The organism is Brasilonema angustatum (genome assembly GCF_059505445.1).
On record NZ_JCACKO010000159.1, the window covers coordinates 1 to 57,671 of the forward strand.

Consider the following 57,671-nt stretch of genomic DNA (forward strand, 5'->3'; position numbering starts at 1 on the left):
GCCTTTTACAAGTCCCCATTTTACTCTAACAAGGACTTTTGCAAGAGGTCTATTGAACAAGAAGATGCCAAACTCGGTAAAATCAGAATTCGGCTCTGGAGAAAAGCGCCCCCTCAGGGGCTAGCGGAACCGGAGGTTCTCCCTGAAGGGTATAGGGGTATAGAAGCATAGGGGTGTAGGGGAAATGTATTTACGCTTGGAATAGAGAAAATGTATTTCTTCTCTTCTCTCTTTTCTTGGCGTTCTTGGCGACGCCAGTCGCCTCTGTCGGGAAACCCTCTCCGAAGTTGCCACAACGCGGGGAACCCGCGCAAGGCACTTCTCTGTGCAGCGCTGGCTCGTCTTGACGGTTCGATATTTTTACAACTCAAATAGGATTGCTATATTCCCTTACACCCAGCCTACGGCGACCTACGGTCCACTCCGTTAACGCTGCGCTAACACACCCTTACACCTTTGATTGGCACTGCAAGATCACAATCAGTGTATACCTAAAATAAATAAAGTTAAATTAATATCATTAAATTTTATCCGGAAGAGTATTGAGTGTATAAGAATAATATACTTAAGTGCATTGCTGCGGTGTTATTAGTATTTTTTCGGGACTTCAGACAGGGTTAAAGTATCTATCACTTGGTTTAGGGTAAAACTTAAATTGCCTTAAGAGTATCAAAACTGTGCCATTAACTAATGGGTTCACCAACGTTGATGTTAATATCAAACAATTTGGTACTTGAGCACATTAGATAAATGTATACCAAGGTTTAGCTCGAAAGCGTGCAACTACGGAAAACCACAACTTAGAGAAGTTACTAAGGCTATGCTGAAGTCAGACAAATATCCTCACCCGTTGTCACAAGCCTACACAGCCCAGTTAAATGAAGAAGGTGGATTGAATCTTGGTCAAGTTGGAGCTACTCTGCGCCGCCGTGCATTATTAATTGCTGGTGTAACAGGCGTAGTAGCGACAGCAGCGGTTTTGAAGGCGGAAACAGATCCTCCAGTGTATCAAGGTCGATTTGAGATTTTAACAAAACCTGTGACTGGTGAGGGTCGGGCAGTAGCCAATATCCCTCAAAGCCTGAGTTCTCAACAAGGAATAGCATCTCCTGAGTCAGTAGAAGCAGTTACGACGACGATGCAAGTTTTAGAAAGTCGTAAAATGTTAGACAAAGTTGTCGAAGAGCTTCAGGATAAGTATAAAACTAAATATCCAAATCTGGATTACGACTCAATAGTTGGCGGCTTACAAATAGCATCCGGAAAACCAAACATCTTAGAAGTCACATACACATCTCCAGACAAAGAGCTAGTTCGCGATGTCTTAACTAAACTTCAAAAAACTTATGTGGAGTATAGTGTTAACGAGCGTCTAGACGATGTTAATCAGGCAATTAGCTTTGTTAGACAGCAAGAACAGCCTTTAGAGAATCGGGTTAGAGCCTGGCAAGAAAGACAGCGAATCATTCGACAAAGGCATGACTTGGTTGAACCAGCACAGAAAGCTCAAGAAATTTCTCAACAAATTGCTACTTTAACGCAACAGCAAGCAGAAAATCGCGTACAGCTAGAACAAATGCTAGCTACCTATGAAGATTTGAAACGGGAGTTAGCCCAACAGCCAGGTGAAAGGGCTGGAAATTCGGTGCTGAGCGAAAACGCTCGCTACCAAAAAATATTGGATCAAATCCAAACAGTAGACATTGAGATAAAAAAAACAGGAGCAAAATTCACAAATGAAAACCCCAGTTTGCAATATTTACAGGGGCAGAAAGCAAATCTGCTGCCAATGCTAGCTGGCGAAGAAAACCGGGTGAAAAGAGATTATGAAAGTCGTATCCGAGCCTTGCAAGCACGTGATAAATCTTTGGGAGACAAAATTGCTTATTTCAATAATTACCTCAGAAATTTAGCAGTTGTGATCCGTGAATACGATGATATTCAGCGGAACTTAAAGATTGCCACTGAAGGTCTGACTCAATTTTCAGCTAAAAAACAAGCATTGCAGATTGAGCAAGCTTTGAGGTCGCCCTCCTGGAAGTTACTCGATCCCAAACTAGAGGAAGTCAATGAACCAAAAACTGGCCCAGGCAGTGCCAAACGAAACTTAGCTTTGGGGACACTGTTAGGTTTGCTGTTGGGTACAGGTGCAGCTTTAGTTGCAGATAAGCTTAGTAACGTTCTATACTCTTCCAAAGACCTCAAGGAATCGACTGGATTACCGCTATTAGGAGTCGTTCCTTTAAGGAAAGAAATAGGAGCACTAGCTTGGCAAGAAACATCTGGTGGAATGCAACAAGCAGCCAAAGCATCCTTTTTTGAAGTTTTTCGCTCTCTTTACACCAACATTCTTCTTCTAAGCTCAGATACACCGATTCGTTCACTCGTCATCAGTTCGGCGGCAAAGGAAGATGGTAAGACGACTGTAGCAATACACCTAGCGCTCGCAGCCGCAGCAATGGGGCAGCGAGTACTACTGGTAGATGCAAATCTACGCTCTCCCACAATCCATAATCGTGTCGGTCTGATGAATATTCAGGGATTAACCGATGTCATTGCACAAGATCTAGACTGGAACAATGTGATTGAGCGATCGCCCTTAGAAGACAACCTGTTTGTTCTCAGTGCTGGTCCAATTCCGCCTGACTCAATTAGATTGCTCGCATCTCAGAAAATGCAGGATTTAATGAGTGAGTTACAAGCCTCTTTTGATTTGGTAATTTACGACACGCCACCTTTAGTGGGTTTTGCAGATGCTAACCTACTGGCTGCTAATACCAATGGACTGATACTAGTCGCAGGATTAGGAAAGCTAAAACGTACCATATTCCAGCAAGCTTTAGACGATCTGCAAATGTCTGGCACACCAATTTTAGGAGTGATAGCTAATAAGTCCAAAGATACCATGCCTGCCTCATACAGCTATTACCAACAGTATTACAAGCAAAGCATGAGTAGTGAAAGAATTGGAGATGATGATAGTATTGACTTCACTCATTCCAGGTCTAGTTCATCTTCTTTTAGAAACGGTAGAAGAAACTCATAAAGCCTCGTGGGATGTGTGAAAACTCAGGATGTTGTGTCTGACTCGGTCAAACACAACGGTTTTTTGCCGATGAGAAAAAACAAGGCGCGGCGGACGGAATTTGACTCGCAAACAGAGTACCGGATTTATGCCTGTAGCGCCTCCGCGCTTTAGGTACGCCAGTTCTCAAAGCGCGGGAAATTTTTCTGTTCCGACTGGCTTAACTTTGTTCAAAATTCTTTGTTTGCCGTTACATAACACCTGCCCAAAGCTACCCATTGCTGGAAATTTTTAGCTTGGGCTTGGTTTATTTCCTGCTTCATTCTGATAGTGTCGGCACTATCCAGTCCACAGGCTAACCTCGCCTAACTGGCGATTTTGGACACGCCACATGCTTCAAGCCGGGAGACCGGGACGCCAGGTACTTAGGTCGGGAGACCCTCATCAAGTACTGCCTCTCCAACGCAGTGGCTCAAATTGATTGCTGCGTTCAGATCACGGTCAATGACAAAACCGCAGTGATCCTGCGGGTTCGCAGTCGCCACAACGGGACGCCACATGCTACAAGTCGGCACAGCCGCCCAACGCAGTGGCTCGGGAACCCCAACGCTCTTATCCTGCGACGGGAAACCCGTCTATGTCCTGCGGACACGCTTTGCTATCAGCACTGGCTCCACAAGGCGCTGCGAACCACACTTCAAACACTCGCTCTTTTAGGTGAAGTGTTTCTTTGTTGGTTCCACAGTTTGAACAAGTCTTGGAACTAGGAAACCAACGCTCAACCACGACAAGTTTAGAACCGTGCAACTCGCACTTGTAGGTTAACTGGCGACGAAATTCATAAAATCCCATCTCAGCAATCGCTTTAGCTAGTTTGTGGTTAGCCAACATACCGGTTCAGAAAAACCATAAGCTTGGTGCTTTACCGTATGGTAGTGAACCTCTGGATACTAAACCAATAAGCTTTAAAGGTCGAAGAGGACAGCTAGAAAAACTTAAAGCTGTCCCCAATTGGCAAGAACAGCTTAGAGATTTTGTTGATCAACAAAATCTGTGATCTACCCAAAAATGAGTAGTAATGGGTAGCAATGTCGCAGAAAATAAGTTACAGTATCTAACCCCACCCTCTGGCAGATACTATAAAGCAGCGGTTGAACTGAAGCCTCCTGGTGCGACAATATAATCATGCCGATAGAATCCAACTCCAACTCATCCGAGTCTGGTAAACCAGAACCTGTTCTTGAAGACAACTCACAACCAGATGATTTCGAGGACGTAGGTGAAAATGGCTTTGTACCAGATGAACTCGCTACTCAACAAGCCCTTTCCGCAGTTTCTGCTCTCCAATCTCCGCGCAATACAGCAGTTTTTCAACAAGCACGTTCCATCTTGCAAGGGCGCACTCAACCTCTAACAGTGAAACCTAGGGCTTTGTTGTTTATCTTTGTGGCGATCGCCATCACCTTTCTCGGAATTGCCATTAATAACTGGTTGATTGGTATGTTGGGAACACTTCTAGCTTTGCTGATCTCATTAGCTGTGCTGTTACCAGCAGTCATAAATGGAATACGAAATTGGTTCTCGGCTGAAGAACGGGCCCTGTTTATTGCTTTTTTAGGACTTGTAGCAAGTCTGATTGGCTTCGTGAAGTTCAGCGGGTTGGGCGATCGCATCTTAGCTGTTGGACGCCGAATCAACTGGGAAGCCTCTGGAACACTGGCGGAATGGTTTGGCGCTTTAGGACAAATTCTCATCGCCATTATTGCTGTCTATGTTGCTTGGCGACAGTACGTTATTTCCAAAGACTTGACGATTCAGCAAAACCTGCTGACTGTTCAACAAAATATTATTACTCAGCAACAGACAATTGATTCTTATTTCCAAGGTGTTTCTGATTTAGTATTGGATGAAGAAGGATTGTTAGAAGATTGGCCCCAAGAGAGGATGATTGCTGAAGGACGCACAGCAGCAATTTTGAGTAGTGTGGATGGTAGTGGTAAAGCGAAAATTCTCCGTTTTCTCTCGCGTTCCAAATTGCTGACACCTCTAAAGCGCGATCGCCACCTTGGTCGAGCTATTCTTGATGGTAATGGTGGTTATGCAGAAGATCGAAAGGCGGGTTTGCGTGTCATCGATTTAGGGGTGATGCTTGCTGGGGCTGATCTTGGTGGTACTGATTTGCGTTGGACTGATCTTTCGGAAGCAAATCTTGTCCGCGCTGATCTCACTGGCTGTGACTTAGTAAAAGCCAACCTCTCGCGGACTATATTATATGAAGCAAAACTTGATGGTGCAGATTTGAACGGAATTCGCTTATTTTATGGTGTTGCTGAAACCGCCTCACCCCGCAGCCGCACTGAACCGCCCGATTATCAAACTGGCGAACACACAGGGGCTGTTGTAGAAAATGTTAATTTCACTGATGTCCAGCGAATGTCTGAGGCTGCGCGTTACTATTGCTGCGCTTGGGGAGGCGAAAAAACCAGAGGTACTATCCCCGGTGGTTGCGAAGAAATTCCTAATAAGTTGGGTAGATAATTACAAGTAACAAGCAAAACCTTTGGATAGAGACATCAAAAATTTCGATCAAGTTTCCTGTAAGAAATGTCAATACTTTAAAAATAATCCTTATCTCAAATGTGCGATACATCCTACGACTGCTTTAACTGAAGAAGCTATCAATTGCTCTGATTACTCTCCTAACACCATGTCCGCCTAATTAGTTATAATTTGGTGCATCTGTGCCTAAACCTGAAAACTCTTTCTCCGGTGCTCTCTACCCCCTGCTCCCCAAGAGCCTTAATGATAAGTCTTTAACCGGACACGATATAACAAGGGACATCATTGAAAACCCCAGCAATCTCACTCAAAACGAGTGGTGCTGCAGGCATACCCTATTGCCTGCAAGCAACAATCTCAACCTTCAATAAACTTCATTCCCACACCATTCATACAGTAGCGATTTCCTGTCGGGGCAGAACCGTCATCAAACACATGACCCAGATGTCCACCACAGCGACGACAATGTACTTCAACGCGAGTCATAGAAAATGACTCGTCTACGGTTGTGGCGATCGCCCCTTCAATGGGTGCGTAAAAACTGGGCCAGCCTGTGCCGCTGTTGAATTTGGTTTTAGATGAAAAAAGTGGTAAGTTGCAGGCAGCACACACATAAGTTCCCTTTGCATATTGCTTATCGAGAGGGCTGGTGTGAGCCATTTCAGTCCCATGTTCCCGCAGGACAGAAAACTGTTCCGGCGTTAAAATTTTGCGCCACTCTTGTTCGGTTTTGGTGATTTCAAACCCATTCTTTACAATTGCTATAAATTGTGACCTTCCTGAGAAATAATGTGATAACCATCCTGTGCCCAGCATTGCTGCGCCAGCTTGTAAAAAATACCGTTTTTTCATAATTTCAGTTGCTGCTAACCACTCGCTGAATAACTAGCATGAGCGATGTCTGACGACAAGCCGCTCCGCGTCTACGTTCTGAATTAGTCCTGATAGAATCATTAAAATTCGCTAAGAAGCATTGACATAAATACATCAACTTCTGTCATTGTCTACTTTCTCTCAATAGACTTCGTGGCAGTTGTAGGGAATAGGGAACGCTTAACAGAACCTCGTAAAATCTCACTTTTGCAAGAGATCAAACATTTCATTCGCTCAAGCAATAAGTGTCATTCAACTTTTTTTTGCATCCAAAATCACCTTATACCAATTCTATGTGAGGCTGCACATTATTTCGACCCCTGCAAACCTCCCCAAACCTGCGGGGAGGGCAGTTAACGGCGATGCGGTTATTTCTATGCATCTTCATATGAAAATGGTATTAATTGTTTCTATTCGAGAGCGTTCTAGGACTACGCTTGTCATACCAAAAGTCGTCTTGGCGGTATGCGCCAAGAGCGTTAGTTTTCAACCTGATTATTCTCTTAACTTCTGTGCGATAGCTAGCCCCTAAGGGGGCGCTGCGCAAACGCTGCTGCCTTCGGCAGATCGCTTTATGCTTGTGTAGTAGAGTCAGATTGATTCAAGACAGAACGAGCATTCAATGACAGCATCACCCGTGAAATACCAGTGGAGAGAACACTGATACCGACCAATGTCCCAATCACCCAGGCAGCATTGAAAGGCCATTGGAACCAAATCATTGCACCCAAGACTAAGGTAACGATACCATTACCTAGTGCCCAAGTCCAGTTTTGTTGTGGACGCAGTTGGAATGCCAAAATAAGCTCAAATACACCTTCTGTCAGCAAAAAGCTAGCCAACAATAAAGTCAGTGTGAGAACTCCTGTCAAAGGATAAACAAATAGCATCACGCCTGTTGCGACGTAGAGAATACTAAGTAAGATTTTCCAAACAAAGCCTCCCTGATTGCGGGTTTGAAATGCATAACCTAGCTTTGCTGCGCCCGAAGAAATGAGAATTAAAGCAATCCAAGTTTCAGCGAAGATTGTAGAGACAGAAGGTAAAGCGACTGCAACAATTCCTAAAACAGTCACAAGAATGCCAATTAAGAGCGACTTATTAATCTCTTTTTTGATATCACCCGAAATGTTAGTTGTCATAAAAATTTTTTCCTTATAGTTAATAGAACTATACAGTTTAGGCTATAAAATTTCTCAAGGATTTTGTAGACCCCTAAGATATATGCCCAACGAGGTTCTACCACGCAGCCTCACCCCGGCGCTGACTCCTTTTGACGTCGAGCACAGCCAAGACGTCAAAGCTGAGCGAAGTCGTTCGCGTAGTGTGTCCGGAGGACATAGCTTTGACTTTTGACTTACATTGAAGCGGCACTAGCCATATTTCTAGGATAATATCTCCCCATTCTTCTGATGTCATCTATATGGAAAAAACGGCACGATCGCAACATAAGGAAAAGTTACTCCTGTTTTATCCATCAAGAAGTAGAGGAAAAAAATGTCTTCACCTAATGCCTTACTGGCTTTGTCCAACAATATAGCTGACATTGTAGAGCAAGTTGGTGGTGCTGTTGTTGCCGTGAACGCTGGTAGGCGTATTTCTCCTAGTGCTATTCACTGGCGCAAAGGAATTATCGTCACTTCTGATGAGTCACTCCGCCGCTATGACGAAATCACAGTTACTCTATCAAATGGTAGTACTCTACCCATCACACTCATAGGACGTGACTCTACCACTGATATCGCTGTTTTCAAGGTAGAAAACGCAGAAATCCCGGTGGCGAACATAGGCGACGCCAAAACACTAAAAGTTGGTCATCTGGTACTGGGGCTAGGAAGAAGTAGCGAAGGTGACATTCGAGCAGCTATAGGTGCAGTGAGTGTTGTCAGTGGTGCTTGGCGGAGTATGAACGGCGGTAATATAGACCAGTTCATCCGTCCAGACATCACACTTTATCCTGGTTTTGCTGGTGGACCACTTGTAGATGCTGCAGCTTCAGTGGTAGGAATGAACACATCGGGACGACGCGGTACTGCTCTGACTATCCCAGCTTCTACAGTTAATCGGGTGATTGACCAACTTTTGGCAAAAGGACATATTGCACGCGGTTACCTGGGTTTAGGAATGCAACCCGTACGTTTACCAAACAACCTGAGAACAGCACTCAATTTAACTTCTGTTGGTGGAGTGATTGTTGTTAATGTAGAGCCAAATGCACCTGCTGACAAGGCTGGTGTGTTGATTGGGGATGTGTTGGTCAGTTTTGATGGTACTCCAGTAGATGATACAGGTGATGTGTTGGCATTTTTGAATAGTGGCGATCGCGTTGGCAAAACTGTCAAAGTGCAAGTCATCCGAGGTGGCGCGTTAGTTGAGTTAGCAATAGCAATTGGCGAAAGATCCGCAAGCGAAGAGTGATACCAATTCAAAATTCACCCATTCAAAATTGAAAAGTAAAACATGAATCTCACAACAATCACACGCTTGACTGATGAATTCGCATCGGTGGCTGACAATCTACGCAAAGTGACTGTGAAAGTGCGTAGTAGTTCTTTTGGAAGTGGTTCTGGTGTTATCTGGCAAACCACAGAGGGAAGTAGTTTAATTATTACAAATGCCCATGTCGCTACCAACAACAGAGCAACTGTGGAACTCTGGGATGGACGAGTTTTTGAGGCTGTACGTACTAATATAGACCCAACAAAGGATTTAGCTGCTCTCAAAATTGACGCGACTGATTTACCCACTGCAACTATCGGTCATTCTGATGCTTTACGAGTAGGTGAATTGGTCTTAGCAGTTGGTAATCCTTTTGGTGATAGCGGTGCTGTCACAACCGGGATTATTCACGCCAATCATCAGCGTGTAGTTATGGCTGATATTGTGCTGTTTCCTGGTAATTCTGGTGGTCCACTTGCTGACAGTCTTGGGCGAGTCATCGGAATTAACACCATGATTGTCAACAATTTGGCTGTAGCAATACCAAGCCTTACTGTAGAACATTTTTTGCATGGAAATCGTCAAAAGCTTGGTGTGACGCTGCAACCTGTGCTGGTGAATCCAACCAACAAACGCAATTTGGGTTTATTGGTGTTGTCGGTGAATTCTGGAAGTGCTGCTGAAGCTGCTGGTGTGCTTGTTGGTGATGTCCTTATTGGAGTTTCCGGAAAATTGTTTACCAGTCCTCATGATTTAAGCAACTATCTTGAAAACACTAACAACAGCGAACCACTACCGTTACAAATTCTGCGCGGCGGACGGCAATTAGTTTGTCAGGTGGCGGAGGTGGTATGATTCGTGTGTTTGTAGTTGCTGCTTCCCCTGTGGTGCGAGCTGGGTTATCAGCTGTCGTGGCGACGAGTTCTAAACTCACAGTCGTAGGTACTGCATCAGATTTGGATGCATTGACAAGGGAATTTGAGCAACTACAACCCGATGTGCTGCTGTTGGATGTGAGTGGTCAGTTTCAAGAATTAGTCTGGGAAAAATTGCTCTCTTCACAACAGCAGCAATACTCTGCAATTGTTGTTCTAACTGATGAACTCGATAGTCTAGACTTGGAAGCAGCGCTACGTGCTGGTGTACGCAGCATATTGCCAAGTAGCAGTACAGAGTCGGAAATTGTCGCGGCTGTTGAGGCGATCGCCCTCGGACTTGTTGTGCTGCACTCTGATACTATCGAGTTTCTGCTTCCTTTAAAAGAGTCGAGTGTGCGGGACAAACAGACGACAAATCCTGTGCAAGCACTGACACCACGAGAAATAGAAGTTTTGCAGATGCTTGGTTCTGGATTGAGTAATAAGGCGATCGCCAAACGTCTCAATATCTCTGAGCATACTGTTAAGTTTCATGTCTCATCTATTTTTCAAAAGCTGAGTGTCTCTACACGTACAGAGGCAGTGACTGTTGGTGTGAGGCTGGGTTTAATCATGTTGTGACAAGTCCTCACTCATTTTCGCTTAGTTTCTTCGGCTTTTTGGCTGTTAATCCCCAATTATGTCTGTCTAATGGGGGATTTTCATATATATATGGTTAACATAAGGTTATACATACACCAAAAATTGGTTAACGCAAGGTTATAAATACATCGGTTTTCACTTGTTTAGAGTTCATTTTTGAAAGTTGTAGTTGAGGAGTGCCATAGCCCCCAAAATCGGAGATAAAGTGTTGATTTTACGTCCAGCATATGTGGCTGGACGAGTTGGAAAAGTCTGTGCCAAAGAAATATTATCAGGCGATTATCCTACTGAACGCTGGCTGATTCGGGTGGATTCAGAAGACATTGTTGTATCTTTGAATTCAAAAGAATTTGAGGTCGTCAACGATGATTTTGAAATATCTTAGGTGATGTCTGATCAACCGTTGCCAATTCCTAATTCTTTTTTGCTGCGTTTAAGCTGTTTCCAAAGTTCATCAATCTTTTGATAAGCTTCTTGTGGTGCTAGTTTCCCTGATGTTTCTAAACTACTGATGTAGCCAACCTTCTGGGAAAATTCTTGGAGATTGGCGTTAAACACGAGATTTTCTGGCTTGATTTGACCGTAGTAGCGAGCGCGAGGGTAGAGAAGTTTTTCTTTGTCTGTTCGATCAGAATGTTCCATGAGTCTACCTCCTATTCATAATTTACTTTAATAGTATTTAATTTAAATTTAACCACTGTAATTTTTATTACAATTGAGTCAGTTTTATTGACATATTCTCTTCCGAATTTTATATTATACCAACAAAGTTAGTTAAACAGAGCGAAATTAGAGCTGGTTGCCTTGATTAATCTATGCGCTAGATTGATTTTTGCTTCACAAGTTTTTTCAACAATTCCATCAAATATGTGTTTTTTACAGCGGTTTTCATATGAATAGACCACAAATCGTAGGGTGGGCATTGCTCACAAAAGCCTACGTGATAGACATTTGAGATATTGGTGAGCAATGCCCACCTTACAGAAAACCGCTGTAACGTGAACTTCATCCTTAAGTACGATAAATCGAGCTAAAAACCGTATTTAATGAAGGTTCTTAAAACTATAACATGACAGTGTCAAACACAATCCAGCTATCTTTAGCTTGTTCTCACTTAAGACGGTGGAGGGTAAGTAGATGCTTGGGTATTGGATTTTGGTGCTTGAAAACCTTACTAGGTCTACGTTTTAGAAAATACCTAAATTTCTGAATTAACCTGCGGAATATAAGTAAAGTTCTGGGCAAAAAATTTGCTCACACTGAATTATTTATTGTTATTTTTAATATTATTTTAACCTAAACTTAATTTACAGCAAATCTTTCAAATTGCCGTAGGTTACAGCACTATGGTCAAAACCAACGATCCCACCATTGTTTTGCTGCTGCTTTTCGGTGGTGTGATGTTACTTTTATATGGAGTGCGGCTAGTCACAGATGCTATGGAACGGGCTTTGGGGGCACGTTTGCGCCTTGCGATGATGACGCTTGCTGAGCGCCCCTTTGCAGCTTTTGTGACGGGTGTTATAACAACTGTGCTTACTCAAAGTTCTTCAGCAACTGCCTCTGTGCTCGTTGGATTGGTGAGTACTCAGTTAGTGCCGTTAGCAGCGGCAGCAATCATGCTACAGGGAGCTGCGGTTGGTTCTACATTGGTTGTGCAACTGCTGGCGTTTCATATCACTGACTACGCCTTAGAACTCTTAGGACTGGGTGCGGCAGTAGCCATATTCACTGACCGCAGCACAGCCTTACGTCCAATAGGTAGGGGGATTTTCAGCTTTGGACTCGTGTTGGTAGGGTTGGCGATGATTGATGCAAGTAGTGCTCCCATCACCGCTAGTCCTATTACCAAAGCAGTTCTTGAGACGCTTTCTAGTTCACCTGTGATATTGACATTGACAGGCACAATTCTTGCGATCGTTTTTGTCTCAAGCACAGCCACTATTGGTCTAGTGTTGGTGCTAGCAGCAGGTGGGGCACTACCACTGTCTGCTGCACTGGCGATGACACTAGGTGCCAATGTAGGGACGACAATTGCACCATTGTTAACAGCCTTGAATCGAGGCAGTATCACTGGGCGTAGACTGGCGTTCATATATGTAGGTACTAGACTACTAGGGGCTACCCTAGCGCTGTTTGCGCTCAATCCGTTGACAGCACTACTGCATAGCCTGCCACTTTCAATTGCCGCTGTCATTTCGCTTTTCCACCTGGGATTTAACCTCCTGCTGGCACTTCTGTTCGCTCCACTGGTCAATCAGATAGCACAGCTAGCGACTACGCTATTACCTGAACCAACTAGTACCCAGAAGTCAGGGGCACGTTACCTTGACTCCGCTGCTTTGTCTGTTCCTGCTGTGGCACTCGGGCAAGCAATGCGTGAAATCCTCAGGATGGCTGATTTGGCAGCACAGATGTTGCAGTTGAGCATCCACGCTTTTGAAGATGCGGGCAAAGACATACCCAAACGCATTGCCCAGTTAGATGATCATCTCGACGAGATAGAAATAGCAATTAAGCGCTACTTAACACAGCTTGATACAAATTTAATGACTCAGGAACAGGCACGTCGGGAGATTGTATTACTTTATATTTGCACTGACTTAGAAGCTATTGGCGATATCATTGACAAGCAACTCATGCGACTCGTTAAGCGACAGCGTCGCAAACAAATTGCTTTTTCCAACGAAGAGTGGAATGACCTAGCAACTTATCATGGTGAAACAATGTCGCTCCTGCAACAAGCACTAGCAGGGCTGGCGTCCTTCGACTCAATGGTTGCTAATGATGTTTTATCCCGTAGAACATCACTGACTCAAACTAAGCGTGAACTTCATCTACAACATCTCTACCGCTTGCGTTCTGGGGCTGCATCTAGTTTAGATGCGTCCGCCATCCATCTCGAAGTCGTCAACGCTATCAGTAGTGTCATCTCACACACTTGCAGTATCGCCCGTGCTGTCATCGGAGAGTTCTAGATTTTGACCAAAAGTAGGGGTGTAGGGGTGTAGGGGTGTAGGGGTCAGGCTCCCACAAATCATAGATGTTGATGGTTCTAACTGCTAGTGGTCTCAAGCCCCTACTAACTCATTAATTCCCCCTACACACGCCAGATACCTACGGAGGGAAACCCTCCTTCAGTACTGGCTCCCCTATTCCCTTACCCCCTTACACCCCTTTTTCTGCCTCTGGGCAGCAGGATTCTTAACGGTGTTATTTTGTACTAGTAACGCTACACTAGAACAACTAAAGTGTTCAAAAAATTTACAACAAATAAAAGAAAAATAAGAACCCTTAGTTTTTAGGTTATTGGGTAGTAAAGGTGAGTAATTAAGTGGAAATATTAAGAAGATACGAAGTGATTAGTCCTCAATCTAATAACTAACGACTAATGACTGATAATTAATGACTAATGACTGATAACAAATATGCGTAATTTTCTCAAACAAACTTTTGCCAGCCTAGTCGGAAGCCTATTGGGACTGTTCATTTTCTGCGGTGTGGGAACGACTGGACTGTTGTTTCTACTGTTTGCAGCAGCCTCATCCAAAGATGTCGGTCCTGTTGTGAAAGATAAATCAGTGCTGGTTTTTGACTTGTCTACAAACATAACTGATGGCAAGCCAAGTTCTAGTGAATTGCTTCAACAAGTATTATCCACTGAGGATAATAAAAGGATGTCACTGCGCACAGTTCTAGAGGCTTTGGACAAAGCACAGCGTGACAAACGAATTGTTGGTATATATTTAGATGGAACTGACGCCACACAAGCTAAAGTTACAGGCTTTGCCAGCCTCAAAGAAATTCGTCAGGCGTTGGAGAAGTGTCGCGCTGCTGGCAAGAAGATCATAGCATATGGCATGGATTGGGGGGAAAAAGAATATTACTTAAGTTCTGTGGCTGATAGCATTGTGGTTAACCCCTTAGGAGGAATGGAAATCAATGGTTTGAGCACTCAGCCAATGTTCTATGCTGGGGCTTTGGAGAAATACGGCGTTGGTGTTCAAATTGTACGGGTAGGGAAGTTCAAAGGAGCAGTTGAACCATTCATACTCAAAAAGCTGAGTCCAGAAAACCGCGCACAAACTCAGGAATTGTTGGATGATGTTTGGGGAGAGTGGCGTGCTACGGTAGGAGCAAGTCGCAAAATAAATCCGCAACAGTTGCAGGCGATCGCAGATAATCAAGCTTTGTTGTTGGCAGATCAAGCCAAAGCTAATCGCTTGGTGGATAAAGTAGGATATTTCGATCAGGTGGTTGCTGACCTTAAGCAGTTGACCAACAGCGATAAAGAAGATAAGACATTCCGTCAAATCAGCCTGAAAGAGTATGCGGAAGTTTCCGGAAAGTCCTTGGGTGTCGAACGCGACTCGCAAAATAAAATTGCGGTGGTTTATGCTGAAGGTGAGATTGTCGATGGACAAGGAGATGATGGAGATGTGGGGGGCGATCGCTTTGCCAAAATTTTCCGCCGGCTGCGCCAAGATAAAAATGTCAAAGCTGTTGTCCTGCGGATAAACAGTCCAGGTGGGAGCGTTTCAGGTTCTGACGTGATACAAAGGGAAGTGCGGCTGACTGGTCAAGACAAACCTGTTATCGTATCGATGGGTAATGTCGCCGCCTCTGGTGGCTACTGGATTGCTACAGACTCTAAACGCATTTTTGCTGAACCTAACACAGTTACAGGTTCGATAGGTGTGTTTGCACAGATTTTTAATTTCCAAAAACTGGCAAATGACAATGGTGTGACCTGGGATTCAGTGAAAACTGCCCGCTATGCTGATACTCAAAGTGTTGGTCGCCCTAAATCTCCCGGGGAATTGGCAATATACCAGCGTAGTGTTAACCGAATTTACGATACGTTTCTTGATAAAGTCGCACAAGGTCGCAAACTTCCTAAGCAAAAAGTCGCTGAAATTGCTCAAGGACGAGTTTGGTCCGGTGCTGCAGCGAAAAAAATAGGTTTAGTGGATGACATTGGCGGTTTGGATGCTGCTGTTAAATACGCAGCGACTGCCGCAAATCTGGGAGATAACTGGCAATTACAAGAATATCCCAAAGGAGGCAATCTTAGAGAACGCTTCTTTGGACAGGTGAGTGAACAAGCACGAACTGTTTTAGGCGTGGATAAAGTGCAACTCAAAGCACCAGATCCGTTGATGAGTGAATTCCAAAAACTGCAACAGGAATTAGCAATTTTGCGGAAAATGAACGATCCACAGGGTATTTATGCTCGCTTACCCTTTAACTTGAAGATTGAGTGATACAGCAGGGAACGCTTAACAGGCTTGATGCTCTACATGAACTAATGAGAAAATGTGGTATCTGTATTTTCTCATTAGTTCATGTCCTAATCTACCTGGCAACAGCTATATCAGGAGAGTGGAGAGCGACGAGGGGACAAATCAATTCAAAATCACCCAAGATTGGAGCGGAGGAAACTTCCGCTCCAACTTCTCTCAAAATTAGAAGTCTCTCCCTCCTCTCCCTCACTCCCTCACTCCCTCACTCCCTCACTCCCAGCCTACGGCTCGCTTCGCTAACACTCCCTCCTCTACCAACCTCCTCATTTGTGCAAAAAGAGTTAACATCTGAGCTGGTGACAAGAGCAGTATGGATGTGTAAAGTAGTTATGGACTACTTACCATTCATGAGATTTTATGCAACTGCCTAAGGACATAAAAACCAAACGTCTTTTGCTTCTTGTCTTTTCCTGTAGTTTGGCTGGTGTAATTGTCGGAGGTACCGCAAATTGGGCAGAGAGCAATTCCTGTTTGCAAGCCAGCACAGTTACGAATGAATGTCTAACCCAGGATCAAACTACTAAAACTATTGAGGGAATGAGCACTGGTTTGATAGTTGGGGCTGGGGCGGCTTTTGGTGCAGCATGGCAACATCGGCATGAAGATTGAAATTTGCTGACATAATTATCCCATAGCTGCCTTTAAGCGCAGCTGCAAACCCATTACTTATACTTAATTGAATCAAGAAACAGATTTCAACTTAAAATAATAGCGATGAATAAACCCGGTTTTTTGGAGAAGCCGGGTTTTTGAGTGTTGAACATATTTACATTGATAGGACTTACGCATGGAAACGAGAAATCAAGGGTTTGGGCAAGGGGTATAGGGGTATAGGGGTGTAGGGGCAAAACAAGTAAAAACCATAAGGTAAGAACAAATAAATTTTTCTTTTGCCTTTTAGCTTTTAACTTTTAACTTCTATACACCCACGCGTTTTCCCCTTACACCCAGCCTACGGCTCGCTGCGCTAACACACCCTTACACCCTTGGTTGTTGACATACTTATTCACTTCACAAAATTTTATGGAAAAGGCTTCTAATTTATTACTTAAACTTTCACGCCGTTTATTTAACAACTTAGATGAACAAGAGGTATTTGTTGAAACTTTAATTCATCCTAAACCTTTTCATCCCTGTATTCTTTGGTGTCAAGAAAAGCCTAAAGATTATCCCTTTTCTGTAGAAATACCAACAGTTTGGCAACCACAATTCATAGACCGTTTATCACTTGGAGAAAAACCAGGTCAACATCCCCTGCATGAACAAGGATATTTTTATTGTCTAGATTTTTCTTCTGTGTTCGCCGCTTCTACTTTGTTAACAATTCCTAGCCCGGTTAAGTCAGTTTTTGATATGTGTGCTGCGCCAGGAGGTAAGAGTATCTTTGCTTGGAAAAGTTTACAACCGGAATTGTTAATCAGTAACGAAGTCATTGGCAAACGCTTGGGAATGTTAATTTCTAACTTAAAGCGTTGTCAGATTAACTCTTCTGTCGTCGTTAGTAAAGACTCTACTTTTTTTGCTGAAAGAATACCTTTATCTAGTCATTTAGTTATAGTGGATGCCCCTTGTACTGGACAATCTTTACTTGCTAAAGGGGGTAAAGCACCTGGATGTTTTCATCCCACTGCTATTAATAAAAGTGCTAATAGACAAAAGAGAATTATAGCAAACTCTGCTAAAATAGTAGCACCACAAGGATATCTTAGTTATATGACTTGCACTTACTCTCCAGAGGAGAATGAGGAAGTTTGTGAATGGTTTTTGGAAAGATTTCCTCAATTTAAGGCAGTTGAAATTAGTCATTTACAAAGCTATCAGTCGCATTTTACTTCTGTGCCTTGTTATCGGATGTTTCCTCAAGATAGATTGGGTGCAGGTGCATTTACAGTTTTGTTTAAAAATACTGACGAGGGTGAGACAAACAAGGTAGATATGGAGGCTTTATCTGCAGTTTGGATGAATATAGCAATAACATCCCCGACTTCTCAATAAGATCCCCGACTTGGTAAAAGTTGTCGGGGATCTGTGGCTTTCAATTCTCACAAATAAAATAGGATAGTTTTAGCATATTTATGCTAGCCTGTCTAGGCTCGTCAGTTGTACTGTTGATACGCGCGTTGCATTCTGTTGTAGTAGCTTGAAGTTGGGTGAGATTGCTTCCTTCCGCTTTGCTACAGTCGCAATGACAGAATACTATCTTTGACAGCAACTTGGTATGATTAGCCTCCTCATTAGTGTATACCGAATCTTTTTTCGTGGTATCTGCAATAACTTTTATTTTGGTTTTGTGTAAAACTAAATATTGTGAGAACTTTACCAGGTAGATAAGTTGTTTACCAATCAAGCTGGTGAGAGTTAAGTGAAGTCCTAAATCAGGCACTTACGACATGGCTCAGATACAACATTTTCAGAAAACATAACAGCATTCAATAGCTATTTTAAGTCATTTCTCAGCGCTAGTTTAAGAATAAAACTCATTCTAGTAAATAGGGTATGTCTTCATTTAATAACTTGATGAGAGAGTTCTTTAGCAACTGAACGACACCAACCACACGATACAAGACAAATTTTAGCAATTATGACAACTTCAAACAGCAACTCACAAATCAACAAAACTGAGCAAGAATGGCGTGAAGAGTTGACACAGGAACAGTTTTGTGTATTGCGTCAACATGCTACAGAACGTCCTCACACCAGCCCACTCAATAAGCAGTATGCTGAAGGCACTTACGTGTGTGCTGCGTGTGGTCAGCCACTGTTTACATCTGGAACTAAATTTGACAGCGGTACTGGCTGGCCTAGCTTTTTTAACCCAATTGAGAGTGCAATTGGCACATCTGTAGATAAGTCGTTGTTTATGACCAGAGTTGAAGTGCATTGCGATAACTGTGGTGGACATTTGGGTCATGTGTTTGACGATGGTCCTGGACCCACTCGTAAACGCTACTGCATTAATGGTGTAGCTCTAAAGTTTATCCCACAAGAGTAATATAGCGGTTCTCACTTGAGTCACATACACCACCACGAATAATGTAGAGACGTTGCGTGCAACGTCTCTACAGTTCATAACACAACGTTGTGCACGATGCTCCCTTTGGATTAGATCCATTGGGAGCATCATCGTTGATGAAATTTTCAAGTTTTTTGTTGGTATTATTTTACTAATCTTGTTGGTAATTGTGGAGTTATCTTGGTACGATCCTACCTATCACAATTTCGTTAAAACAAGGTCTCTGTAAGTCCCGCTGTGTTATGAAAAGAAGACAACTTTTTCCCTTTATCAGTATAGTAGTTGCTAGCTTGTTGTTGGTAGTTGGTTTGCGATTGTTTGATCCATCTGCTGTGATTGCACAATCCAAGGTTAACCTCCTTGTATCTGCAGCCGCCAGTCTTAAAGATGGGATGGAGGAAATCAAGACTTCGTACCAACAAAGTAAACCAAATGTCAACCTGAGTTACAACTTTGGTGCTTCCGGTGCTTTACAGCAACAGATAGAGCAAGGTGCACCCGCAGATATCTTTATCTCAGCTGGGAAAAAGCAAATGGATGCCTTGGAACAAAAGGGGTTATTAGTTCAAGGAACCCGTAGTAACTTGGTAAACAACAGTCTGGTCTTAATTGTGCCTAGTAACTCTACAGGTGTCACCAGCTTCAATACCCTCACAGACGCCAAAGTCAAGAAAATTGCGATCGGCGAACCCAGAAGCGTTCCAGCAGGTCAATACGGTGAGCAAGTTCTGGAGAAATTGAACCTTTTGCAGCAAGTCAAACCCAAACTTGTTTACGCCAACAACGTGCGTCAAGTGCTGGCATCTGTGGAAAGCGGTAACGCTGATGCTGGTCTTGTTTATGCAACGGATGCCAAAATCTCTAATAAGGTAAAAGTGGCAGTTGTCGCTGATGACAAGTCCCACTCCCCGATTGTTTATCCAATGGCAGTGCTCAAAAGCAGTAAGAATGTTGATGCTGCCAAGGAATTCGTCCAGTTTTTAACCACCGAGCCATCTCAGACTGTACTGAAGAAATATGGGTTTATTGTGCAACCATCAAAAGTACCAGCAATGAGCCGTTAAACCCTGGAGTTTAGTTATTTGGTTTTAAAAACGTAAGAATTCAGCACTTCTTGAATCAGAAGTGAGCCAGCGCGGACGCCACATGCCTAGGGAGGGTTTCCCTCCTGTAGCAGTGGCTCGTCTTGGGGAGGACAGTGCCGTGGGCGGCGGGTCTCCCGACTTGTAGACGCCCGGAGGGCGGTGAGCTTTCAAGGGTAGGTATTTTGTATTTGGTCTTTTTTTGACTATTTCAGCCAATTTAAAAATCCTGAAACGACCAAACCACCTTAAACACTTGAGAATTTTCTCAACTATTTGTGAGATTCTAAAAAACCTACCCTTGAAAGCTTGTCATTACCAACATTTTTTCAAAACAGGCGATAAGCCGGAGGCTTGACGCTACGCGTATCGCCCTAAAAATTAGATTTCAAAACCCTGATTCTTCCGTTGCCATTCTCAATAAAGATCAAAAAATGGAAATGAAAGGAGGAGCTTTAAAAGCTTCTGTTGTAAGGTTTTCAGGAGATGTTGGTAATGACAAGTTAGGTTAACGGAGTGTCAAATTGCTCAAGTAAATTTGGCAGTAATCTCATAGAACTAAAAACAACTGATGCGCCTGCTGCTTGCAATTTTTGTGGATGACTGTATTCTGCATAACCAAAAACTTTCATCCCAGCGCTAAATCCGGCTTGCACACCGATTGGAGTATCTTCAACTACCACACATCGCTGTGGATGAACTTTCATTTTCTCGGCTGCATATAAGAATAGATCTGGATGTGGTTTACCGCGTGCGACATCTGTAACACTAAATATTTTTTTCTCAAAATATGGCATTAACCCTGTGACACCTAACTTTGTTTGAACCATTTCATGTGTGCTATTTGAAGCTACACAATAAGAAGTTTTAATTTGAGATAAAACATCATGTATGCCCTTAATTGGCTTTAATTTTTCTGATAAACTCTTCTTGTTGCGTTGCCTAAATTCGGTGACAAAATTATCTGGAATAGGTTTTCCAAGGGACTTTTGAATAATTTCTACACATGCTGTCATAGGTTGACCGACGAATGTGTTAGATATATATTCCAAGGTGACCGGTAACCCGATTTCACTAAGCATTGCCGCAAAAACCGAGTTAGTGATTTGTTCACTATCTACAAGTACACCATCACAATCAAAGATAACTAAGTCAAATGGACTCATTGATTTTCCTACTTCAACCCGAAACTCATTTTCTCATGGCTGAAGTTAGAGTTGAGTTTGATTTTAAAGTGGAAGTCGCCATTTAATAAGGGACTTCCAGAAAATAAAATACAGAGCAATCGCGCTTCACAAACCCTTGACATTATGAGCCTTTGAGGGAATGAAACAGCCCTGCTTTTTAAGGGGGTTGCCGCAGGCGGGGGGATCTTAACCGAACCGTGTTGAAGAAGTTTAGGCGCGTCGCCTTGCTCAATTCCCCATAAGGGTGGTGCGATCTACGCAATTTTTATTTAGTTTCTTTATACTAAAAAATAAAAAATTATACTATTACAGAATACTTGAACTGTTGCAGTTAGGAATATTATAAGTCATTGATGAATCAATAAAAAGTAAAAAATTATCCTAGATGTTACCAACTGAATCAGCAGGGAGCAAAAAAATTTTCCACAAGCAAAAAAATTAGCGATATCCATGCTAAGGTTATTTTAAGGAATCAAAAAAGGAATCAAAAAAGCGCTCATTGCAATAATCTTAAGGGGAAATTAAGATTATTTCAATCTTGGTCTATTACTCTGGTAAATCCGCATCAACTTGCTACGCTTTTTGTCACCAAGAGATAGAGCCAAATGAAGACGGATAATGACCTTCGTAACAACTTGAAGTCCATTAGAACCCGCTTAGGCATGAGTCAGCAAGAATTGGCTAGCTTAGCAGGCGTGACACGTCAGGCAATTAGTGGTGTAGAGTCAGGACAATGTACTCCTTCTGTCGCTACGACAATTCGTCTAGCAAAGGCGCTGGGTTGCAAGGTCGAAGATCTATTCTGGCTAGAGCAGGATTTGCCGCAAGTCCAAGCAGTTTTGGCGAAATCTATCCCTTGCAGTCAACAACAGCGAGTTAGTTTGGCGCGGATTGGGGGGCAATGGATTGCATATCCCCTGGTTGGGAATGATGCTTTTCGTATGGAGATGATTTCGGCTGATGCCCAAATCGATAGTCAGACAGATACAAATACCTGCCTAGTCAGACTTCTTGACGATATAGACAGATTTGAAAATACAGTTGTGATTGCTGGTTGTGCGCCTGTGCTTTCCCTGTGGGCAAGAGCCACCGAACGCTGGTATCCTCAACTGCGAGTCCAGTATAAATTCGCTAACAGCATGGCTGCGTTAGAGAGTTTGTGCCGAGGTGAGACTCATATTGCTGGGATGCACCTATATGACTCCCAAACAGGGGAGCATAATATTCCCTTTGTTCGTGAAGTCTTAGCAGGAAAAGAAGCAGTTTTAATCACTCTTGGAATTTGGGAAGAGGGATTATTAGTACAGTCTGGCAATCCGATGCAAATCACAACAGTGACTGACTTAGTAGAAGCAAAAGCAAAGATTATTAACCGCGAAAAAGGAGCTGGCATTCGGTTGCTTTTGGAACGTAAACTGCAAGAGGAGCAACTGCCATGTGATTCTGTTAAAGGATTTGACAGTATCGCCAGAAGCCATCATAGTGTTGCTGATGCTGTCGTCTCAGGATTTGCGGATGCAGGAATTTCTACAGCGTCTGTGGCTACAGCTTTTGGATTGGAATTCATCCCTTGGCATTCCTCACGCTACGACTTAGTGATTCTCAAGGAATACTTGCAAGAACCACCAGTACAGCAGTTACTCAATACCTTAGAGCGTCGGTCTGTTCATTCACAACTAGAAATCATCGGTGGTTGTGATACTAGCAAAACTGGGGACTTAGTCGCAACAATTTAGAGTGGATTGCTATTGATTAAATAGTCATTATATAAGAATGAACAGGCAACAGGGAAATCCCCTTGACACAAAAGTAGGGGATTTGACAAGGACACCTTGTTTCATTCCACGGTTTTCTCGTTGAGTGCAAGCGGCGTTCATTAATTATTAGCTTGTTGGTACATACCTTGCCTCATCATAGACAAAAAAATAGATAAGAATTCTGACTTCAAAGAGCACTTTTTTGTAGATGAGGGAAAAACCTCAACAAAATGCCCAATTCTTGATAAAAATGCCTTCAAGTAACTTCTTGTAGGCTAGGACAAATAATCACCAACTAAAGACTCACATGAGATTTCTTCCTCGTATGTATGCGGTAGAGCGATCGCCCCCCGTAGGCGCTGCTGTTTGCCAATGGCCTCCTGTTGGCAGAAGTACTACAGCAAGGCGCGACGTTCTACATACGGTCACAGCTGTAACTCCACAGTGTGAACACCTCATAAACTAGCAGACCCAATCACTAATTTCTCAATTGCAGGAGAAAACTCATCATGTCCGTTGACCAAAAAATTAGACAAATAGCATTCTACGGTAAAGGCGGTATCGGTAAGTCCACCACCTCTCAAAACACCCTCGCTGCTATGGCAGAAAAGGGTCAGCGCATTTTGATTGTGGGATGCGACCCAAAAGCTGATTCCACCCGTTTGATGCTCCACAGCAAAGCCCAAACGACCGTACTTCACCTCGCCGCTGAGCGGGGCGCAGTAGAAGATTTGGAACTCGAAGAAGTGATGCTCACCGGCTTCCGTGGTGTACGTTGCGTAGAATCTGGTGGTCCCGAACCTGGTGTTGGTTGCGCTGGTCGTGGTATTATCACCGCCATCAACTTCTTAGAAGAAAACGGTGCTTACCAAGACGTGGATTTCGTTAGCTACGACGTGTTGGGTGACGTTGTCTGCGGTGGTTTCGCTATGCCTATCCGTGAAGGTAAAGCACAAGAAATCTACATTGTGACCTCTGGTGAAATGATGGCGATGTACGCTGCTAACAACATCGCTCGCGGTATTCTCAAGTATGCTCACTCTGGTGGTGTGCGCTTGGCTGGTCTGATTTGTAATAGCCGCAAAACTGACCGGGAAGACGAACTGATTAGCACACTAGCATCCCGGTTAAGCACCCAGATGATTCACTTCGTCCCCCGTGACAACATCGTGCAACACGCTGAGTTACGCCGGATGACTGTGAACGAGTACGCACCTGATAGCAATCAAGGTAACGAATACCGTGCATTAGCAGACAAGGTTATCAACAATAAAATGCTTGCCATTCCTACACCCATTGAAATGGAGGAGTTAGAAGAGTTGTTGATTGAATTCGGTATTCTCGAAAGCGAAGAAAATGCCGCAAAACTGATTGGCGTCGCCCAAGCTGAACAAGATGCCGAGAAAAAGCAAGAAGATCTTGAAGGCGAAGCGTTAGAAGCATTGAAAAAAGGCAACGTAGAAGTTGTTAAGAAGTAAGTCAGTGCGCTACGGAACGCTGGTAAAGATGATGTGGAGGTAGTCTGATGGCTGATGTATAGTTCTACTATTTCTAGGTTTTCCGTGTCAGCATGAATCTGTAAATGTTCGCGCGGTAAAACGATTAGTTTAATTTTTTGTTTTCTCCTTTTATTGGTTGGTTACATTTTGGGGAATGGGAAATCGCTCTTTTCCATTCCTTTTTTTTACCGATGTTTCTAGAGAATTTCTACTTGCATGAAAAGTGAAGACGTATTTAATAAAAACCCAGATCACAAAACGCAGAATCGAGAATCTATCCTGAGAGAAGGTCAAGAAGATTGTGCTTTTGATGGTGCAATGCTTACTTTAGTACCGATTACCGATGCTGCTCATTTAATTCACGGACCAAGCGGTTGCATCAACAATTGTTGGGGAAATCGCAGCAGTCTCTCTTCTAGTTCCATGCTATATAAAGCTCGTTTTACCACTGAGATGGATGAAAACGATATCATCTTCGGTGGAGCAAAAAAGTTATACAACGCCATTATAGAAACGCAAAGACGCTACAAACCTGCTGCGGTATTTGTCTATTCTACCTGCGTTTCTGCCCTTATCGGTGATGACCTTAATGGAGCCTGCACAGACGCTGCTGTGCAAACAGGAACTCCGATTATTCCTGTAGACTGTCCCGGATTTGTTGGTCGTAAAAATCGCGGTATGCGCATCGCTGGTGAAGCTTTGTTGGAACACGTTATAGGCACAGCGGAACCAGACTTTACTACACCTTATGATATTAATCTTATCGGTGAATCCAACATTGCTGCAATGTGGAACATTCTACCGCTATTTGAAAAATTAGGTATCCGAGTCCTCTCCAAAATTACGGGTGATACTCGCTACAAGGAAGTTTGTTATGCCCATCGTGCCAAGCTGAATGTGATCACCTCTTCCAAAGCACTGCTTAAAATGGCAAAAAAGATGGAAGAACGCTTTGGTATTCCATACATTCAAGAGTCTTTCTACGGTATAGAAAACATCAATCAAAGCTTACGGAATATTGCTGCTAAGTTGGGAGACTCCGACTTACAAGAACGTACAGAAAAATTTATTGCCTTAGAAACTAGTGCTTTAGAAGAGAAACTTGCTTTTTATCGCACTTCTGTGCAAGGCAAACGTATTGTTATTGATACACAAGAACTGAAAAGTTGGTCAATTATCTCGGCAGCTCAAAAATTAGGGATAGAACTTATCCCTATCAGCGCTGTTAAAAGTAGTCAGGAGGATAAAGCAAGAATTCAAAAGTTGCTGGGTAAGGATTGCATTATTCTCCAACAAAATACTCCAGAGGAAATTCTACAGATAATTAACGACAATAAAGCAGATATGTTAATTACAGCAGAACGCTATCAATACACCTCTGTTAAAGGTGAGATTCCTTCATTAGATATAAAGGCAGAACAAAATCATTCTTATGCAGGCTATGCAGGAATTTTAGAAGCGGCACAAAAACTGTATGCAACTCTTACCAGCCCTGTATGGAAACTAGTACACAAACCCACCCCGTGGGAAAACAGATAAAATTTTTCAACTGTGGTTCCCTGAATGAAGAACAGAGGAATTGAATCGATAGCGATCGCCTACGGCAGAGCTACGCTTAACGCCTGGTAACGTCCCTTGACATCCTCCCCTGACTTTTGAATCTATTACGCTCCCATGAATGACGCGCCCTCTGCCACTCATTGCTAGCTTGCCGCGCTGCTTACAGCACCCTTAAGGGCTGCAATTCCCTGTTCAATGCTAGCCCACAGACCCATGTCAGGTTCCTTACCGGCTATCTCTCGCGTTCCGACGAAGTAAAGAACGCCTTTAAGAATCTCTTGGTGAGCGCGATTTTCAAAATTAACTCGGTTGAGCGGTTCCATCAGATTTTGAAGGTCATCATTCAAGGACTGGGCAACCTTGTGTAGAACCAGCCCGGTCATTGTCTGTTGATGTTTTAGCAACTCAAGCTGTAAGTACTTGTCATACAGAGTTAGCTCGGAGCCGCTCATCATTTGGCTTACCTTCTCAGCATGTTTTTGAGTAATGTCGCGAGGTTCTGAAGCGTTGCCGTATTTAGAAATAGCTGCTTCGATGATGCCGAGATTTTCGCGATCGCTCTTAATCATTCCTTCGAGCCGCTCGCAAATCGTCTTGTCGTCCGTCTGTGCTATTAACTTTTGCTCACTTTCCAACAGAACATTCTGAATAAGCTTTAGATCAGCAAGCTTAGTCGCTATATTTGTCACATCGGCCATTATTATTAACTCCAGACTACAGGTTTTATCGGTTATGAGAAGCAAACTCACTTTTTCCATATTCTCGTGAGGTTTGAGTAAGTCCGTCCCTCTTCAGAAAGATTTCTATCAAGTTCTGCATAGATTTAGGAATAATAACTAATCAACCGGACTTGATATAGGACTCCTATTTGATTTTTGAAAAAAACTCCGTACACCTTTATTGCTTCTTAAGCGTTCCCTGTTAAGCGTTCCCTGTTAAGCGCCCTGACTTTGTTAGTTCACCCTATGGCTAACGCCACGCCTTACGGCTATCGGGTTCGCCAGATGCCTACGGAGGGAAACCCTCCTGCAGCACTGGTCTCACCAAATCAAACCGGATTCCTATATAATTTGTCAACGCAAACAAATAATCTGGCAATTAACAACACTGCCCACCCTACGCTCAACTGTTCATTGTTAATCTAAATCCCGTGACTTTTCCCAATCACCCAATGACGTTTGAAAAAACGCGCCAAAGCTGACTCTTCCAAAGATAAATAAATTGGACGTCCGTGGGGACAGGTACGAGGGTTGCGCGTGCGTTGCCATTCATCCAAAAGTGTTTGCATTTGTTGTAAACTGAGGGGAGTACCGTTGCGAATAGCACTACGACAGGCGACAGCAACTTGTGCTGCTTGTAAGTCACCTCCCCAACTCAGTTCTAAAATGGCGTCTGCACAGTCGTCTCGCTGTTGTAAAAGTGTGGGAACCGTACGAACTGCCCAAAGTTGCTCACCAAAGGGTTCTATATCTAAATCAATTCGTTGTAGTTGCGATACTTGCGCCGGAGATAATTGATAGAGAATGATTGGAGGTTCAATTGGAATAATTTTCCAATTGTCGCACAATTGCTCGTACAAAACTCGTTCATGGGCAATGTGCTGTTCAACTAACCACACTCCAGTAGGATGTTCTGCCACGATATAAGTGTTATTTACTTGAGCAACAGCTTTTAGTTGTAGAGACGTTGCTAGCAACTTCTGTTGATGCGTTTTGTGTTCTTCACTAGGAACCGAACGATTGACATTGTATCCGCCTTTTTCTTCTGCAGCTTTGAGTAATTTACCAACTCGCGTTGTGTGAACAGCGTCTTTAACAGATGTAGAATTGATGCGGAGTGCTTGTGCGATCGCCGTACTAATTTGTTCTTGCCAGTAACTGAGTTGGTTAAGATAAATTTCTGTTTTTGCTGGGTTACGGTTCCAGTTGATATGCTCTGGAGAAATCAATAGATGCACAAAAGTGATTGGATAGCGATCGCGCGGTAATGTCCGATGAAATCCTGACAAGATAGTCTGCTCTAATTCCGATGACTTCACCATCCTTCCATTCACAGCAACTCGCACCCAGTCTGGACGATGGCGATGACAACGATCAGGTAATCCTACTACTAAATGGAGTGCACAGTGCTCAGTGCTGAGTGCAGAGTTTTGAGGTGGTGGTACTTCTAGTTTTAACTCTTGTAAATCAGCTTCTTTAACTTGATGTATAATCTGGGGCAACAGTTGTCCTATTGAGGCAGTCCGACAAAGGGTGAACCACTCTTTATCATTTTGCCAGACTTGCCAAGTGATATTCGGATGACATAAAGCGATTTGGTGAATTGTTGCTTGCACTGCTTTCATTTGCTGTGCTAAGGTTGGTAACCCCTGACGACGACCTGAACAATTTCCAAATAGATTTGAGACTGTCACAATGGTACCGGGGGCGATCGCACAAGCTTCCACATACAATGCTTCTCCACCGTAGCCATAGACGAATCGCCAACCACAATCTCCTCGTTGTGGACGACTTAATATTTCTAAATCTGCCAGCGTCGTCAAACTATGCAACGCCTCTCCACGAAACCCCAAACTTGTAATTTTCCACAAATCTGCACAACTGCAAATTTTACTGGTACTATGGGCGGTTGCTGCTTTGTGCAAGTCATATTCGGTCATTCCGCAACCATTATCTGCCACACGTACACGCCATTGCCCGGGCCATAAGGAAACAACAATTCGTGTTGCACCTGCATCAAGGGAATTTTCTACCAATTCTCGCACTACAGAGGCTAAGGAGTCGATAACCTCTCCGGCTGTAATCAGATGTACGACTTCTGCTGGTAAAGCATAAATAGTTGACGCCATAAATTACAGTGTAGAGGATGGATCGCAACTTGCTCCAAAATATTTCGACCAATTGCATCATCTTTCATAGAAATTCTGGTTGCTCTGACAAAGGTAGTAGTCTGCCAAGGTAACAATGCTTGGTTAATAGCAGCAAGAAAAATCTCTTTCTCCCCCTGCTTCCTCTGCTTCCCCTGCCTCCCCTGCTTGCCTTAACCCGGCAATTTTGGGTTGGTCGAGTAGTAGGATGATTAAATCCTGCGAGCGAATAATTTGCTACTATATCGATGAAAACCCAGAGCCGAAAGGCATTGTATTTAAAATTATCCTTAATCCTATGTCTCAAATAACATCACCCCTTAAGCACCACCAAACTCCTTTGAGGGTTAACCAGGCCACTCTCCAAAGTCTGGATCTATCTTGGTTAGGGTTTTCTGAGGAATTTACCCAGGTGATGGGGAACTGTGACTGGGGAACAGAACCGGAAGTGTTTATTACCAAAGCCCATTGGTTAGTCCATAAACAGATGACGGTAGAAGTCTTGAGGGCGATCGAGGAATTTTGTTTCGCTCCCAACGCCCCTAGTGCCTTACTCTTCAAAAATCTACCTGTGGACAACTTGTTACCCCTAACCCCAAAAACCTCTGGGGCGAGTGCAGCTAAATGTCCCATCAGTGAAGGGCTAATCCTAGGCATTGGTAGATGTTTTGGCCAGCCTTTTACTTATCCCTATCTCAAGGAGAGAGGCGGATTAATCCAAGATTTGGTTCCTATGGAAGCAGAAAAAAACTTGGCTTCAACGGGGGGTAGCTTAGTAGAACTAAAAATGCATCGGGACTTCCCCTTCCACCCAGAGACAACGTCCCCAGACTTGTTATTTTTACTTTGTTTACGGGGCGATTCTACCCAAAAAGCTTACACTATGCTATGTGATGCACGGACTCTGTGCAATGCGTTAGAACCTGAGGATGTTGAGTTACTGCGTCTTCACCCTATTGAATGGCGATTTCCCAACGCCGACCAATTTTTCCAAAAACCAGCCATTACCGGTACAATAGAAAATCCTTGTGTGAATCTGACTGATGAAAATGTTGCCCCAGGATCTACTATAGGTAGTCCCATAGAAGAGGTACAATCGGCTTATGAAAGACTGCGTGAGAAAGCAGCAGAGTTAGCGGCTGGAGTTTTTCTAACTAAAGGAGATTTGCTTATTATTAATAATAAGCGCACTGTACACGCCAGGACATCATTTACGCCTCGATTCGATGGTAGCGATCGCTGGCTTAAGAAGATTTTTGTCTCTTTCAACCTTTGGAATAGTGGTAAATGTCAGTGGCCAAGCCGTGAAATGCCTTTAGGTTAACGTGAGTTCAAAGGCTTGATTTAGGCACAAAAAAGCTGAGACTGCAATAAAAGCAAAAATTAAGCATATAGAACCTGGGTTTGCGTGTTTTGGTGAGCCTTGAGCCTGATGTATATAAACTTTCCATCACTCATGAATAAACAATATATTGCTAAAGGATTTGGAATTTTGCTGGGACTTTTATTTCTATGCGCTCCCGTCCTGGCACAGGAATACCGCATTGACCTGATTCGCGGCAACATTTATCGCGTGAGTGCTGGAAATCCCGTCCTGGCACAGGAATACCGCATTGACCTGATTCGCGACAACATTTATCGTCTGACTGCTGGAAATTATTGCTCCGTCTTCATGGTGACAGAGGCGGGAATCGTAGTGACCGATCCGATTAATAAAGCAGCGGCTACCTGGCTCAAGCGCGAATTGGCGCAACGATTTGGCAAGCCGATTCGCTATGTAATCTACAGCCACAATCATCCAGATCACACCTATGGGGGCGAAGTTCTCGATGGCGTAGGCATCGACTTTATCTCCCATCAACTGGCGCGCGAGGATTTGATTCACACCAAAGCGCAGACTCGCATTCCTAACCTCGTCTTCAAGGACGACATGACGCTTTTTCTTGGCGATAGTCGGGTGCACCTGCGCTATCACGGAACAAACAACGGGCGTGGCTCCATTTCAATGTTGTTTGAACCCGCCTCCGTTTTATATGTGGTGGACTGGATTGTGCTGGGCCGCATGCCCTACAAAGATCTTCAAGGTTACGATATCCAAGGGATGATCGATTCCACACGCGCGGTGCTGAACATGGATTTTGAAGTGTTTGTGGGCGGACATGCTAAGGCTGGTCAGAAAAAAGACGTGCGACGGTATCTCGAATATCTGGAAACTCTTTATGACGCCGTGCGCGATGGCATTCTCGCAGGGCAAGACCTCCCTACTCTTCAGAAAGAAATCCGGCTCGACACATACCGTGATCTGGCGATGTATGAGGAGTGGCTGCCGCTCAATATCAAAGGTGTTTACCGAACTTTAGTGGACGAATCTTATCTACTTATGCGTCCTTTGAGTGCGCGTCCCACGAAACTCCAGTAAGGGTTGACACTATTGGAACTAAATGTTCACTCAAACACATCGCTCTTCAAACAAAACTTTTCTATCTACTGACTTTATAAATTACCTCTAAAGGTCATTAATCCTTTGTCTTCGCTCTACTCAAGTTTGGAATTATACAACTTCATAAAATTTTACATCTATATCCTCAGTAAGACGTATATACATCAACCAATCGTTAATTTAAGTAAGAGTCTTTAAGGAGTTTCTATTTCAGTTTTCACTACCTTAAAGACTCATTTTTGTAGAACTTGAAAGGTAATTATGACACAATATACTCAGTCACCACCAGCAGAATATGCTGAGCTTTTTAGAAACCTGTCCATAGATAACCAACTTGCCGTCCTGTGGTATGTCTATATCAAAATCGGTGGTTCGACCAGACCCGGAGATCCTGAAGGAACAGCACCCGATACTTCTGATGAACTTTTTAATAAAGTAAAAGAAAAGTCCCATGAAGAGCAACTTCAAATCATGCGAGATTTGTTGACACCTTCTAGCACAGATATCAGGCGGGAATATGATTCGTTAAGCAACAATACTAAACTGGCTTTTTGGTATCGCTTGGCTCAAGGCATGGAAAATTCCACGATTGTTCCAGTACCATCTGACTATCAACTTTCTGCTCAAGCAAAAGAGTTGTTGTCTAGGCTTGAGCCGATTGACTTTGAACTACAATACGTTTTTCTCCGTGATGCATTGTTAGCAGGATACTAAGAGGACAAATTCACTGCTTGCAACTGCTTGTTGTAGGCTTCTGGTGTTTTTTCTGCTTGGAAGGCAGCAGGTAATTCCACAGAAAAAGTTTATCAGTTATCAGCTAACTGCTAATTGTTAACTGATAACTGATTTTGATCAAACTCCTACGGAAGTTCATCATTCAGTCATGGCTAGGGCTTTAGTGGGTTGCGGGTTTAGCAGCCCATTCAACAGGGAAACTGGGCGTTGTCCATAGGGCCAAGCAAAAGCATGACGGAATGCTGCATCCTGACAAGCTTGTAACTGTTCAAAATTAATAATGTTGTAAGTTAAGAGGTTCTCGTACTCGAAAGGTAGACGCACATTGTGCAAGCCAGCATTATCAGTACAAATTGCAATATCTACCCCAGCATCAAAGCAACGGTCAAATACTAACTTGAGTTGACGTATATCCTGCAAAGTACCAGTTTTGAGATAGGTTGTGGGGCAAACCTCCAAACACTGACCTCGCAAAGCTACATCTTTGAGCAATTCGGGATATAGCAGAGGAATTTGGATGCCGTGACCAATCCGCATCAGATACGGTAAAAGTTGGGGATCACATCCGGCAGTTGTTTCATAAAGGTGTCCTGTGGTGTTGAGTCCAAGCGATCGCGCATAATCATACAACTTTATCCATTCATCTATGCGCTCTCTTGAGTAACTATCTCCCCCAGCTACATCTATCCCACAAACATACTGCCTGTTTTGCGCTGCTAAATCAACAATCGCCTTATTCACCTCAAAGGGTAGGCGCGAGTGCATACAAAGAATTTGGCTGGTAACAATCGGATATTCTGGGAGAATGCTCGCTTTACCGACAACTTCCACAATTTCCGTCATCATGTCAATTCTCTGTGATTGACTCAGATGGTCTGGTGTTCGTAGATAAGGAGTATAGCGCAACTCCAGATATGCCAAATTTTCAAAAATATAAGCACCCCTGAGCAAGCGGTAGATAAAATAAGGCAAAGTCTCCACAGTTTGCACGCTTTCCACCAAAGTATGCAACTCCAGATACTCATCTAAAGTGTTGCGTGGACGCGTGTAGAAATCTTCAAATGCTGAATAGTCAGCAAAGCGAGAAATCAATTCAGGCGAGTGGCGCTCAAAGTACCGCCATAAAATACGAGGTACAACCGAACCCCCCAGATGCCTATGTAATTCTGCGTATAGAGTCATAGTAGTGTTTTTACAAAACTAAAAATTTTAATTATTATTAACAGTAACAAATTAAAAAACAAGTTGTGGGTTCACGCATATTCCGCAGGTGCGATACTTTAACATTTGGTTAAAAAGTGTTTGCGATCATATTTATCCAAGTTGTGAGGAAAAATATTGATGATATAAATTGCAACTCGGATTCCAATTATCGCCTTGTGTCTTAATTAACCCCATGCTTTGTAATTTAAACGCCTCATGGGATCTTAGTCTCACAGGAGCATTTGCCGTGACTACGTTGCGGAAAGTAGCAGCTAGTTCTGGATGTTGTTGTAAATTTCACAAATGCTGTCGCAAATGGTTGCGGAATGGACTAACTTCCGTCGATGCTATTTGCGAAAGTTTCTCCAAGGAAACTTGCAGACATTTAAGATAATAAAGAGCCAAACGCACCAGATGAGGATGATCGCAGCAAGAGGTGGCGTGTTCGCGCAGCGTGCCGTCAGGCATACGACAGCGAGAGCCGGAATGCGCTCTCCTGCGCCCGTGTGTCCATACAGTGGGTGCGAGGGGGAGGCGCGTTTGCGTAGCGTGCCGTCAGGCATACGTAGCCAGAGCCTACGGGCTGCTACCGCAACCTGAATGCTCAACGCGTAGGCGTAGGGAATAGCGGTGGCTGCGACTATACAAATACTTTCAGGCATATTAGTGGCAAAAGGCTCAATTCTTTTTATCCAAAGTCTAATAGTTTAAATTCCGTGAAGTGTATAAGTTGATTAAGCTTACTCCTATATTCAGAAGTAGAAAGGAGCTTATGTTCTTTAGGTTCAAAACTCTACTAAATGGAGATTTCTAATTATGGAAAGTGAAGATTCAACATTCGGCTGCGAGGAAGCAGTAGAATCTGTTAGTTTTTGGGTAAGCTAATCATCATTGATTTTTCCAAACTGATTCGCTTGTAGTAAGGGCTTCAGCCGTGGTTTAATGCAACTTAAATCTTAGGTAATGGAGGTTTTCAGTATGGCGGAAATAGAAATCAATGAACAAATACATCAGGTGCAACATCAGTCTCATTTGACTGGTTCGGTTGGAGTATCTACTGTTATTTTTGTAGGTCTGGCGGCGATCGCTGCGATGCAGGCTAATTTCTTAGGCGAAGAAGCTGTGGTGGCTCAAGTCCAAGCTGCCAATCATTGGGCTTGGTATCAGTCGAAATCTATGAAGTATGAGACTCAGCAATCATCACAAGCAATTTTAAAATCCCTAGGAAAGCCTCTTCCTACATCTTTAGAACAAAAAGCCGACACGCTTGAGCAAGAGAAGGAAAACCTTAAAGCTAAAGCCGAACACTTGGAAGCAGAATCTAAGTCACACCTAGATCGCCATCAATCTTTTCTCTACAGTGTGGTGTTTCTACAAGTAGCAATTGCTCTAGCCTCTTTAGCTAGCCTGCTGAAACTTCCAAAATTGTGGTATACAAGTTTGGGAGTTGCAGTGCTGGGTACTGGCTTTATGCTTTGGGGATCAATTCCCGTAAGTCATGGCTCAAGCGTGCCAACATCTGTCGAAGTTAAACAGTCAGTTGACAATTGAAATACAGTGTAAATAAAACGATAAGTGCAAACCAATTAGTTATACCAATAGGGGTAGATGTGGCGAAGCTGACATGAAGTGCAAGATAGGCTGAAAGTACGTTGTGAAGTGTTAGACGCCGTTTTGTGGTGTGTAGGTTAAAACGCGTAAAAAAAAATTTTGATCTTGTTTGTTGTTTTGTGCGATCGTTTTATAGTATTTTGGGCGCTCAAGCAGCAACAGAAGTGTTGAGAGAACTTGTTCGTAGACTGTCAATCAAAGGGACATTGAGTCCCCTTGATTGACCGCGCAACCTCGCCCACCGCACTCAGGGATAAGGAATTCCGTCGAAATGCGTTAAAGTGCGGCAGCTTAATGGCAAATTATTTTATTTCCCTTACACCCTTACACCCTTACACCCCTAGTTCTTGACACCTTGACCAAGTGCATAAAAATTGCTAATATTAGTTTTTTGTGCAAACTTTAGCATTTTAATAAACACTTGGCTAACGTAATTGTTATAGGTGCCCAGTGGGGCGACGAAGGAAAAGGTAAAATAACAGACTTACTCAGCCGCTCCGCAGATGTTGTTGTACGTTACCAAGGGGGCGTCAATGCTGGACACACAATTGTAGTCAACGGTCAAACCTTCAAGCTGCACTTGATTCCCTCTGGTATTTTGTATCCAAATACCGAGTGCATGATCGGCTGTGGGACAGTCATAGATCCACAAGTTTTGATAAAAGAACTTGACCAATTAGAAGCACTTGGTATTTCCACTCGTAATCTGCTCATTTCTGAGACGGCTCATGTTACGATGCCTTATCACCGATTGATTGACCAGGCATCGGAGGAGCGAAGAGGAAGTTATAAAATTGGCACAACTGGTCGTGGAATTGGTCCAACCTATGCTGACAAATCAGAGCGGACTGGTATCAGGGTATTAGATTTGATGAACCCTGAGGGACTGCGTGAACAGTTGGAGTGGACAATCAATTATAAAAACGTCATTTTAGAAAAACTTTACAACTTGCCACTATTAGACCCCAAACAAGTGATTGACGAGTACTTGGGGTATGCAGAACGCCTGCGACCGTACGTTGTTGATACGTCCTTAAAAATATACGATGCAATTCAGAGGCGGCGCAACATTTTGTTTGAAGGGGCGCAAGGTACCCTCCTCGACTTGGATCATGGAACGTACCCGTATGTCACCTCTTCTAACCCAGTGGCGGGGGGGGCTTGTGTTGGTACAGGGTTAGGACCGACAATGATAGACCGAGTGATTGGCATAGCAAAAGCTTACACCACTCGGGTAGGCGAGGGACCTTTCCCCACAGAAATAGGTGGGGAAATGGGAGAAGTGTTATGCACGCGCGGTGCTGAATTTGGTACAACGACTGGACGTAGGCGGCGTTGTGGTTGGTTTGATGCAGTTATCGGTCGCTATGCTGTCCGGATCAACGGTATGGATTGTTTAGCAATTACTAAACTCGATGTCCTCGACGAATTGGAGGAAATTCAAGTTTGTGTTGCCTATGAAATCGATGGGGAACGCAGCGAACACTTTCCTAGCAATGCCCGTAAATTTGCGCGGTGTCGCCCTATCTACAAAACCATGCCAGGATGGCAAACTTCAACCAATGATTGCCGTACTTTAGAAGACTTGCCCAAGCAAGCGCTAGACTATTTAAAATTTTTGGCAGAATTGACAGAAGTGCCGATCGCAATTGTCTCCCTAGGAGCTAGCCGCGACCAAACTATCATTGTAGAAGACCCCATCCACGGTCCAAAACGTGGTTTATTGCACCAGGATGGTACACCTGCTTCGTTGCTGAGTGCTTAGAGCGAATACCGCCCAATGCCTTGTGCCCGTACTAAGTGATACTATCAAAATCTCAAATCTAAAATCTAAAATCAGAAAATGCAGCTAACAGTCGATTGTCAGAAGCGACCAGAAGGCACTAAGCCCAATGCTTTGCGCCGTTCTGGAAAAATCCCCGCGCATTTGTACGGTCATAAAGGTACCGAAGCGATTTCTCTCGTCCTTGATGCTAAGGTTGTTGAACGCCTGCTTATCAAAGCTTCGGTTAATAATACTTTGATTGACCTTAATGTTACTGATATTCCTTGGCGGGGAAAAACCTTGCTACGGGAAGTTCAATCTCATCCTGCAAAACGTACAACTTACCACCTGAGCTTTTTTGCCGTTGCAGGTCATGGTGACACAGATGTGGAAGTACCTGTGCTTTTTGTCGGAGAACCAGTCGGTGTGAAGCAAGAAAACGGTGTATTGGATACACCAATTACAGTCGTGTCGCTGCGTTGTGCACCGGAAAATATCCCGGAAGCGATTTCGGTTGATGTCTCCAACCTGCACGTCGGAGATAGTTTGTCTGTTGACGCACTCAATTTGCCTGCAAATGTGACATATCTGGGTGATTCTGAGCAGATTATCGCTACAATCTTACCCCCACAAGTTGATGCTAAGGCTGAGGATGAGGCTGAGGCTGAGGCTGCGGCGGCTGAGGCGGCTGAGACTGAGACTGAGGGTGAGGGTGAAGCTGAGACTGAGGAACAGTCAGAATCGGCGACATCAGAACAAGCCTAAATTTGATATAGTTACGAAGAACACCAGGGGTTTACCTCTGGTTTTTTTGTATCTTAATTTTAACCGCGTTAGCGCAGCGTGCGCATAGCGCTTAGACGCCAAGGACGCTAAGAGAAAATGACAGAAGCTTCTATTCCCCCTTTGATTCAGCAAATGTTGCAGCCTGAGTTTTATCCGCATCAGGTGAAGGAACCAATTGAATTGGTTCAGACGCATATTTCTTATGTGCTGTTGACTGGAGATTATGCATACAAAGTGAAAAAGCCGATGAATTTTGGCTTTTTGGATTATTCAACTTTAGAGAAGCGGGAACATTTTTGTCAGGAGGAGTTGCGTTTAAATCAGCGGGGTGCTGCGGAACTTTATTTGGAGGTGTTCCCGGTGACTCAAGTAGGGGAAAAGTACCAACTTGGAGGAACGGGAGAACCTGTGGAATATGTGCTGAAAATGCTCCAGTTCCCTCAGGAGACGCTGTTTAGCAAAATGTTTGAGCAGAATCACTTAGATGAAGAACTTGTACAAGAGTTAGGACGAGTCGTCGCTGAATATCATGACACCAAAACTGTAACGAATGATTACATTCGCTCTTTTGGTGAGGTGCAGCAAGTTCGAGCTGCGTTTGACGAGAATTACGAGCAAACAGAAAAATATATTGGTGGTCCCCAGACACAGCAGCAGTTTGAGGAAACAAAGCAAGATACAGAGAAATTTTTTGCTGAACGTGGCGAACTCTTTAAGAGCAGAATAAAAAACAACTACATCCGAGAATGTCACGGGGATTTGCACTTAGGCAATATTTGTTTGTGGCGTGATAAAATTTGGCTGTTTGACTGCATCGAGTTTAATGAGCCGTTTCGCTTTGTCGATGTGATGTTTGACGTTGCTTATGCTGTGATGGATTTGGAAGGTCAGCAACGCCCAGATTTGAGTAATGCTTATTTAAATACTTACCTTGAGGTGACTGGCGATTGGGAAGGTTTGCAGGTGTTGCCCATTTACTTAAGCCGTCAATCTTATGTTCGGGCAAAGGTGACTTCATTCTTATTAGATGATCCAAGTGTACCTACTTCTGTTAAGGAAGAGGCGACAAAAAAAGCAGCTAATTATTACAAGCTGGCGAGTGAGTACACAAAACCACGTCAGGGGCGACTGATTTTGATGTCGGGTTTGTCGGGTTCAGGTAAAAGTACAACAGCGCGATATTTAGCTCGTCAATTGGGGGCGATTCACGTTCGTTCGGATGCAGTGCGAAAACATTTGGCGGGAATTCCGTTGATGGAACGCGGTGGTGATGATTTGTACACACCCGCGATGACTGAGAAAACTTACGCGCGGCTGTTGGAGTTAGGAGTTTTGTTGGCAAAAGAAGGTTATGTGGTGATTTTGGATGCCAAGTATGACAAACAGCAATTACGTGAACAGGCGATCGCCGCTACTGTCCCGCATCAACTTCCCCTGGAAATTATCTCTTGCATAGCACCACCATCCGTTTTGGAACAACGACTGAATAACCGTACTAGTGATATTGCTGATGCAACTGCTGATTTATTAGCGTCTCAACTTCAGCAAGCTGAACCCTTGACAGAAAAAGAAAAACCACTGGCTAAAATTGTGGATACAACTCAACCAATAGAGGCACAATTAAAGAATGTCATTCGCCAATAGGTAGGCTACATCTTATGGCACCACCAAAACTCAACTTTTCGCCAAACTTCGTCACTCAAATCTTATTAGGGTTATTTTTTACACTTGTATTTTTGAGTACAGGTTATGACCCCGCCCTCAGTATTTTTCTGGGTGTATTGGGTGGTTTCGCCTTGGGCTGGGTGACAGCATCAACCAAAAGTGGACCCCAGTCATCTACAGTAGCGACCTCTGAGGGCGTTGACGCGGGCTTGAAGTATTGGTTATTTTTCTTACTTGGCTTTGTGTTCGCAGGGTATCAACCACCAATGAGTATTTTCTTGGGTGCGATCGCCGGTATAGGCGGCGGCTGGACGATTGCTTGGTGGCAAAGTAAGGAAGAATCAAGAACTCAACTACCACAAGAAGATCTAGAACAAACTGACGAAGCTGAAGTAAGTAGTGAAAAATCAAGCAGACGCCAAGTTAGGAAAACCACTCGACGTTACCGTCGTCGTCCTGGAAGTTTTAATTTCAACTTTTGGCGAAGATAGTCAGAAACTCCCGACTGTAAGTCGGGATTGCTGACAAGCCAAGTATTTTCTTGATTTCTTTGATGAATTGGCTCAGAATTTGAGGTAAGTTGCTGATCTCTCGCATCAGATCTTGAGGACTGAAACCAAAAAACATCAAGATAACGACGATAACTAAAATGGCGATCGCCGTACTGATCGCTGTTTGCAATAAACTAAGCAAAGCCCGGAAGACTATATACGCGACAAACAGTGCACCAATGAGAACTATGAGGTTTGTTGGCATGTTTTTGCCTGAATAAATCACAATTTTATACTATGGAAGCAATTGTTAACTTTGCACCTGATTCCTGCATAAGTTAACTTTGGTTTTATTTATACATTATAAAATTTTATTTTGTTGATTTTACTTTTTATACATACTTTCATAGATTTGTCAATCTTTTAATATTAGCCCATTATCCATGCTCGTTGATGAGTCAATACCGTTCAGTTAAGACGTTTATTCGTAGAGACAGCAGAGGGGATGGTTCGCTAGTGGGAGCAGAGGAGAAAAGAGTCAATGGGCGTTAACTCTTCTTCCCCCCTGCCCCTGTGCCCCTCTGCCCCTCTGCCTGCCGAAACAGATTAATTTCCTTAACTGAACTGTATTGGTTGATGAGTAGGAATACGTGTGTCAATGCCGCAACGGGTGCGGGTGTAAGGGGCTTGGGGAAACTTAGACAAAATTGGACAACCTTCCCCCACGAGTACTCGTGTTAGCGTTTGCGCAGCGCCCCCTATGCCTAACGGCACGCTTGGGCTATCGGGGCTAGCGTGCCGTAGGCTTGCCTCCACAAGTATCTGTGGAGGGGGCGAAAAAGGCGGTGATTCTCAATTATTCCTACTTGTTAACAGATAAAACCGCCTTTTTCGCCTTAGCGTAGCGTTGCCGTTAGGCAATAGGTTGTCCAATTTTGTCCAGGAAAATGAAGCGCCACAGGTGTAGGTGTTCAAACCCTTACACACTTACACCCTCCCAAACTGCTGGATCTCGTTGCGTAAGTCCTGGCTATTTCCCAGAAGACTCTCCATCCCTTCGCCCTAATTCATACACGCCACAACCCATACAAGCAAGTATCCCCATGCTAATTGCCCAGCTAGAACCTAAACTAATTCCCACTGCCCAATTCAGTAGGGCACCAATGATAAGAAAGGGCAGGATACTGAAAACTGAAGCGTAAAAAGCATTTTGTGATTCTCTTGCCTTTCTTGTTTTTTCAAATTCTGATTGACTGATGTAGAGCGATCGCTCAGCAAAGTTAAACCAACGGTTCAATTGCAGTATCACCCATTCCCTGACTGGGGAAAAACCAAGATACAGCGCCAAAGACCACAAAGTTGCTCCGGCGATCGCGATTGTGTCTAACTCAAAGCCCAAAGGCAATATTTCAGTCAGCATGGCTTGATGGAGGTCTTGTGGAGGGTGCGTTTGGAAAGCTAAGTCAATAAGCTAAACCAATAATAATAACGATAAACTTAACAGCATTTTCTTTGCAACTTTTTCGCTATGACATTTCATTGTGGATAAGTTGACATCTTTTTGCCTCAGTATATACGTAATAAAAAATGTCATTATCAATACTTTTATTTTCTGGTTGATGATAACTAGCTACTTGAGCACTGAACTATCAACAAATCATAACTGCTCAAAGGTATCTAAATGCTAATGAAATTAAAAAATATTTTATGTTTTTGATTATCAAAGAAATCAGGTAATTTTGATACCTGAAAAAATACTATTTTTGAAAATGACTTGACAGAGCAACATTTTCAAGGTAAATATATTGCGATGAATCTGTAAAAAATATACACTTTTTCTCGTCGTGCTGCACAGGGTGAATGCACTCCAAAGCAAATGTCAATTCCTAATCGAAATTTCAATCTTTGATCTGGCTGAAATGTACATCAATTTACGGATATGTAGTAAGAGCTAGAGGATTAAAAAATGAGTAAGTGGCAACAAACAGTAGCACTTTCCGTAGTCAGCCTATCTATACTAGGATTAGGTGTTGTTAGCTTTATCACTCTATTGACAAAATTAAACTCAGTAGAAGCTGTAGAATTGAACTCCAAGCAGATAACAACAGTCAAAAATCGGTTAGCAGCCTCAATTGCCGTCGAAAATTTTCAGACGCCCAAGACAAAACCATCTGTGGAATTGAACTCCAAGAAGATCGCAAGAGCTAACAATTGGTTAGCAGCCTCAATTACCGTAGAACATTCTCAGACGCCCAAGACAAAACCACCTGTGGAATTGAACTCCAAGAAGATCGCAAGAGCTAACAATTGGTTAGCAGCGTCTTTTCCAGTAGAAAATTTTCAGGGATACACATCTGCGTTTGGCTACCGTCGTTCTGCAACTGGCGGTTCTAATTCAGAATTTCACAGTGGCTTAGATATCGCCGCGCCACAAGGGAGTTACATTCGCAATTGGTGGACAGGTACGGTGATTAAGGTTGGCGATCGCGATGCTTGCGGAACTCATATAGTCATTCAATCTGGCGAATGGGAACACACCTACTGTCATATGGAAGGACAAGTTGAAACTGTAGATAATCGCCGTTATTTAGTAGATAGAACAGGTGGAATTCAAATTGCGGAAGGTCAGCAACTAAGCGCCGGTATGAGAATTGGTCGAGTAGGAATGACTGGACGAACCACAGGTCCTCACGTTCATTGGGGACTCAAGTATGCTAAACAATATGTCGATCCAGCAATGGTTCTTCGAGAAATGTTCTCCCAGCAGCAAATTGCTAGGAGTTCATCGCAGGGTTGGACTTCTCAACAGTCACAAGTCATCATTCAGGAATCAAAAGCTGTAGGAGACTCAGGATATTAATTTAGTGAACAGTTATTGGTTGTCAGTGAACAGGCTACTGATAACTATACTGGTATCTTGCACCCTCCGGGTTCGCCCTTCGGGTTCGCAGTCGCCTACGGAGGGAGACCCTCCTGCAGCGCTGTCTCACCAGTCGCTCATGGGGGAAACCCCCAAGACCGCGCTGGCTCACCATTCTCAACAAGACCCAAAAAACCGGGTTTCTGAACCATAAATTAAGGTTTATACGAGCAGGTATTCTCAAGAAACCCGGTTTTTAACTCAGTACGTCAAGTTGTAATAGAGTTTGCGATAGCTATACGATCGCAAACTCAGTTAATGCCCTTTTACTAGGGTGATGGAAACCCAAAATAATATCGGTTTTGGGGATGCCTGCTGCCAATAAGTCATCAACAATCCCCAAATCGGTGTTGTCTTCTTCCACCCAGATTTTACCGTTTTGAATCTGGAGGTATAAGATAATGTGCTGCACTCGTTTTTTGTCATCCCAGCCGCAACGCAGCCACAGGTATTGGTGGCGTTGTTCATCTAAAATCAGGCGATCACTAATTTTACTTTCTGTAGTGTTAACGGGTTGAGAATTGGTCAAATCATAGTATTTTTTAATGGTTTCTTGGATAATACTGCGATACTGGCTTAATATATCCATTGCACGATTTGCTCCTGTTGGATATCTACAATAATTAATTGCAGATTGTTTTGGCGGGTAATGAGTTGATGTGTAGTGCGGGCATCTTGCCCGCTTTGGTAATAAAGTAGGGAGCAAGATGCTCCCCCTACGGTGTTTTTGCAAAATTGGGATGCTCCCGTCAAATCATTGTAGAGACTGTACTGTACGGTCTCTACATTGTTTTCCACCAGACGTCTATTTAGAACTCAAGACTTCATTTAACCAGATACAACTAATTGCTGCTTCTTTGGCAGTTGAGTATATTCAGAGACAATCTTACGAAATTGCTCGCCCTCTATTGTTTCCTGTTCCACAAGCAAATCCACAAGGCGATCTAGCAAAGCTCTATTTTCACGAATAATTTGACGAGCTTTTCTATAGCAAGCAACTGCCATTTCTCGCACTTGTCGGTCAATCTTAGTCGCCATTTCTTCTGAATATTCAGAGCGATTCATCCAATCTCGGCCAAGAAAAACATCACTACTCTGATTTTCCAGAGCTACTAACCCTAGCTCAGACATACCATACATAGTCACCATCTTACGAGCAAGGTTTGTCACAACTTTTAGGTCGTTGCTAGCCCCGCCTGTGACTTCAGCTTCGCCAAATACCTCTATTTCTGCTGCCTTTCCTCCTAAAGTCATGATGATGTTATCGTGCAGCCAAGCTTTAGTATAAAGCCCACTGTCAATCATTTCTTCGTTGAGAATTTGCTGAGAAAAACCACCCACTCCACCAGAACGGGGAATAATTGTCACCTTATTTAAAGGATCAGCATTTTCCAGAAGTGTAGACAATAAAGCGTGTCCAATTTCATGATAGGCAATCAACCGCTTTTTCTTGCTATCGAGTAGTGGGTTAAGGGTCAACCCAATTGTCAATCTGTCAATAGCATCGTCAATTTCTAACGGTGTGATACCATCTTTACGTCTACGTGCTGTCAGAATTGCTGCTTCATTGAGTAAGTTTGCTAAATCTGCTCCTGTAAAACCAGGGGTGCGGCGCGCAATAATTTCCAAGGAAACGGATGGGTCAACTTTCTTATTACGGGCATGGACTTTTAAAATTTCCAGACGACCTTTGCGGTCTGGTGCATCTACAATCACTTGTCGGTCAAATCGTCCGGGTCGAAGCAATGCGGTATCTAGGACATCTGGACGGTTGGTAGCGGCGATTATAATAATACCAGTGTTACCTTCAAAACCATCCATTTCGGTGAGCAGTTGATTGAGGGTTTGTTCCCGTTCATCATTTCCACCACCGATACCTGCACCTCTTTGCCGTCCTACAGCGTCGATTTCATCGATAAATATCAGACAGGGAGCATTTTCTTTTGCTTTTTTGAATAAATCACGCACACGGGATGCGCCCACACCCACAAACATTTCTACAAACTCTGAGCCGGAAATACTGAAGAACGGTACGCCTGCTTCACCGGCGATCGCTTTTGCAAGCAGTGTTTTACCTGTTCCCGGAGGTCCCACTAACAGCACTCCTTTGGGAATGCGTGCGCCCACAGCAGTGAATTTTTCTGGTTGTTTGAGGAAAGTCACGACTTCTTGCAGTTCTTCCTTGGCTTCTTCAATACCTGCAACATCGTCAAATTTGATTCCAGTCTTTGCCTCCATCTGGAAACGAGCTCTGGTTTTACCAAAGTTCATTGCTTGGCTAGAGGCATTACTAGAGCGGCGAAGGAACAATAACATTAAAGCAACTAGTGGTAAGATCCACATGAGGTTGATCAAAAGTCCTACAGCCGCTTTACTATTGGCAGAGGGAGCTTCGCCAAAGTCAACGTTCTTTTCTCTTAGTTTGTTAATTAGCTCGCTATTTTGTTCTAAAAGCCGCACCTGTATCGGTTGGTCACCTTGCTTTTGTCCGTTGAGATAAACCCTTGCTAGCTGGTCAGTTTCGTCAAGCTCTACTCTTTTGACTTCTTTATTATCTATTTTCTCAATTAATTTACCATAAGATAGAGACTCTTGCTCTGCTTTTTGTGCTAACGCAGGAGTCCCCCCTAAGATTCCTGGCAACATGATTAAACCGGCTGCTAGCGCTCCAGTCAAGGCTGTATGCTTTGCAGGCTGCTGTTTTCTCGATGTCTTTTTCTCAAAATTTTTCATAATAATTACCCTTTGCTTGCTGCTCTTAATTTCGAGCACTCGTTTTTATGCCTTTTCCTCTACCAAGAGTAGATATCAGGGGTGTCTAATTTTCTAGTGTAGCTTCCAAAAAAAGCAAACAATAAGTTTTTCCTTGCAACACCCATAACTGCGTCTGTTTATGGATGTTTCTCTATGTTAGACGCCTAATTAGATGCTCGTTGTTTCCTTACAGGTTAGACTCTTTGTTCTAAAGCCTTTTGAAGTAGTACTTTTAGGTTTAGATTTTATCTTTATTATTTTCTGGTTCTTTAGCATGGAATTGTCTGCCTATTGGAATTTGGCATATTACGTCACAAATCGTTATAATAAAATCATACTCGTAATGATTACATTTTGCAAACTAATCAGTGTTTGAATGTCAATATACACCCAGACAAAATTTGTAAATTAAAACACAATTTGAGGATTCAGTTATGGTAAGGATAGTAGGCATTGCTGGTAGCTTACGACCAGATTCTTATAGCCAATTAGCTTTAGAATTAGCAGCGCAAAAAACACAGGAACTAGGTGCAGAAGTAGAAGTTCTTGATTTGCGCAAAATGAACCTACCATTTTGTGATGGAGGGGACGATTATCCAGATTACCCAGATGTGAAAAGGCTACAAGATGCTTTTACACGTGCTGATGGTTTAATTTTGGTTACACCTGAATATCACGGTAGTGTAAGCGGTGTCCTGAAAAATGCTCTTGATTTAATGAGCTTTGACCATTTAGCAAATAAAGTCGCAGGATTTATCAGCATTTTGGGTGGTCAATCTAATAACAATGCACTCAATGATTTGAGAGTCATCCTTAGATGGGTGCACGCATGGTCTATCCCTGAACAGGTAGCAATTGGGCAAGCCTGGAAAGCATTTAGTCCTGAAGGTAAACTTGTAGACGAAAAACTTTCCCAAAGGTTAGACCAATTTGCCCAGAGTTTGGTTGAGAACACACGGAAGTTACGAGGTGTTAATTAGCTTATTTTTCACCAGAAGGCGACTTCGGTTGCCCCGTTCGTTCTAGAGTGGGGAGGAATTGTCGCCTTGTCGCCTTAGTCATTAGTTATTGGTCATTAGTCATTAGTATGATTAAATACGAAAAATCATGTAGCGCAGCGGTTCCTCTTAGGAACTAAAACTACTAAGACTCGCGACTAAGGACTAATGAGTTCGATTTCCCCCCGGCTTTTTATGAAATTAAACGGAGTGAAAATTTCATAGCCGGGGGATGAGTTAACTACAAGCCTTGTTAACCCTATGCCTAACGGCACGCTTCCGCTATGGGGGCTAGCGTGTCCGCAGGACATAGACGGGTTTCCCGTCGCAGGATAAGAGCGTTAGAAACCGTTCGACTGAGCGCTCACGGCCGAAGCCCTCCAAAGAGCGCTGGTCTCACCAAGCAAGGGTGAGGTGACGATTGTGTGGAATATTTGGATTTTTGAGTGGTGATAGCGTCACCAAGCACTGAATTTATTCGTTAGATATTCACTCTTTTTTATACATTTAGTCAGATTTACCATACGTACAAAAGTACGCCCTGGTCTTGGTCAACTTTTTGAACTATTTATGACTGACCTGAGGGATCTGCTGCGTTAACAAATTCTGGGTGTTCACTCTCTGAACACTGAATGACTTGGTCTGAGTTTGGTCTGTGTTGTCGCTTGAATTCACCCAATTGCACAGGCTGACCTGTTTGTGCTGATTGGTTGATTGCACGAATAATGCGAACATCAGCTAACCCTTCTTCTCCAGAAGGTTCTGGATCTTTATCTTTGATCACGCAATCTGAAAAGTAAATAATTTCTGCTGCAAACTGGTCTCCAGCAGGAAAAGATTGTTCCTGCGTTTCATCATTGATGGTAATTTGTTGCTTCAATTCGCCTTGATAAGAGTATGCAGAATCCATCCGCAAGTCGCCTTTTGTACCTACAACCTGAAAAGTAGAAACTGGTGCCCCGCCAAAGCTAGAGATAAATATTGCCAGTCTCTCTCCAGGAAAACGCACTAGGGCGCTGGTCATTTCCTCAGCTTTCTCAAAACGCTTTTCTCCAATGCTTGCGCTTAGGGCAACAACTTCAGTGGGTTCATCTTGAAATAGATAGCGGGCAGCATTGATGCAGTATGTCCCCATGTCGTAAACAGAACCACCACCATTGGAGATTGGTTCTTTTAACCGCACGTTATCTCCAACAACCTGTTGAGAAAATACGGAGTTAAAGATGCGGGGGTTACCAATTTTGCCTGAATTAACAATTTCTACTGCCAGCATGTTTGCTTTATCAAAATGCAGACGGTAGGCAATCATTAGTTTTACCTTGTTTTCAAGGCAAGCGCGAATCATCTCCTCACACTCTTGTTCTGTCACAGCCATTGGCTTTTCACAAAGCACATGAACACCAGCTTTTGCCGCCCGCACAGTATAATCACAGTGGAGATGGTTAGGCAAGGCGATGTAAACTGCATCTATTTCACCACTTTTAAGGTAGTTGTCATACTCTTCGTAAGAGTAAGTTTTTACTCCATAATGCTTGCCGAGTTTTTGACGCTTGATTGGATCTCCTGAAAACAAGGCAACCAGTTGTGAATTTTCGGTGTGAGCAAAAGCAGGTAAGACGTCTTCTTGGGCAATCCAACCCAGTCCTACAACCGCGTAGCGAATTTTACTCTTGCCGTTTGTCACTGTCATTTATCAACCTCCTAATGTAGTTATTTTTTCTAGAGTGTAGGGATCTGAATTCCCTTTACTTTTGTACAGTGCAAGGAAGTGCGCCTGTGCATCCTTACACCTCTTATTTTTTCAACAATCTTGAATTATTTGTCCTGCAATCCAACCTGTTCTCTATGACTTTGAGGATAGAAATTAATGATTTTTGCTCCATCCTTCTAGCGACACAGAGGTAGCAGATTTTTTCTAAGCAGGGCATAGGTCATCCCCAAAGGGGGAGCGTAGACCCCAGAGGAGGCTTCCCGATAGCCGTAAGGCGTGGCGTCAGCCATAAAGTAGCAATTGCAAGAATCGTAGTTTTATGTTTTTTTATATTGATCTACTTACAAATAAAAAACAACATAAGATATAATGTTTGACTATAGGATTTCTACTTAATTTTTGAAGGTAATTCAGTACAGTTTATGTTAAGCGTTCCTTACCTCAACGAGTTCGTGTGGCTAGCGGGTGCTGTCACGGCTAGCACCGCTATCGAGCGCGTCTGGTGTAGGAGATACGCCACGAAGTGCGAACAGAAACCAAACCGGATTCCTATATATAAGTTTGATCATTAAACACTTATATTTTATTTGTAAGAATGAAAAAAGCTTTTAGTTTCTACGGGATTATTCTAGGATCAGTTTTGCTAAGTATCGTCTTGAGTTTTACGTCAGGGAAAATTTTGGCACAAACTGAAAACTCTGAAGTTAGTGGAAGTAAGGCGGTTATCGAAAATTCTGGCTCTACGAATACCTGCCCTTACACAATTTCTGTTTTACCTGGTGGAGCAGCAACTTACACTGTTTGCAACAAAACGGGGAAGGGTGAAGTTTCATCTGGGCTAAGTAAGAGATTTTTTGAGGATATAAAAACTGCCCAGCCATTAGAAAATGTACCATTTACCCCTTGTGTGAAAAGCGCGTCGTTCGGTACAACGACTAAAGTGAAGTATAAAGAACAAACGTCTCCTGATATTAGTTGTCCTAGTTCTGATTCTAGAGTTACAGACTTATATGAGGATACAGTCAAAATTCAGCAACAGTTAGGTTTTTCAACAAAGAGAAGTAGCTCAACCTAATTAAACTTAAAATGTCATTCGCGCAAAGAGCAGCAGTAGGGTGGGCAACATGTTGCCCACCCTACACCTTAATGATGATGGTGATGATGATGTGCAACGGCTAACTGCGGATTAATTGCCACAGTTTCTTCTGACAACAACTCGTTAATATGAGCATTTGCCCACTGGGCTGCCATGTATAAGAACTCAGGATCGTCGTTAACGCAAGGCATCTGCACGTAGTTTACATCAGAATGCTTTTTCTCTAAGGCATGAATGATGTGGTGTACATCCAGTAGAGTTTCATGGTTTTCTGTCGCAAAACCAATCGGCATAAATACAATTGCTTTGGCACCTAATTGAATCAGGTTTTTCGCTGCTTGTTGAGCATTTGGCAGCGTCCATTCAATTAAGGGTGTGTCATGGTTGAGCCATCCGACAGAAATCAGAGGGTAGCGGTGGATTAACTTGTCGCGAACTAAGTCGTAGAGTATTTGACTTTCGGTAATTCCAGAGGTGAATCCTTTGGCTTTATGGGGACAACCGTGGTTCATCAGCACAATGCCAATTTGAGAAGGTAGGTAAGCACTGGCTAAGTCAGCTGTAATTTTCTCTTCGACTAGATGCGCCATCAAGTCGATGTAAGCTGGTTCATTATAGAACGAGGGGATGTAGCGCAGTCCTTTCACCCAATGCTCATCACCCTCTGCTATCTCGGATAAAGCGTTGTTGACTTGTTCTATGGCGATACCGCTGGTGAAGATGGAATCTACAACAAGCAGCGGGTAGATGAGTATTTTGTCAAAACCTTGATTTTTGATTTCTGTCAAGACTTGTTTGGGTAGGAAGGGAGCGCAAAAGTTGAAGGCTTTAAAAACTTGAACAGCTTCACCCCACTTGGCTTGTAGGTCTTTTTCAATGCCAGCGCGTTGTTTTTCAAAAATAGCGTTGTGTGGGGAAATAAAATCATGGTGCTGATGTCCCCACTCATGACGGTCAAATAACGCCAAAAGCTTTGCCAAGGGAGGATACACCCAAGTAGGGACGGGTGCAAATTTTGCTGTCAGCAGATTTAAGGCTTGTTCATTATAGTTAGCGAAATCTTCGTAGCTTTCGACTTCACCGTAACCCATGAGCAATACTGCTACTCGTTGTTGACTGGGCGATCGCTCATGCGTTGAATCTAGTTTTTCTGGTGTGGCAACCACAATAGTTCCTCAATACAACTTCAAAAGTTCTGAGTACCTAAGCAATGAGTCCTTTGATCATTTCCACTTCAATGTCGGTACTCATGGTTCAGCACTGTTTGGGTTTTGTTGTTTTCCATACTCGTAAAATTCTATCCTATCCAGGGGGATAGGATGAAAAAGGAAATATAAGTCGTATCTCTCATGATTACCCTCTATTTACTACCTAAGATAGAAACACAACAATGACTAAAAATAACTTTTGAGGCTTGACATATACTTGTTTACCGCAATTGTGCGACGCTTGATAGACTGGAATTGATATGTTGAGTTGGTAATTACAAGGACAAGTCACCACTTTGCTGAATTCAAACAGATTGAACTTTTTTGAAGATTGCAAGCCGTTCTGTGTCCGGAAAAGTATGGAAAATTATGTTGTATATGTAACTAACATACATACATGACTTGAAGAATAAGCTGCTAAAACAAGAAGAGATGAGTATAATTATTTGCCCTGGAATTCATGAGTCAGTTTTAACTCAATCTTTTGTATCAGGGTGGATAGAGCAAGTTATAGATAAAGCCAAAAGCAAAAAGCCAGTAGATGTACTGATATTTTCGGGTGAGAGTGGTTTAGCTTTATCAGGATTTCATTTATGGCAATTTTTACACAAACACTTGCAGAATAGGATAGAATCGCCGGTTGTATTCATTAGCTTTAGTGCTGGTGTTGTTGGGGCAATACTCGCTGCTCATAAATGGCAACAAATTGGCGGTTATGTCAAAGCTTTTATTGCTATAGATGGATGGGGAGTACCGATGTGGGGAAATTTTCCTATCCATCGGATGAGTCATGATTATTTCACCCACTGGAGTTCTTCTATGCTGGGAAGCGGGCAGAATAACTTTTGTGCAGATCCACCTGTTGACCATTTAGAAATGTGGCGATCGCCCCAAACTGTGCAGGGCTACTGTTTAGACTCTTGTTTTGGGGAATCACCGCCGAAACAGCGTCTGAGCGCAGCTGAATTTTTGCACTTGCTTTTAAAGCATTATGAAGATAACTAGTCCGGAAAACAGATTTGCCAACCAGGAGTGAGTAAAAGAAGATCAGGGAATAAAGAGGAGGCAGTGCTCCCTTGGGGGGGATCTTCCCCGTTGTAGCACCTACCGTGGAGATGAGGGAGATCTCGTAAGCCCTATATCCTATGCCCAGTGAGTACGGCCACGGCTTACGCCCCCAAGTCCTCCGGAGGCTTGCGCCAACAAAGCAGCGTTTTGTGGAGGAGATACGGCACTTGGCTTGGGCGTAAACGCAAAGCGTGCCACTAGGCATACAAAGCAGCCTGTCCCTTTGCGACTCAGCTTCCCCTGCTTCTGTTACTCGTTCACTCCGTCCGTTCCCTAATCGCTATCTCAAAAGATTCTAATGTTTCCAACTGAACCTGCTGCTGTGAATAAAGGGTTTACTGCGATTCTCAAAAACCGTGGTTTTATGCTGCTGTGGATTGGGCAATTGGTATCCCAATTAGCAGATAAAGTCTTTTTTGTTTTGATAATTGCTCTGCTTGAGAACTACCCAGCCCCTGCTGGATTAGCCCAAAACTCAATGTACTCGACGTTGATGGTGGCGTTTACAGTACCAGCAGTGTTGTTTGGTTCTGCGGGTGGTATCTTTGTTGACCGCTTCCCAAAAAAACTTATTATGGTTGGCTCTGATATCCTGCGCGGGCTATTAACCCTGTGTATTCCTTTTTTGCCACGAGAGTTTGTTATTCTGCTTATAATAGCTTTTGCCATCTCCACTGTGACGCAGTTTTTTGCACCCGCTGAGCAAGCTGCTATTCCGCAGTTGGTTAAAAAAGAAAATCTGATGGCAGCCAATGCGCTGTTTAGCAGCACAATGATGGGAGCTTTAATTGTTGGCTTTGCCGTGGGGGAGCCAATCTTGAGTTGGGCGAAAAACTCAATAGGACCAAGATATGGTCAAGAACTGATCGTGGCAGGATTGTACCTGTTGTCTGCGGGCGTTATGCAACCCATTAACTTTAGAGACAACGTATCGGTTGACAACACTCACTCAGTCATCAATCCTTGGGCGGAGTTTAAAGAGGGTTTGCGTTATCTCAAGAAAAACCGTCTTGTGCTGAATGCTATGCTGCAACTGACGACATTATACTGTGTGTTTGCAGCATTAACAGTACTCGCTATTAGATTAGCAAAAAAGTTTGGCTTAGAAGAAAAACAATTTGGCTTTTTCTTGGCAGCCGCTGGGATAGGTATGGTTTTGGGAGCAGCGATTTTAGGTAACTGGGGTGAAAAAGTTCAGCGCAAGCCCTTACCCCTGATTGGGTTTTTAATTATGGCGCTGGTTTTAGGAGTGTTCAGTTTTACTAACAACTTGCTCTTAGCTTTAGCACTTTGTGCATTGTTGGGTATAGGCGCTGCTTTCATTGGCGTACCAATGCAAACTCTGATTCAACAGCAAACACCACCGACAATGCATGGTAAAGTATTTGGGTTTCAAAATCATGCCGTGAACATAGCCCTCTCAGCACCACTGGCAATCACTGGTCCACTCACTGATGCTCTTGGGTTGCGAATTGTGCTTGTGAGCATGAGTATTGTCGTAGTGACTGTAGGCGTTTGGGCTTGGCAAAACACTCGTCGAGTATTGCGAGATATTTTTCTAAAATGAATTTTCTATTTTTTACAGGAAATTTCGTCGCTATTGTACTAAGCTTTTCAATTAAAATGAAGTTTTAACTACAAAAAGTCAGCATTAACTTAGCTATTGCGTGAGGTTTGACTGTGCGTTCGCCTTCTCAAATTAGTCTCCCACAAACAGAAAATCAGAGCATCTCCAATATTTCTATCTCGCCAGCCGTGACGCCCAGGCGTGCATCAGGTGGTTTTGCTTTGCTTGATAGTCTCAAGCGGCACGGCGTTGAGTATATTTTTGGTTATCCTGGTGGTGCAATCCTGCCGATTTACGATGACTTGTATAAAGTAGAAGCTGCTGGTAATGGCATTAAGCACATCTTGGTGAGACACGAACAAGGTGCCGCACACGCCGCCGATGGTTATGCCCGTGCTACGGGGAAGGTAGGAGTGTGCTTTGGAACTTCAGGTCCTGGGGCGACGAATTTAGTGACGGGCATCGCCACTGCCTATATGGACTCAATCCCGATGGTTATTGTCACCGGACAGGTATCACGGGCGGTAATTGGTACCGATGCGTTTCAAGAAACTGATATTTACGGAATCACGCTACCAATTGTCAAGCACTCCTATGTCGTGCGCGATCCCAAAGATATGGCGCGAATAGTTGCTGAAGCCTTCCATATTGCCAGCACTGGACGTCCGGGACCAGTTTTGATTGATGTTCCCAAGGATGTGGCGCTTGAAGAATTTGACTATATGCCTGTGGAACCGGGAAAAGTGAAGTTACCAGGGTATCGTCCCACGGTGAAGGGTAATCCACGTCAGGTTTGTGCAGCAATACAATTAATTCGTGAAAGTCGCCGTCCGTTGTTGTATGTGGGTGGAGGTGCCATCGCCTCTAATGCCCACGAAGAAGTAAAACAACTGGCAGAAATGTTTAATATCCCCGTCAGCACAACGTTGATGGGTATTGGTGCTTTTGACGAACATCATCCCCTGTCTTTAGGAATGTTGGGAATGCACGGCACCGCTTACGCTAACTTTGCTGTCACAGATTGTGATTTGCTGATTTGTGTCGGTGCAAGATTTGATGACCGCGTTACAAGTAAGTTAGATGAATTCGCTACCCGTGCTAAGGTCATTCACATTGATATCGATCCGGCAGAGGTAGGTAAGAACCGCATTCCAGATGTACCGATCGTTGGTGATGTACGGAAAGTGCTGACTGATTTGTTACGTCGCTGTCAGCAAACAGGTATCAACACCATACCGAGCCAAACCCAAGAATGGCTGAACCTGATCAACCGCTGGAAGGAAGAATATCCTTTGGAGGTGCCACACCATGCTGACAGTATCTCACCGCAAGAGGTGATTGTAGAACTTGGTCGCCAAGCACCCGACGCCTATTACACAACAGATGTTGGTCAACATCAAATGTGGGCGGCACAATTCCTCAAGAATGGTCCACGGCGGTGGATTTCCAGTGCTGGTTTGGGAACGATGGGTTTCGGTTTACCCGCAGCAATCGGCGCTAAGGTGGGTTTGCCCAATGAAGAAGTCATCTGTATTAGCGGTGATGCCAGTTTCCAAATGAATTTACAGGAACTGGGAACAGCAGCACAATATGGTATCAATGTCAAGACAGTTATCCTAAACAACGGCTGGCAGGGAATGGTGCGCCAATGGCAACAAGCCTTCTATGGCGAGCGTTATTCATCCTCGAATATGGAAGTGGGAATGCCAGACATTGAGTTCCTGGCAAAGGCGTATGGCATCAAGGGGATGGTGATTAAAAACCGGGAGGAGTTGAAAGATGCGATCGCCGAAATACTAGCACACGACGGTCCAGTTATCGTCAATGTCCACGTGACCAGAGACGAAAACTGTTACCCAATGGTCGCTCCTGGAAAGAGCAACGCTCAGATGATTGGCTTACCACGTCAGCCAAAGAAAGCTTCGCTAGAGCCAGTTTTCTGTACCAACTGCGGTGCGAAAAACGTGCCCAATAACAACTTCTGCCCTGAGTGTGGTACGAAGTTGTAGAGCGATTGTGGTTCAAGAATAATAATGTAGGGTGGGCAATGCTCACCCTTAATATTTGCAACGTCTTGACTTTTCAATGAGCAGTGATTGCTACATCATACGAAGTTGCGTTCAAAGAAATAATTTCATAAACGAACCACAAAGACGCGAACGCGAGTGCGTGCGCCTTAGCGCATAGAGCGCTAAGGAAGAAAAAAGAAGATTACCTCTATGAATGTAACTTGGTATCATCATGTGATTTTAAAGCAGTAGACAACCTACAGGAGCTTTCCGCCCAGTTCCCCAGATGTTCAAAGCCGAACTTCAACAATTTATCAGTGCCGAAAGCAACAGCACCTGTACCACCCACAAGAAGTGCGCCCATAACAAGTGGATCTCCAACTGCTGATGTGACAACTGCAGTTGCGGCTGCTCCCGTAACGCTACTACCCATCATTCCAGCTAATGCAGTTGTTAGACCGCCTAATCCCAACTGAGAAACGGCTGATGCGGTTCCGGCATAACCAGCCAACGCCCCCGCACCTGCGGTAGAAGCAGATGCAACCGCCTTAGTAATTGTGAAGGCTGAGGTTGCTCCTTTCTCAATCACTTTCCAAGTCGAATCATCAGTGCCCGTTAACTTATCGGAGTAAGCCCTACAAATCGTTTCCGGCGTTATTTCCAGAAACTTTTTTGCATCTTTAACAAGCTGCTTATTGAATAGGAGCTTGTTAATATAATTTGGTGATATAAAGTCCAAAGGAGTAGAAGCAAATGCAGGTGCTGCTGAAGTAAAGCTCAGATGAAGTGTGATTATCAGAGCAATCAGGAATACAGATAAGATTCTTTTTAACCAATTAAACATAGTTCATTACACTTTGAGTAATATCGATAACCTTCGTACAGTACCCATAAATGGGGATCGTAAATATTGAGGATTGACGTTGAGTTTCCTTGCGTCAAACGGACACTTTCTACCCTGCAGGAAGCTGTCCTCCGGGCGTCTACAATGGGGGAAACGGAACCCCGCACAGAAGTGTCCTCCCTAACCTACGATTAATTCTCACTGTCTAATCGGTTACCTCCACAACCCTTCTCATGACGTATACAGTGTACGTTTTGTTGCTTAATAGCCTAAGTAAAAGTTTGCGTATGAGCTCAAAGATATTTAATGTAGAGCATGTAAATGTAATGTCTCTACAACGTAGGTGGGTATTAACAGGGGATTTAGTATTACAACTGAGGATTCATCACTTACAGCGGTTTTCTCTAAGGTGGGTAATGCTCACCCTTGTATCTTTTTGACTTTCCGTAGAATTTTCCCCAAGGGGGCGATCGCCTACCGGGACTTAGACAAAAAACACAGGTAAAATAGCCTCAAACGCATATCCCAAAAGACTTGGACATCGTTTGGCTTAGTTTGTTGATATATCTGGGTTCTGTGGCTTTTTGGGCATTTGGTGTATTTTCCTTGCCCTGCATGGGTTTGAGGCTTGTTTTGTCCTCAAAAATGTTTAAGTCCCACTACTTAGGATTATTTAGTGTTGCGTTGAGGCGGTTTAGAGCGGCTAATTAATACCGCCCCGTACTTGGACGAGAAGATCGCTATTCGATGAAGTAAAACTACTGAGTTTCCATTCCTGAGTTGTGAGTATCTACGTCTTACAACTCAGGACTGATTACTTAAGACTCAGGACTAATTAGAAACCGGCACATTTTTAAATGCCGCAGTATCTGGAACAAAAACGTCTATGCTGTTAACACCCTCAGGAATCCTTAACCAGACATAAGCATCAGCTGAAGCTTGAGGACGCAAAGAAAATAATTCAACACTACCAGTTGAGCGCTTGAGGTTAATTCCTTTATAGGTTTCGCTTGTGTCAGGATTACGTGCTGTTGTGTTGTAAACTCCTACAGATTCACCAGGATTAATTCCATCCGTAGCCACGCGACGGATACGCATCTGTAGATTCACGACATCACGGTTTCCTGTTTCTGGATCTTTAATCCGCTTTAGCGAGAGTAACTCTACTTCTGCTTTCCTTCCAAAGGAAGGTTGTACAAATTCACCAGGTTTAATAGCACTACCAGTGGAGGTTGTTGATTGTGCTGTTGTGGTTGAAGATGAAAACGCAGGCGTTTCCTGTGAACTAGGCTTGTTTTCAGGAGGAGCAGTACTGGTTTCTGAACTGGGAGTTTTTTGGGTAGAAGTGGTGGCGTTCCTATTACCAACACTTGCAACATTCAACGTCTGTTGTAGGGTGAAAACTTGGTAAGCCGTATAGCCACTGCATAATAAAGCCAAAGTCGAGAGTAAGACAGCGACACTAGATAAGAATGTACTCACACCAAAACCTCTATTTTGTATTTCTACATATACAAGTTTGTCAATCTATCGATTTTGTCATGCTGTGAGTAAATTTGGGTAATGAGTTGCTAATCTTTAAAAATTTAGTAAAGTACAAAACCTCACCCCCAACCCCTCTCCTTATTAAGGAGAGGGGAGACTTTAACGATAGTTAAAGGCGGGGTGAGGTTAAACGAGTGATTTGGATGTTATTCAATCCGCTATCCTTAAGTTGCTTTCGCTGACACTCAGAATTTTGACCTCATCTCCTTGATGTAATATTTTTCCTGCTTCTGATGCAGGTATATTTGTATTCACGCTTAACTTGTAGAAATGATTGAAACGGGTTGGCGTTGTCCAAGATGGTAGAGAATCCTTGCGCTTAGCCACAAACACCTTCTGAAAATGAGTTGTCACCTTTGCTGTTTGAGAATCTCGCGAGGGAACGACGCAACGCTGACAAGGATTCACTCCTTCAAACAAGACTTCTCCTATTTGAAAGTGAACATACTTTCCTGCTTCAGTAAATAATTGATCTTCCCAAAACGCTGGAACTCCACCAATTTCTATATTCGCTCGCATACGCAGTCGCATTTCATCAACACTTCCTACAGGAAACCAGGAAGCGACTTCTT

47 protein-coding genes and 1 pseudogene (1 of these 48 running past the window's edge) are annotated in these 57,671 nt (G+C 43.4%); 29 read left to right on the forward strand and 19 right to left on the reverse strand.

All coding sequences use genetic code 11. The features are described 5' to 3' along the window. Positions 1 to 820 precede the first annotated feature (820 nt). A complete protein-coding gene (locus AC5JM2_RS35615) occupies positions 821 to 3,046 on the forward strand; it encodes a GumC family protein (protein ID WP_495840899.1) in 2,226 nt (741 codons plus the stop codon). 591 nt (positions 3,047 to 3,637) lie between these two features. On the opposite strand, the gene AC5JM2_RS35620 is transcribed toward AC5JM2_RS35615, so the two are convergent. Continuing rightward, complete coding sequence (locus AC5JM2_RS35620) at positions 3,638 to 3,916, reverse strand: zinc ribbon domain-containing protein (protein WP_495840901.1); 279 nt, start codon at positions 3,914 to 3,916, stop codon at positions 3,638 to 3,640. Between the two features lie 294 nt (positions 3,917 to 4,210). Here AC5JM2_RS35620 and AC5JM2_RS35625 point away from each other — a divergent pair, with 294 nt between their 5' ends. After that, positions 4,211 to 5,563 carry a pentapeptide repeat-containing protein gene (locus AC5JM2_RS35625; protein WP_495840903.1) on the forward strand — a complete coding sequence of 451 codons (1,353 nt, stop codon included), beginning with the start codon at positions 4,211 to 4,213 and terminating at the stop codon, positions 5,561 to 5,563. Between the two features lie 378 nt (positions 5,564 to 5,941). Here the strand turns inward: AC5JM2_RS35625 and msrB (AC5JM2_RS35630) are convergent, their stop codons facing one another. Then, positions 5,942 to 6,436 carry a peptide-methionine (R)-S-oxide reductase MsrB gene (msrB, locus tag AC5JM2_RS35630; protein WP_495840905.1) on the reverse strand — a complete coding sequence of 165 codons (495 nt, stop codon included), beginning with the start codon at positions 6,434 to 6,436 and terminating at the stop codon, positions 5,942 to 5,944. Positions 6,437 to 7,029: 593 nt separating this feature from the next. Then, positions 7,030 to 7,599 carry an HdeD family acid-resistance protein gene (locus AC5JM2_RS35635; protein ID WP_495840907.1) on the reverse strand — a complete coding sequence of 190 codons (570 nt, stop codon included), beginning with the start codon at positions 7,597 to 7,599 and terminating at the stop codon, positions 7,030 to 7,032. Positions 7,600 to 7,954: 355 nt separating this feature from the next. Between AC5JM2_RS35635 and AC5JM2_RS35640 the strand changes: the two genes are divergently transcribed. From AC5JM2_RS35640 to AC5JM2_RS35655, 4 genes are all read left to right on the forward strand, one after another. Next, positions 7,955 to 8,875 carry a S1C family serine protease gene (locus AC5JM2_RS35640; RefSeq protein ID WP_495840909.1) on the forward strand — a complete coding sequence of 307 codons (921 nt, stop codon included), beginning with the start codon at positions 7,955 to 7,957 and terminating at the stop codon, positions 8,873 to 8,875. 42 nt (positions 8,876 to 8,917) lie between these two features. Next, positions 8,918 to 9,751 carry a S1C family serine protease gene (locus AC5JM2_RS35645; RefSeq protein ID WP_495840911.1) on the forward strand — a complete coding sequence of 278 codons (834 nt, stop codon included), beginning with the start codon at positions 8,918 to 8,920 and terminating at the stop codon, positions 9,749 to 9,751. Next, positions 9,748 to 10,395, forward strand: coding sequence for a response regulator transcription factor (locus AC5JM2_RS35650; protein WP_495840912.1), 648 nt, complete (start codon positions 9,748 to 9,750; stop codon positions 10,393 to 10,395). Before AC5JM2_RS35645 ends, AC5JM2_RS35650 begins: the two co-directional genes overlap by 4 nt. Positions 10,396 to 10,621: 226 nt before the next feature. Then, a complete protein-coding gene (locus tag AC5JM2_RS35655; RefSeq protein ID WP_495840914.1) occupies positions 10,622 to 10,801 on the forward strand; it encodes a hypothetical protein in 180 nt (59 codons plus the stop codon). An 11-nt stretch (positions 10,802 to 10,812) separates the two neighbouring features. Here AC5JM2_RS35655 and AC5JM2_RS35660 read toward each other — a convergent pair whose 3' ends face one another. Beyond that, positions 10,813 to 11,058, reverse strand: a complete 246-nt coding sequence (locus tag AC5JM2_RS35660) for a DUF7219 family protein (RefSeq protein WP_495840916.1) — start codon at positions 11,056 to 11,058, stop codon at positions 10,813 to 10,815. Positions 11,059 to 11,762: 704 nt separating this feature from the next. Between AC5JM2_RS35660 and AC5JM2_RS35665 the strand changes: the two genes are divergently transcribed. The 6 genes from AC5JM2_RS35665 (at position 11,763) to modA (ending at position 19,796) form a co-directional block, all read left to right on the forward strand. After that, positions 11,763 to 13,394 carry a Na/Pi cotransporter family protein gene (locus AC5JM2_RS35665; protein ID WP_495840918.1) on the forward strand — a complete coding sequence of 544 codons (1,632 nt, stop codon included), beginning with the start codon at positions 11,763 to 11,765 and terminating at the stop codon, positions 13,392 to 13,394. Between the two features lie 450 nt (positions 13,395 to 13,844). Beyond that, the gene (gene sppA, locus AC5JM2_RS35670; protein ID WP_495840920.1) at positions 13,845 to 15,680 is read left to right on the forward strand and encodes a signal peptide peptidase SppA; all 1,836 of its coding nucleotides are present in this window, start codon (positions 13,845 to 13,847) and stop codon (positions 15,678 to 15,680) included. A gap of 396 nt (positions 15,681 to 16,076) precedes the next feature. Then, positions 16,077 to 16,328, forward strand: coding sequence for a hypothetical protein (locus tag AC5JM2_RS35675; RefSeq protein WP_169264325.1), 252 nt, complete (start codon positions 16,077 to 16,079; stop codon positions 16,326 to 16,328). A 414-nt stretch (positions 16,329 to 16,742) separates the two neighbouring features. Then, positions 16,743 to 17,714, forward strand: coding sequence for an RsmB/NOP family class I SAM-dependent RNA methyltransferase (locus AC5JM2_RS35680; RefSeq protein ID WP_495840922.1), 972 nt, complete (start codon positions 16,743 to 16,745; stop codon positions 17,712 to 17,714). 586 nt (positions 17,715 to 18,300) lie between these two features. After that, positions 18,301 to 18,711: a peptide-methionine (R)-S-oxide reductase MsrB gene (msrB, locus tag AC5JM2_RS35685; protein ID WP_495840924.1), complete on the forward strand. Its 411-nt coding sequence runs from the start codon at positions 18,301 to 18,303 to the stop codon at positions 18,709 to 18,711. A 263-nt stretch (positions 18,712 to 18,974) separates the two neighbouring features. Beyond that, complete coding sequence (gene modA, locus AC5JM2_RS35690) at positions 18,975 to 19,796, forward strand: molybdate ABC transporter substrate-binding protein (RefSeq protein WP_495840926.1); 822 nt, start codon at positions 18,975 to 18,977, stop codon at positions 19,794 to 19,796. A gap of 521 nt (positions 19,797 to 20,317) precedes the next feature. On the opposite strand, the gene AC5JM2_RS35695 is transcribed toward modA, so the two are convergent. Next, entirely contained in the window at positions 20,318 to 20,980 is a 663-nt protein-coding gene (locus AC5JM2_RS35695) for an HAD family hydrolase (RefSeq protein ID WP_495840928.1), read from the reverse strand. Between the two features lie 626 nt (positions 20,981 to 21,606). On the opposite strand from AC5JM2_RS35695, the gene AC5JM2_RS35700 reads away from it, so the two are divergent. The 3 genes from AC5JM2_RS35700 (at position 21,607) to nifE (ending at position 25,796) form a co-directional block, all read left to right on the forward strand. Continuing rightward, entirely contained in the window at positions 21,607 to 22,737 is a 1,131-nt protein-coding gene (locus tag AC5JM2_RS35700) for an XRE family transcriptional regulator (protein ID WP_495840930.1), read from the forward strand. Between the two features lie 530 nt (positions 22,738 to 23,267). Further along, a complete protein-coding gene (nifH, locus tag AC5JM2_RS35705; RefSeq protein WP_495840932.1) occupies positions 23,268 to 24,236 on the forward strand; it encodes a nitrogenase iron protein in 969 nt (322 codons plus the stop codon). Positions 24,237 to 24,473: 237 nt separating this feature from the next. Continuing rightward, complete coding sequence (gene nifE, locus AC5JM2_RS35710; protein WP_495840934.1) at positions 24,474 to 25,796, forward strand: nitrogenase iron-molybdenum cofactor biosynthesis protein NifE; 1,323 nt, start codon at positions 24,474 to 24,476, stop codon at positions 25,794 to 25,796. Between the two features lie 164 nt (positions 25,797 to 25,960). On the opposite strand, the gene AC5JM2_RS35715 is transcribed toward nifE, so the two are convergent. Both AC5JM2_RS35715 and mutL read right to left on the reverse strand, forming a co-directional pair. Continuing rightward, positions 25,961 to 26,506: a hemerythrin HHE cation-binding protein gene (locus AC5JM2_RS35715; RefSeq protein ID WP_495840936.1), complete on the reverse strand. Its 546-nt coding sequence runs from the start codon at positions 26,504 to 26,506 to the stop codon at positions 25,961 to 25,963. Between the two features lie 452 nt (positions 26,507 to 26,958). Then, on the reverse strand, positions 26,959 to 28,665 hold the full coding sequence (gene mutL, locus AC5JM2_RS35720; protein ID WP_495840938.1) for a DNA mismatch repair endonuclease MutL: 1,707 nt from the start codon (positions 28,663 to 28,665) through the stop codon (positions 26,959 to 26,961). 316 nt (positions 28,666 to 28,981) lie between these two features. On the opposite strand from mutL, the gene AC5JM2_RS35725 reads away from it, so the two are divergent. The 3 genes from AC5JM2_RS35725 to AC5JM2_RS35735 all read left to right on the forward strand — a co-directional run bounded on the left by AC5JM2_RS35725 (position 28,982) and on the right by AC5JM2_RS35735 (position 31,837). Further along, entirely contained in the window at positions 28,982 to 30,007 is a 1,026-nt protein-coding gene (locus AC5JM2_RS35725; protein ID WP_495840940.1) for a TauD/TfdA family dioxygenase, read from the forward strand. 132 nt (positions 30,008 to 30,139) lie between these two features. Continuing rightward, the gene (locus tag AC5JM2_RS35730) at positions 30,140 to 31,102 is read left to right on the forward strand and encodes an MBL fold metallo-hydrolase (RefSeq protein ID WP_495840942.1); all 963 of its coding nucleotides are present in this window, start codon (positions 30,140 to 30,142) and stop codon (positions 31,100 to 31,102) included. Between the two features lie 282 nt (positions 31,103 to 31,384). Continuing rightward, positions 31,385 to 31,837, forward strand: coding sequence for an orange carotenoid protein N-terminal domain-containing protein (locus AC5JM2_RS35735; RefSeq protein WP_495840944.1), 453 nt, complete (start codon positions 31,385 to 31,387; stop codon positions 31,835 to 31,837). 159 nt (positions 31,838 to 31,996) lie between these two features. Here the strand turns inward: AC5JM2_RS35735 and AC5JM2_RS35740 are convergent, their stop codons facing one another. Together AC5JM2_RS35740 and AC5JM2_RS35745 are read right to left on the reverse strand one after the other, a co-directional pair. Then, positions 31,997 to 33,040 carry an adenosine deaminase gene (locus AC5JM2_RS35740; RefSeq protein WP_495840945.1) on the reverse strand — a complete coding sequence of 348 codons (1,044 nt, stop codon included), beginning with the start codon at positions 33,038 to 33,040 and terminating at the stop codon, positions 31,997 to 31,999. Positions 33,041 to 33,172: 132 nt separating this feature from the next. Beyond that, positions 33,173 to 33,529, reverse strand: a pseudogene (locus AC5JM2_RS35745) (AAA-like domain-containing protein). Positions 33,530 to 34,039: 510 nt separating this feature from the next. On the opposite strand from AC5JM2_RS35745, the gene AC5JM2_RS35750 reads away from it, so the two are divergent. From AC5JM2_RS35750 to AC5JM2_RS35770, 5 genes are all read left to right on the forward strand, one after another. Then, positions 34,040 to 34,612 carry a DUF4337 family protein gene (locus AC5JM2_RS35750; RefSeq protein ID WP_495840947.1) on the forward strand — a complete coding sequence of 191 codons (573 nt, stop codon included), beginning with the start codon at positions 34,040 to 34,042 and terminating at the stop codon, positions 34,610 to 34,612. Positions 34,613 to 35,093: 481 nt separating this feature from the next. Then, the gene (locus tag AC5JM2_RS35755; RefSeq protein WP_495840949.1) at positions 35,094 to 36,437 is read left to right on the forward strand and encodes an adenylosuccinate synthase; all 1,344 of its coding nucleotides are present in this window, start codon (positions 35,094 to 35,096) and stop codon (positions 36,435 to 36,437) included. A gap of 78 nt (positions 36,438 to 36,515) precedes the next feature. Beyond that, positions 36,516 to 37,202 carry a 50S ribosomal protein L25/general stress protein Ctc gene (locus AC5JM2_RS35760; protein ID WP_495840951.1) on the forward strand — a complete coding sequence of 229 codons (687 nt, stop codon included), beginning with the start codon at positions 36,516 to 36,518 and terminating at the stop codon, positions 37,200 to 37,202. A gap of 117 nt (positions 37,203 to 37,319) precedes the next feature. Then, a complete protein-coding gene (locus tag AC5JM2_RS35765; protein ID WP_495840953.1) occupies positions 37,320 to 38,867 on the forward strand; it encodes a bifunctional aminoglycoside phosphotransferase/ATP-binding protein in 1,548 nt (515 codons plus the stop codon). Positions 38,868 to 38,881: 14 nt separating this feature from the next. Further along, a complete protein-coding gene (locus tag AC5JM2_RS35770) occupies positions 38,882 to 39,379 on the forward strand; it encodes a hypothetical protein (protein ID WP_495840955.1) in 498 nt (165 codons plus the stop codon). On the opposite strand, the gene AC5JM2_RS35775 is transcribed toward AC5JM2_RS35770, so the two are convergent. Next, a complete protein-coding gene (locus AC5JM2_RS35775; RefSeq protein ID WP_495840957.1) occupies positions 39,360 to 39,644 on the reverse strand; it encodes a hypothetical protein in 285 nt (94 codons plus the stop codon). The genes AC5JM2_RS35770 and AC5JM2_RS35775 overlap by 20 nt on opposite strands. Before the next feature lie 765 nt (positions 39,645 to 40,409). Further along, positions 40,410 to 40,799 carry a hypothetical protein gene (locus tag AC5JM2_RS35780; RefSeq protein WP_495840959.1) on the reverse strand — a complete coding sequence of 130 codons (390 nt, stop codon included), beginning with the start codon at positions 40,797 to 40,799 and terminating at the stop codon, positions 40,410 to 40,412. An 849-nt stretch (positions 40,800 to 41,648) separates the two neighbouring features. Here AC5JM2_RS35780 and AC5JM2_RS35785 point away from each other — a divergent pair. Continuing rightward, positions 41,649 to 42,239 carry a M23 family metallopeptidase gene (locus tag AC5JM2_RS35785; protein ID WP_495841033.1) on the forward strand — a complete coding sequence of 197 codons (591 nt, stop codon included), beginning with the start codon at positions 41,649 to 41,651 and terminating at the stop codon, positions 42,237 to 42,239. Between the two features lie 295 nt (positions 42,240 to 42,534). Here the strand turns inward: AC5JM2_RS35785 and AC5JM2_RS35790 are convergent, their stop codons facing one another. From AC5JM2_RS35790 to ftsH, 3 genes are read right to left on the reverse strand one after another with little or no spacing between them, the layout of a single operon-like run. Continuing rightward, positions 42,535 to 42,888 carry a XisI protein gene (locus AC5JM2_RS35790; protein ID WP_495840960.1) on the reverse strand — a complete coding sequence of 118 codons (354 nt, stop codon included), beginning with the start codon at positions 42,886 to 42,888 and terminating at the stop codon, positions 42,535 to 42,537. Then, positions 42,876 to 43,097, reverse strand: coding sequence for a hypothetical protein (locus tag AC5JM2_RS35795; protein WP_495840962.1), 222 nt, complete (start codon positions 43,095 to 43,097; stop codon positions 42,876 to 42,878). Before AC5JM2_RS35795 ends, AC5JM2_RS35790 begins: the two co-directional genes overlap by 13 nt. A 30-nt stretch (positions 43,098 to 43,127) precedes the next feature. Beyond that, positions 43,128 to 45,032, reverse strand: a complete 1,905-nt coding sequence (ftsH, locus tag AC5JM2_RS35800; protein ID WP_495840964.1) for an ATP-dependent zinc metalloprotease FtsH — start codon at positions 45,030 to 45,032, stop codon at positions 43,128 to 43,130. 455 nt (positions 45,033 to 45,487) lie between these two features. Between ftsH and AC5JM2_RS35805 the strand changes: the two genes are divergently transcribed. Then, positions 45,488 to 46,033, forward strand: coding sequence for an NADPH-dependent FMN reductase (locus tag AC5JM2_RS35805; protein WP_495840966.1), 546 nt, complete (start codon positions 45,488 to 45,490; stop codon positions 46,031 to 46,033). 586 nt (positions 46,034 to 46,619) lie between these two features. Here the strand turns inward: AC5JM2_RS35805 and AC5JM2_RS35810 are convergent. Further along, positions 46,620 to 47,741, reverse strand: a complete 1,122-nt coding sequence (locus tag AC5JM2_RS35810; RefSeq protein WP_495840968.1) for a Gfo/Idh/MocA family protein — start codon at positions 47,739 to 47,741, stop codon at positions 46,620 to 46,622. A gap of 616 nt (positions 47,742 to 48,357) precedes the next feature. Here AC5JM2_RS35810 and AC5JM2_RS35815 point away from each other — a divergent pair. After that, complete coding sequence (locus tag AC5JM2_RS35815; RefSeq protein ID WP_495840970.1) at positions 48,358 to 48,837, forward strand: hypothetical protein; 480 nt, start codon at positions 48,358 to 48,360, stop codon at positions 48,835 to 48,837. A gap of 68 nt (positions 48,838 to 48,905) precedes the next feature. Here the strand turns inward: AC5JM2_RS35815 and AC5JM2_RS35820 are convergent, their stop codons facing one another. Next, positions 48,906 to 50,024: a ferrochelatase gene (locus tag AC5JM2_RS35820; protein ID WP_495840972.1), complete on the reverse strand. Its 1,119-nt coding sequence runs from the start codon at positions 50,022 to 50,024 to the stop codon at positions 48,906 to 48,908. Positions 50,025 to 50,498: 474 nt separating this feature from the next. Here AC5JM2_RS35820 and AC5JM2_RS35825 point away from each other — a divergent pair, with 474 nt between their 5' ends. The 3 genes from AC5JM2_RS35825 to ilvB all read left to right on the forward strand — a co-directional run bounded on the left by AC5JM2_RS35825 (position 50,499) and on the right by ilvB (position 54,710). Next, positions 50,499 to 51,071 carry a hypothetical protein gene (locus AC5JM2_RS35825; RefSeq protein WP_495840974.1) on the forward strand — a complete coding sequence of 191 codons (573 nt, stop codon included), beginning with the start codon at positions 50,499 to 50,501 and terminating at the stop codon, positions 51,069 to 51,071. Between the two features lie 361 nt (positions 51,072 to 51,432). Further along, a complete protein-coding gene (locus AC5JM2_RS35830; RefSeq protein ID WP_495840975.1) occupies positions 51,433 to 52,701 on the forward strand; it encodes an MFS transporter in 1,269 nt (422 codons plus the stop codon). A 113-nt stretch (positions 52,702 to 52,814) separates the two neighbouring features. After that, positions 52,815 to 54,710 (forward strand): biosynthetic-type acetolactate synthase large subunit, encoded by a 1,896-nt coding sequence (ilvB, locus tag AC5JM2_RS35835; RefSeq protein ID WP_495840977.1) that lies wholly within the window; start codon positions 52,815 to 52,817, stop codon positions 54,708 to 54,710. Between the two features lie 208 nt (positions 54,711 to 54,918). Here ilvB and AC5JM2_RS35840 read toward each other — a convergent pair whose 3' ends face one another. From AC5JM2_RS35840 to AC5JM2_RS35850, 3 genes are all read right to left on the reverse strand, one after another. Continuing rightward, a complete protein-coding gene (locus AC5JM2_RS35840) occupies positions 54,919 to 55,554 on the reverse strand; it encodes a hypothetical protein (protein WP_495840979.1) in 636 nt (211 codons plus the stop codon). 831 nt (positions 55,555 to 56,385) lie between these two features. Continuing rightward, positions 56,386 to 57,036 carry a hypothetical protein gene (locus tag AC5JM2_RS35845; RefSeq protein ID WP_495840981.1) on the reverse strand — a complete coding sequence of 217 codons (651 nt, stop codon included), beginning with the start codon at positions 57,034 to 57,036 and terminating at the stop codon, positions 56,386 to 56,388. 213 nt (positions 57,037 to 57,249) lie between these two features. Beyond that, positions 57,250 to 57,671 carry the 3' portion of an MOSC domain-containing protein gene (locus tag AC5JM2_RS35850; protein ID WP_495840983.1) on the reverse strand. The gene runs 394 nt beyond the window's last position, so 422 of the gene's 816 nt are visible here — the last part of the coding sequence; its start codon lies off the right edge, out of view; its stop codon occupies positions 57,250 to 57,252.

Coding starts and splice junctions, on each gene's coding strand:
- AC5JM2_RS35615 (WP_495840899.1), top strand. CDS start 821: ATGCTGAAGTCAGACAAATATCCTCACCCGTTGTCACAAGCCTACACA.
- AC5JM2_RS35620 (WP_495840901.1), bottom strand. CDS start 3,916: ATGTTGGCTAACCACAAACTAGCTAAAGCGATTGCTGAGATGGGATTT.
- AC5JM2_RS35625 (WP_495840903.1), top strand. CDS start 4,211: ATGCCGATAGAATCCAACTCCAACTCATCCGAGTCTGGTAAACCAGAA.
- msrB (WP_495840905.1), bottom strand. CDS start 6,436: ATGAAAAAACGGTATTTTTTACAAGCTGGCGCAGCAATGCTGGGCACA.
- AC5JM2_RS35635 (WP_495840907.1), bottom strand. CDS start 7,599: ATGACAACTAACATTTCGGGTGATATCAAAAAAGAGATTAATAAGTCG.
- AC5JM2_RS35640 (WP_495840909.1), top strand. CDS start 7,955: ATGTCTTCACCTAATGCCTTACTGGCTTTGTCCAACAATATAGCTGAC.
- AC5JM2_RS35645 (WP_495840911.1), top strand. CDS start 8,918: ATGAATCTCACAACAATCACACGCTTGACTGATGAATTCGCATCGGTG.
- AC5JM2_RS35650 (WP_495840912.1), top strand. CDS start 9,748: ATGATTCGTGTGTTTGTAGTTGCTGCTTCCCCTGTGGTGCGAGCTGGG.
- AC5JM2_RS35660 (WP_495840916.1), bottom strand. CDS start 11,058: ATGGAACATTCTGATCGAACAGACAAAGAAAAACTTCTCTACCCTCGC.
- AC5JM2_RS35665 (WP_495840918.1), top strand. CDS start 11,763: ATGGTCAAAACCAACGATCCCACCATTGTTTTGCTGCTGCTTTTCGGT.
- sppA (WP_495840920.1), top strand. CDS start 13,845: ATGCGTAATTTTCTCAAACAAACTTTTGCCAGCCTAGTCGGAAGCCTA.
- AC5JM2_RS35675 (WP_169264325.1), top strand. CDS start 16,077: ATGCAACTGCCTAAGGACATAAAAACCAAACGTCTTTTGCTTCTTGTC.
- AC5JM2_RS35680 (WP_495840922.1), top strand. CDS start 16,743: ATGGAAAAGGCTTCTAATTTATTACTTAAACTTTCACGCCGTTTATTT.
- msrB (WP_495840924.1), top strand. CDS start 18,301: ATGACAACTTCAAACAGCAACTCACAAATCAACAAAACTGAGCAAGAA.
- modA (WP_495840926.1), top strand. CDS start 18,975: ATGAAAAGAAGACAACTTTTTCCCTTTATCAGTATAGTAGTTGCTAGC.
- AC5JM2_RS35695 (WP_495840928.1), bottom strand. CDS start 20,980: ATGAGTCCATTTGACTTAGTTATCTTTGATTGTGATGGTGTACTTGTA.
- AC5JM2_RS35700 (WP_495840930.1), top strand. CDS start 21,607: ATGAAGACGGATAATGACCTTCGTAACAACTTGAAGTCCATTAGAACC.
- nifH (WP_495840932.1), top strand. CDS start 23,268: ATGTCCGTTGACCAAAAAATTAGACAAATAGCATTCTACGGTAAAGGC.
- nifE (WP_495840934.1), top strand. CDS start 24,474: ATGAAAAGTGAAGACGTATTTAATAAAAACCCAGATCACAAAACGCAG.
- mutL (WP_495840938.1), bottom strand. CDS start 28,665: ATGGCGTCAACTATTTATGCTTTACCAGCAGAAGTCGTACATCTGATT.
- AC5JM2_RS35725 (WP_495840940.1), top strand. CDS start 28,982: ATGTCTCAAATAACATCACCCCTTAAGCACCACCAAACTCCTTTGAGG.
- AC5JM2_RS35730 (WP_495840942.1), top strand. CDS start 30,140: ATGAATAAACAATATATTGCTAAAGGATTTGGAATTTTGCTGGGACTT.
- AC5JM2_RS35735 (WP_495840944.1), top strand. CDS start 31,385: ATGACACAATATACTCAGTCACCACCAGCAGAATATGCTGAGCTTTTT.
- AC5JM2_RS35740 (WP_495840945.1), bottom strand. CDS start 33,040: ATGACTCTATACGCAGAATTACATAGGCATCTGGGGGGTTCGGTTGTA.
- AC5JM2_RS35750 (WP_495840947.1), top strand. CDS start 34,040: ATGGCGGAAATAGAAATCAATGAACAAATACATCAGGTGCAACATCAG.
- AC5JM2_RS35760 (WP_495840951.1), top strand. CDS start 36,516: ATGCAGCTAACAGTCGATTGTCAGAAGCGACCAGAAGGCACTAAGCCC.
- AC5JM2_RS35765 (WP_495840953.1), top strand. CDS start 37,320: ATGACAGAAGCTTCTATTCCCCCTTTGATTCAGCAAATGTTGCAGCCT.
- AC5JM2_RS35770 (WP_495840955.1), top strand. CDS start 38,882: ATGGCACCACCAAAACTCAACTTTTCGCCAAACTTCGTCACTCAAATC.
- AC5JM2_RS35775 (WP_495840957.1), bottom strand. CDS start 39,644: ATGCCAACAAACCTCATAGTTCTCATTGGTGCACTGTTTGTCGCGTAT.
- AC5JM2_RS35780 (WP_495840959.1), bottom strand. CDS start 40,799: ATGCTGACTGAAATATTGCCTTTGGGCTTTGAGTTAGACACAATCGCG.
- AC5JM2_RS35790 (WP_495840960.1), bottom strand. CDS start 42,888: ATGGATATATTAAGCCAGTATCGCAGTATTATCCAAGAAACCATTAAA.
- ftsH (WP_495840964.1), bottom strand. CDS start 45,032: ATGAAAAATTTTGAGAAAAAGACATCGAGAAAACAGCAGCCTGCAAAG.
- AC5JM2_RS35805 (WP_495840966.1), top strand. CDS start 45,488: ATGGTAAGGATAGTAGGCATTGCTGGTAGCTTACGACCAGATTCTTAT.
- AC5JM2_RS35810 (WP_495840968.1), bottom strand. CDS start 47,741: ATGACAGTGACAAACGGCAAGAGTAAAATTCGCTACGCGGTTGTAGGA.
- AC5JM2_RS35815 (WP_495840970.1), top strand. CDS start 48,358: ATGAAAAAAGCTTTTAGTTTCTACGGGATTATTCTAGGATCAGTTTTG.
- AC5JM2_RS35825 (WP_495840974.1), top strand. CDS start 50,499: ATGAGTATAATTATTTGCCCTGGAATTCATGAGTCAGTTTTAACTCAA.
- AC5JM2_RS35830 (WP_495840975.1), top strand. CDS start 51,433: ATGTTTCCAACTGAACCTGCTGCTGTGAATAAAGGGTTTACTGCGATT.
- AC5JM2_RS35840 (WP_495840979.1), bottom strand. CDS start 55,554: ATGTTTAATTGGTTAAAAAGAATCTTATCTGTATTCCTGATTGCTCTG.